Below are 56,485 nucleotides of genomic sequence, written 5' to 3'. Positions count from 1 at the left end.
CTGCGCGCGTGGCCGCTCGCGCTGCTGCTCGCGGGGCTCGTCGGTATCGCCTACTGGGAAGACATGCAGCGCACCGCCGAACTCGCCGACATCGACGCGGCGATGCTCAGCGACGACCTGCCGCTCAACGCGTATCTCGATCACGGGTTCAACGCGTATCTTTCGCACGCACGCTAACAGACAATAACGGGGATCGCACGGGTGAGTCAGAAACGCGGCCTGGCCGTATTTTTCGGATGCGTGATCGCGATCGCCGTTTCCTACGTCGCCACCTATTCCCGATTCAACCCGCCCCCCACGACGGTCTCCGCCGCGGCCAGCAGCGCGCCCGCGCCGACCTCGGCCGCCGCCGGGCTGACCACCGAACTCGCCCCGCTGCCCCTGCCGCTGCCGGCCGCCAACGGCCCGCTGTCTTGGGCGCGCCTGACGCCCGCGCAACGCGCGGCACTCGCGCCGTTTGCCGATCAGTGGGATGGCTTCAGCGACGCGCGCAAGCGCAAATGGCTGAAGATCGCGTCTCGTTTCGCGAAATTGACGCCTGATGAGCAGAAACACCTGCAAGACCGGATGTCCGAGTGGGCGCGGATGACGCCCGAGCAGCGCCGCGTCGCGCGCGAGAATTACCAGAGCGCGAAGGAACTGTCCGCGCAGGCGCGCGAGCGCGCGTGGAAGGCCTACCAGCAACTGCCCGAAGAGCAGAAGGAGCGCCTCGCCGCGACCGAGCGCCGTCGCCGGCCGAGCGTCGTCAGCGCGCCGCCGACCGTCGCCGACCGTGATGTACGCCGTCTCGTCAATTCGCACGAGCATCCGGCGAGCACCCCCGCGCCGGCAGCGGCACCTGCATCGGCCGGCACCGGCACGCTGCCCGTGGCGGCATCGTCCACGTCCGGCACTGCCCCACCCGCGCCTGCGACCGTCACGCCCGTGTCACCGGCCGACGCGCCGTCGATGTTCAAGGGTTCCTGACCCGCCGTGGCGAGCGCCCCCGCACCCGAGGCCCCGGCCGCCGTCGCCGCGCCGTCCGTGCGACGGCGCCTCGCCGCGATGTTGTACGAAGCCGTGCTGCTGTTCGGCGTCGTGTTCTTCGCGGGCCTCGCCTTCAGCCTCGCGACGCAGCAGCGCAACGGCTTCGTCCATCACAACCTCCTCGCCGCATGGATCGCGCTCGTCGTCGGCGCGTACTTCGTCTGGTTCTGGACCCACGGCGGCCAGACGCTGCCGATGAAGACCTGGCGGCTGCGGCTCGAATCGTCGAGCGGCCGGCCGCTGAACGCCGGCCATGCGCTCGTCCGCTACGCGCTCGGCTGGCTGTGGTTCCTGCCGCCGCTCGCGCTGCATCCGCTCCTCGGCCTGTCGGTGCCCGTCACGCTCGCGCTCACCGCCGCGTGGATCGTCGCATGGGCCGGCGCCGCTCGCCTGCACGCCGGTCGCCAGTTCCCGCACGACCGCATCGCCCGCACGCGCGTCGTCGCCATTCCGCGCTGACGCGCCGCGCGGTCCGCGCGACCACGGCCGGCTCCGCGCATCGGCACACCATCAGACGAAACCCCTCGAAAACGCTGGCACGACCGCCCCGCGCGGCTTGCCCGATAACCACAGACCCGTCGGTTCGGCAGGGTGCGCAACGCCACCGCATTCACTGCCAAACATGCCGCAACGACAGTAATAAGAACGTCGCGTGACTGTCACGGCATAGTCACGCCCGCATGGCGCAATGCCGGTAATGTCAACCGGCGCGAGTCATGCATGGGCCAGAAAACGTCCGCGACCTCCCTGTTCCGTCAACCGCTCGGCGCCCGCGCCGTCACCGCCTTCCTGTCCGGCTCGGCCGCAACCGATGCCCTTTCGCCGCACGAGCCGACGGCCACGCACGTCACGCAGCACGACGACCCCGAGCCGTCCACCCATCGCTACCGCACGATCTGGCTATCCGACATCCATCTCGGCTCGAGCGGCTGCCAGGCGCCGTACCTGCTCGACTTCCTGCGACACAACGATTCGGAATACCTGTACCTCGTCGGCGACATCATCGACGGCTGGCAGCTGAAGAAGGGCTGGTACTGGCCGCAGGCACACAACGACGTAGTGCAGAAGGTCCTGCGTAAGGCGCGCAAGGGCACACAGGTGGTCTACATCCCCGGCAACCACGACGAAGGCGCGCGGCAGTTCTGCGACCTCGCGTTCGGCGACATCCAGGTGCGCGGCGAGGCATTTCACACGACGCTCGCGGGCAAACGGATGTGGATCGTGCACGGCGACCTGTTCGACGGCGTGATCCAGCACGCGAAATGGCTCGCGTATCTCGGCGACACGCTCTACACGCTGATCCTCGTGCTGAACCGCTGGTTCAACCGGATCCGCAGCCGGCTGGGCTTCCAGTACTGGTCGTTGTCGCAGTACCTGAAACACCAGGTGAAGAACGCGGTGAACTTCATCTCGCAGTTCGAGACCGTCATGACCGACGAAGCGCGCCGCCGCGGCTGCGACGGCGTCGTGTGCGGACACATCCACAAGGCGGAGATCCGCGACATCGACGGTGTGTTGTACTGCAACGACGGCGACTGGGTCGAGAGCCTGTCCGCACTCGTCGAAACGATGGAAGGCGAGCTGAAGATCGTCTACTGGACGGCGATGCGCACCGCGCCGTCCGCAGCCCCGTCGCGCAAGGCCAAGGCCACCGCCTGACACAACTCTACTTACAGGACACATGCCGCGATGAAGATCATGATCGTCACCGACGCGTGGGAACCGCAGGTCAACGGCGTCGTGCGCACGCTGAAGAGCACCTCCCGCGAACTCACCGCGCTCGGTCACCGGGTCGAAATGCTGACGCCGCTGGAATTCCGCACGGTGCCCTGCCCGACCTACCCCGAGATCCGCCTGTCGATCCTGCCGTACCGCAAGCTGCGCGCCCGGATCGATGCGTTCGCACCCGACGCGCTGCACATCGCGACCGAAGGCCCGCTCGGCCTCGCCGCGCGACGCTATGCACGCGCGCGCAAGCTGCCGTACACGACCGCGTATCACACGCGCTTTCCGGAATACGTGCAGGCGCGCTTCGGCATTCCGCTGTCGGCGACCTACAAGTTCCTGCATTGGTTCCACGGGCCGTCGCTCGCGGTGATGGCACCGACTCCGGTCGTGAAGCAGGACCTCGAGAAGTTCGGCTTCACGAACGTCGTGCTGTGGACGCGCGGCGTCGACCTCGACATCTTCCGGCCGATGGAGTCGAAGGTGCTCAACACCGCGCGGCCGATCTTCCTGTACGTGGGCCGCGTCGCGATCGAGAAGAACGTCGAGGCGTTCCTGCGCCTCGACCTGCCCGGCTCGAAGTGGGTCGCGGGCGAAGGTCCGGCGCTCGCCGAGCTGAAATCGCGCTATCCGGAAGCGAACTATCTGGGCGTCCTGTCGCAAGCCGAGCTCGCCAAGGTGTATGCTGCGGCCGACGTGTTCGTGTTCCCGAGTCGCACCGACACGTTCGGCCTCGTGCTGCTGGAGGCGCTCGCGTGCGGCACGCCGGTCGCCGCGTACCCCGTCACGGGCCCGATCGACGTGCTCGGCGGGGGCGATGCCGGCGCGATGCACGAAGACCTGCAGGAAGCCTGCCTCGAGGCGCTCAAGATCGAACGCGAGACTGCCCGCGCGTGGGCCGAGCGCTTCTCGTGGCGCGCGGCGTCCGAGCAGTTCGCGTCGCATCTGAAGCCGCTGCCAAAGACTGCTTACTCGCCCGCCGAAGGTGCCGCCGTTTGAAACGAGACCTGAACGACAAGACCCCGCCCCCTGCCGCGACGGCGCAACCGCATCGTCCGTTCGACGAAGAAGAGATCCACGCCGACGCGGACGTGCACACGCACGAACCGCTCGGCCCCGACGATCGGCTGGCGCCGCTGCCGCCGAACCCGTACAAGCGCCACCGCGGCATCACGCGTGCGTGGTACGCGCTCAAGCATTCGCTGAACGGGTTTCGCGTCGCGATCCGCGAGGAGAGCGCGTTTCGCCAGGAACTCACGCTCGCCGCGCTGATGCTGCCGATCGGTGCGTTCTCACCGGTCCCCGCCGCATCGCGCGCGCTGCTGATCGCGTCGGTGCTGCTCGTGCTGATCGTCGAGCTGCTGAACTCGAGCGTCGAGGCCGCGATCGACCGCATCTCGCTCGAGCGCCACGAATTGTCGAAGCGCGCGAAGGATCTCGGCAGCGCGGCGGTCACGGTCGCGCTGTTCGCTTGCGTGACGACGTGGGGCTTCGTGCTCGGCCCGGTGATCGCACGCTGGCTCGGCTTCTAGCAGCCTTTGCGACATCGCCTGCGTGCGGCGGCGCACCATGCGCCGAACGCATCGCGATCACGAAATGCGCCCGTTGTAAGGAAACCGCGGTTTATAATCGTTCGCTAGACTTAGAACAGCAACCCGCGCCGGACGAATCTCGCAGCATCGATTGCAGCGCCCGCCAGTCCGGCACACACAGGGCCGGACGACATGGAAGCGAAACCTCCCCGCCGCACCCGCGAACGGATTCTCGAGTTGTCGTTGAAACTCTTCAACGAGATCGGCGAGCCGAACGTCACGACCACGACGATCGCCGAGGAAATGGAAATCAGTCCAGGCAACCTGTACTACCATTTCCGCAATAAGGACGACATCATCAACAGCATCTTCGCGCAGTTCGAGCAACAGATCGAACGGCGGCTGCGCTTCCCCGAAGATCACCGTCCGACGATCGACGAGACCTGGTCGTACCTGCAGTACATGGCCGACTTCATGTGGACCTACCGGTTCCTGTATCGCGACCTCAACGACCTGCTCGCGCGCAACCGCACGCTCGAGACACACTTCAAACAGATCATCAGCCACAAGGTGCGCTTCGCGCACGACATGTGCGAACTGCTCGTGTCCGACGCCGAAATGGTCGCGACGCCCGCCGAGATCGAAGTCATCGCCACCAACATGGCCGTGATCTCGACGTACTGGCTGTCGTATCAGTACGTGATGCACCCGCGCAAGTACAACGACCAGGACGCGATCCGCGAAGAGCTGCACCAGGTGAGCATGCACGTGATCTCAGTCATGGCCCCGTACCTGCGCGGCCGTTCGCGCCAGCTGTTCGACGATCTCGTCTCCGGCAAGCTGCCCAAGCGCCAGTTCACCGACTACCTGCCGCCGCGCGACGGTTCGCCGCGCCCCGCGGGCAGTCCGGTCGCCGCCAAGGCCGCCGCAAAGGATACGAAACAATGAAGGCAGTCTGCGTTTACTGCGGCTCGTCGTCCGGCGTGCGGCCCGTCTATGCGGACGCCGCGCGCGCGTTCGGCCGCGCACTCGTCGATGCGGATCTCACGCTCGTCTACGGCGGCGGCCGCGTCGGCCTGATGGGCGTGATCGCCGATGAAGTGATGGCGGCCGGCGGCCGTGCTGTCGGCGTGATCCCCGAGCTGCTCGTCGACAAGGAAGTCGGCCATACGGGGCTGTCCGAGCTGCACGTCGTGCCCGACATGCACCATCGCAAGAAGATGATGGCCGACCTCTCGGACGCGTTCGTCGCGATGCCCGGCGGCGCCGGCACGCTCGAGGAGCTGTTCGAGGTCTACACGTGGGCGCAGCTCGGCTATCACCGCAAGCCCGTCGCGCTGTACAACATCGATTCGTTCTACGATCCGCTGATCGCACTGCTGCGCCATACGGTCGACGAGGGCTTCATGCGCACGGCCTACTTCGACACGCTGTGCATCGACGCCGAACCGATCGCGCTGATCGAACAGCTGCGCCGCTACCAGCCGCCCGTCCGCGACAAGTGGGCGGCCGACGCGGCCAAGTAACGTTTATCGGGAACCGCACGCGATGCCCGCACCGTCCGAGCGCAAGGCCGTCCTCATCACCGGCGCGAGCCGCGGCATCGGCCGCGCGACCGCCGTGCTCGCGGCCGAGCGCGGCTGGGACGTCGGCATCAACTACGCGCGCGACGCGGCGGCAGCCGAACTGACCGCGCAGGCCGTTCGCGACGCCGGCGCACGCGCGTGCGTCGTCGCCGGCGACGTCGCGAACGAAGCGGACGTCATCGCGATGTTCGACGCCGTCACCACGGCGTTCGGCCGCCTCGACGCGCTCGTCAACAATGCGGGGATCGTCGCGCCGTCGATGCCGCTCGCCGACATGCCGGTCGACCGCCTGCGGCGGATGTTCGACACCAACGTGCTCGGCGCCTACCTGTGCGCGCGCGAAGCCGCGCGTCGGCTGTCCACCGATCGCGGCGGGCGCGGCGGCGCGATCGTCAACGTGTCGTCGATCGCATCCCGGCTCGGTTCGCCGAACGAATACGTCGACTACGCGGGCTCGAAAGGCGCGGTCGATTCGCTGACGATCGGCCTCGCGAAGGAACTCGGCCCGCACGGTGTACGCGTCAACGCGGTGCGCCCCGGCCTGATCGAGACGGAAATCCATGCGAGCGGCGGCCAGCCGGGCCGCGCGGCGCGCCTCGGCTCGCAGACACCGCTCGGCCGCGCCGGCGAAGCACAGGAGATCGCCGAAGCGATCGTCTGGCTGCTCGGCGACGCGGCGTCTTACACGACGGGTGCCCTGCTCGACGTCGGTGGCGGCCGGTAATCGCGCCCCAAAAAGCGGCAAAAACGAACCGACTGAAGCAGTTCGTGGTCACGGAACCACAAATCTCCACAATATCGTGACCGTTTCAGTAAACATCCGTAACAGTTCCGTGCTCTACTAGCGCCAAGCTAAAACAGCCTACCCGCCGGCTGTCATTTCGCTTTGATGCGACCCTTATTGGTCCCGGCCCATGTCGCCGGACCGGCTTGACCCGACCGAGATCTTTTCCATGCCAGGAACCGCAGCGCCCGGCCGGCGACGCACGTCCGTGCCCGCTTCGGCCATGCACGCCCGATCAGCCGCCGATCCCGACCTCAGCGCGACACTCAATGCCGCCGGCACGCCAGCCGTGTCCGGCGCCACCGCGACGAACGCCGCCCGCGATCGCGTCCTCCGGCTCGGCTGGCGGGTCTGGCTGCTGGTTGCCGCGCTGGTCTGCGCGTATACGCTGCCGGGCGTGCTCGGCCACGATCCGTGGAAGCAGGACGAAACCTATACGTTCGGCATCATCCAGCACATGCTCGAGACGGGCGACTTCGTCGTGCCGACCAATGCCGGCCTGCCGTTCATGGAAAAGCCGCCGCTCTACGCGTGGGTCGCGACGAGCCTCGCATGGCTGCTGCAGCGGGTGATGCCACTGCACGACGCGGCACGGCTCGCGAGTGCGCTGTTCGCGGCGCTCGCGTTCGGCTTCATCGCACGCGCGGCACGCAGTGCCAGCCGGGCCGACCGCTGGCTCGACCTGCGCGTGATCGGCCCCGTCGTGCTGAGCGCGGGCACGCTCGTCGTCATCAAGCACGTGCACGACATGATGACGGACGTCGCGCTGTTCGCCGGCACCGCGATGGCCTTCTGCGGCCTGCTCGAACTCGTGACGCAGCACGTCGCGCGCGCGCGGCCGATGCGGCACGGGCTGCCGGTGCGGCCGTCCGGCCCCTGGGCCGCGCCGATCTTCGGCGCGGGCGTCGGCATCGCGCTGATGGCGAAGGGGCTGTTCGTGCCGCTCGTGTTCGCGGCCACGCTCACGGGCGCGCTGGTGCTCTACCCCGCCTGCCGTACGCGCGCGTTCGCACGCTCGCTCGGCGTCTCCGCGCTGGTGTTCGCACCGTTCGCGCTCATCTGGCCGACCGCGCTGTTCCTGCGTTCGGAGACGCTGTTCATGACGTGGTTCTGGGACAACAACGTCGGCCGCTTCTTCGGTTTCTCGGTGCCGGAACTCGGCGCGGAAAACGACAAGCCGTTCTTCATCCTGCGTGCGTTCCTGCTGCTCGGCTTCCCGGTCGCACCGCTCGCGATCGTCGCGCTGGCGCGCGGCGCATGGCGCGACTGGCGCACGCCGCGCATCGCGCTGCCCGTGCTGTTCGCCGGGATCGGCCTGGCGGTGCTGCAAGTGTCCGCGACCTCGCGCCAGCTCTACATCCTGCCGTTTTTCGCGCCGCTCGCGCTGGTCGCCGCGCAGGCGATCGAGCGCCTGCCGCGCGGGCTGCATCTTGCATGGGATTACCTGAGCCGCCTGCTCTTCGGCACCGTCGTCGCGCTCGCGTGGGTGATCTGGGCGGTAATGGCCGACCCGGGCGCATCGCGTGCGAACCTCGCGCCGCTCGGCCGCTGGCTGCCGCTCGACTGGACCATGCCGATCGTGCCCGGGTTCGTGATCGGCGCGCTCGTGCTGACGGTTGGCTGGCTGTGGCTGCTGCCGAAGCTGCGCACGACCGGCTTGTGGCGCGGCGCGCTGTCGTGGGGCGCGGGCGCGCTGGCCGCGTGGGGTCTCGTGTATTCGCTGCTGCTGCCGTGGCTCGACGTCGCGAAGAGCTACCGGTCGGTGTTCGACGACCTGAACGCGCATCTTGCGCTCGAATGGAGCGATGGCGACTGCATGGCGAGCCTGCACGGACTCGGCGAATCGGAAGCGCCGATGCTGTACTACTTCTCCGGTATCCAGCACACGCCGATCGACGATGCGAAGACGACGCGCTGCACGTGGATGATCGTCCAAGGCGTGCGGGCCGTCGACCCGGCACCGGGCAGCGAATGGAAACTGTTCTGGACCGGCGCCCGGCCGGGCGACGACGAGGAACTGCTGCGCGTCTACGTGCGCACACCCGAGGAGCACGAAGCCCATTGATGCAAGGCGGCGCCGCGAGATGGCGCCGTCGTCATTTCCGGAAGGCCAGGCACGCGGCGCGCGAGCACGGCTTCACGCCCGCAGCCCCACCACCCCGCCCATCAAAACGACGAGCCGGGCTCGCGCAGGAATGCCGCCTCCTCGTCGGTCGACACACGGCCGAGAATCGCGTTCCGGTGCGGAAAACGGCCGAAGCGCTCGACCACGGCCGCATGACGCAACGCGAAATCGTGATAGCTCGCACACCCGGCCTCGCCGCGAATGCCAGCGCACAGCCGCACGGCCTCGCGCTGGCTCTCGTCCGACTCGTCATGTTCGAACGGCAGGTACGCGAACGCGCGGTGATGACCGCTCGGCAGTTGTGCGTCCCACCCTGCCGCGACGACGCGCCGTGCGAGCGCCAGCGCCTTCGGATCGGTGGCGAACGCGCGCGGCGTGCCGCGATGGATGTTGCGCGAGAACTGGTCGAGGACCACGATCAGCGCGAGCGCGCCGAGCGGCGTGCCGGCCCAGCGATCATGGGCGCCGTCGCACGCGGCGTCGAGCAATGCGCCGTAGCGCGTACGCAGCACGTCGTCGAACGCCGCGCCGCCGTTGAACCACACCTTGCGCGCGTGGCCGAACGCCGCCGAATCCGGCTCGCCGAACCAGAAATCGAGAATCTTGCGCGCTTGCGGATCGAGCGCCGCGGCGCTGTCCGTCAGGTTGTCGATCGTCATGCAAACTCCAGTACGAGGCGCCGTGTCCGCGCGCTCTTCTTTTCAAGTTTGGCGACCCGCAGGTCGCCGATTTCCGACGTATTGCGCACGTGCGTGCCGCCGCACGGCTGCAGATCGACGCCTTCGATGCGCAGCAGCCGCACGCGGCCCAGTCCCATCGGCGGCTTCACGCTCATCGTGCGCACGAGCTCGGGGCGCTCGGCCATCTCCGCGTCCGTAATCCATTCGGCCGTGACCGCATGCGCGCCGTGGACCAGGCCCGCGAGACGGTGCTCGACGTCGACGCGGTCGATCGCATCCGACGTCGCGAAATCGAGCCGCACGTAGTCGGCCGTCACGCTGCAGCCGTCGACCGGGTACGGCAGCACCGCGCACATCAGGTGCGCGGCCGTATGCAGCCGCATGTGCCGGTAGCGGCGCTGCCAGTCGATGTCCGCGACCACGCGCGCGCCGGGTGCGAGCGCCGCGACGCGCGCTTCCTGGCCCGCCGCGGGCACGTGCACGGCATCGTCGGGCGTTGCGCCGTCGAACTTCGCCTTGCGCGTGTCGGCGATCGCGATCGTGCTGCCGTCAGGCAGCGTCAGCATACCGCTGTCGCCGGCCTGCCCGCCGCCGAGCGGATAGAACACGGTGCGGTCGAGCCGGATGCCGTCATCGCCGACCGCCGCGACGACGGCCTCGCATTGCGTCAGATAGGCATCTTCGCGAAACAGTGCGTGGGTCGTCATCGGGCGGGCCTCGTATCGTTGAGAAAACGATCAGTGTCGCGCCGCGCCGGACAGGCGCCCAGACGCAGATCGTCCGGCGTCCGGACAGCGGTGTACCGGTCGATCAACCGGGCCGGTTGCGCATCCAGTCGGCCGTGTCGTAGAACGAATGCATGAGCCGCTCGCGCAGCGGCTCGGGCAACCCGATGTCCTCCATCGCCCACGCCATGCAGCGCAGCCACTGATCGCGCCCGACCGACGCGATCGGGAACGGCAGGTGCCGGGCGCGCAGCCGCGGATGGCCGAACCGGCTGATGTAGTGGTCGGGGCCGCCGAGCCAGCCGCACAAAAACCAGAACAGCTTGTCGCGCGAGCCGTCGAGCGACGCCGGATGCAGCGCGCGAATCTCCGCGAACTCGGGCTCGAGGTCCATCAGGTCGTAAAAGCGGTCCACCATTTCGCGCACGCGGGCTTCGCCGCCCACGAGCTCGAACGCCGTCGGCTGCGACGGCGCATCATCATCATTCACATCGGTCATACGGATAATCGGAAACGAGATAGTCGGGGCCGCCGGCGACGCTCAGGCGTCGCGCAGCGACTGCAGCGCCGGGCGCCGCAACACATTATGCAGGCTCAGCCAGCCGGCCGCACCGGCGCACGCGACGCCTGCCGCGATGCCGGCCGGCACGAGCCACGGATCGACGGCGAGCCGGAAGTCGAACACGCGCGACGCGAGCACCCAGCCGACCGCGATCGCACCCGCCGCTGCCAGTGCACCGGCCAGCGCGCCGACGACGATGAATTCCGCGCGCTGCACTGCGTTGACCTGCGCACGCGACGCGCCGAGTGCGCGCAGCAGCGCGGCCTCCCGCACACGCTCGTCGCGCGAGCCGGCGAGCGCCGTATACAGCACGAGCACGCCCGCCGCGAGCGTGAACGCAAACAGGAACTGCACCGCGCCGACCACCTGCAGCATCATCCGCTGCAGCTGCGCGAGGATCGGCGCGACGTCGATCGCGGTCAGGTTCGGGTAGCGCGCGATCAGCGGATCGAGCAGCGCGGCGTCCGATGCCGGCAAATGAAAGCTCGTCAGGTAGACGGCCGGGAAATCCTTCAGCACCGGCGGCGGCATCAGTACGAAGAAGTTGACGCGGAACGAGCCCCAGTCTAGCTTGCGCACGCTGGTGATCGGTGCGTCGACCGTCAGCCCGGTCACGTCGAAGCGCAGCATGTCGCCCTGCTTCACGTTCAGCGTCTTTGCGAGACCGGCCTCGATCGAGATCTGCGGCGTGGCCGCGGTGCCGAACCAGTCGCCTTCGACGATCCGGTTGTCGGATGGCAGCTCGGTCGTATACGACAGGTTGAACTCGCGGTCGACGAGCCGGCGCGCCTCGTCGGACGGATACGCGTCGGGGTTCACGGGCTTGCCGTTGATCGAGACGAGCCGGCCGCGCACCATCGGCGCGGGCACTGCGTCGCGCACGCCGTGTGCGGCCAGATAGGCCGCGACGTCGTCGCGCTGGTCGGGCTGGATGTCGATCAGGAACTGATTCGGTGCATCGGGCGGCGTCGACTGCCGCCAGCCGGCGACGAGATCGTTGCGCGTGATCGCGATCAGCAGCAGGCACATCAGGCCCAGCGCGAGCGCGGTGATCTGCAGCGTGCTGGCCGTGCCGCGCCGGTGCAGCGACGCGAGCGCATAGCGCCAGCCGATGCCCGCCGCCACGCGCGCATTGCGCACCGCGCGCGCGGCCGCGTACAGCACGAGCCGCGCGATCAGCGAGAAACCGACCAGGGCACCGGCGAACCCGCCCGCGACGATCAGCCCGAGCTTCAGGTTGCCCGCCGCGACGATCAGCAGCCCCGCGAACAGCACGACGCCGATCGCATACGCGGCCCACGCGATACGCGACGCGTCGCCCCAGTCGCGCCGCAGCACGCGTACCGGCGGCACGCGCGTGAGCGGCGCGAGCGGCGGCAGCGCGAAGCCGAGCAGCAGCACGAGCGCGGCGCCGATACCGACGAGCGCAGGCCAAGGCGTAGGCGGCGGCAGCACGACGTCGATCAGGCTGCCGAGCGCCGCCAGGAGCGCCCAGTGGCCGCCATAGCCGAGCACCGCGCCGGCGACGCCCGCGACGATGCCGATGCCGGCGAATTCCAGCGCGAACAGCGCGCCGAGCGTGCGGCGGCTCACGCCGAGGCAGCGCATCGTCGCGCAGCCGTCCAGATGGCGCCGCATGTAGCGCTGCGCGGCCATCGCGATCGCGACCGCCGCGAGCAGCGCGGTCAGGAGCGCGACGAGCGTCAGGAAATGGCGCGCGCGATCGAGCGTCTGACGCACCTGCGGCTGGCCTTCCTGCAGTGATTCGAGGCCGACGCCGCGCAGCTTGCCGCCGTCGACGCGCGCGTGTGCGTATGCCTCGAAGCGCCCGACGGCCGGCATATCGCCGGCCACGAGCAGCCGGTACGTGACGCGGCTACCGTAACCGGTGAGCCCCGTCGCGGCGAGTTCGTCCGCGCGCATCATGAGCCGCGGCGAAAAATTGACGAACGAGAAACCGCGATCGAGTTCGCGGGAGATCGACGCGGCGACCGTGAACGTGCGCAACCCGACGCGCACGGTGTCCCCCGCCTTCAGATGCAATGCATCGAGCAGCGCGGGATCGGCCCACACGGTGCCGGGCGCGGGAATCGCGGGCGCCTTGTGCGCGGCGGTCGCGCCGGCGGGCACGATCTCGACCGCGCCGCGCAGCGGATACCCGGGCGACACGGCCTTCACGGCCGCGAGACGCGCAGGCGCCGCGTCGCTCGCCTGCCCGCCGGCAGCCGACGCGATCATGCTCGGAAAGATCGCGGTCGTCGCGGTGCGCAGCCCGAGTGCGCGCGCCTCGCGATCGAACGCCGGATCGACGGGATGGTCGGCACGCACGACGAAATCGGCGCCGAGCATCTGGCGCGCGTCGCGCTCGAGCCCCTGGCGCAAACGGTCGGCGAGGAATCCGACACTCGTCAGCGCGGCGACCGCGAGCACCAGCGCCAGCACCAGCAGCGTCAGTTCGCCGGCACGCCAGTCGCGGGCGGTCATCCGCGCGGCCTGGCGGATCAGGTCGTGCCAGCCGAAGCGGCCGGCATGGCCGGGCCGCCCGGCCGGCGACGGGTCAGCGTGCTGCCGCTCGGCGGGTGACGGCGCTTTCAATCGCGCTTGCCCCCGATCGAGTTGAGCCGCGACACCATGTGGTTCGCCATCCCGCGAAAGCCGCCCGACACGCCGCGCCACAGACGCGGCAGCGCCCAGGCCGACGCCGCGATGAACGCCGCGAGCAGCACGAGGAACGCGAGCGGAACGAAGAACGCGAGTGCGAGGCCGCCGAACACGAGTCCGTCCTCGGTGGACGATGCGACCCAGTTCGAGATCGGTTCGGGAGACAGGTTGATCAGCGCGCGCGTACCGGCCTTCGCGACGTGCGCGGCACCGGCGAGCGAACCGCCGGCCAGCCCGGCGACCGCGAGCACGGTCGGGTCGGCATGGCCGAGCGCACCGGCGGCCAGCACGGCGCCGGCCGGAATGCGGATGAAGGTGTGCACGGCGTCCCACAGCGAATCGAACGCGGGAATCTTGTCGGCAAGGAATTCGGTGACGGCGAGCACCGCGGCGGCGCCGATGACCCACGGCGACGTCAGGACCGCCAGCGTGTCCGGCAGATGGAGCCAGCCGACACGCGCGAGCACGCCGGCGATCAGCACCGTCAGGTAAAGGCGCAGCCCGCTCGCCCACGCGAGCCCCGCGCCGAGCGAAATGGCTTCGATCATGGCCCTCTCCTTGCACTTTCCGTGCGCTTTGCCGATTGATCGGATCGAGTCGGTATGACCGGCCGCGCGGCGCGTGGCGACCGGTGCCGCCTGCGCGAGCGGCGCAGCGACATTCAGGCCCGAATGCGTTCCATTATAGACAGGCTGGCAGGAGGGCCGGCGCAATTCCGCAGTGCGTCACGGCCGGGGCGCGAACGCCGGCCGGCGCCCGCCGCGTCGGCGTCAGGCCGCCGACGACAGCTTCAGGCCGATCAGCCCAAGTACGATCAGCGACGCGCTCGCGACACGGGCGGCGGTGAGCGCCTCGCCCATCATCACGATCCCGAACACGAACGCGCCGACCGCGCCGATGCCCGTCCACACCGCATACGCGGTGCCGAGCGGCAACTGGCGCATCGCGACCGCAAGCAGCCCGAAGCTGGCGAGCGCCGCCACGATCGTCAACACCGACGGTCCGAGCTTCGTGAAACCCTCGGACGATTTCATGCCGGCCGCCCAGGCCACTTCCAGCAAACCGGCGATCAACAACCATACCCACGCCATCTCGACGTACTCCGTATCGGATGGGGCCGTCCCCGTTGAAGCGAATGACCCGGGGTCGTCCCCGGGCGGCGCCGAGTATAACAAGATGCTTACGGGCATGCCGGATGCACCGGGCCGAGGCAAACGGGGGATCGGGCCGACGCATGGCCGGCCGCGCCTGCCCGGCCGCGCGGTCTCAGTTCGACACGCGCTTGGCGCCGACGCCGCCGACGCAGCGGTCGTCGCGGTACAGCGCCCATTCTTCGCACACGCGGCCGTCCTTGAACACGCACATCCCGACCTGCCCGCTCGACAGGTTGCGGATCACATGGCGGCCGCCGAGCTTCTCGCAATTGACCGACGCGGGATTGGCGAGCGCCACTTGCGGCGCCGAAGGCTGCTGACCGGGTGGCAGCGGCTGAGCGAACGCGTCCGGCGCAGCAAGCGCCAGCGCACAGATGACGACCAGACGGACGGACATTGCACGCTCCTCGATTTCGTTCGCGGAACGGTCAGCATAGCGGGGAATCCGTGGCCGGTGTGCGCGGCCGGCGCATGCGGCAGCAATGTCGCGCCGATGCAACTTCACCGGCGTGCGTCCTTGCATTCCGGCCGCATCACGCGGCATGCCGCGGAGGTCACGCAGCGCCGACGAGCCGGTAGCCGACGCCCGTTTCGGTGACGATGTGCTCGGGCTGCGCGGGATCGCGCTCGAGCTTCTGGCGCAGATGCGCCATGTAGATGCGCAGATAGTGATGGCTCTCGACGTGCGACGGCCCCCACACGTCGCGCAGCAACTGACGGTGCGTGAGCACGCGCCCCGCGTGCCGCACGAGCGTCGCGAGCAGCCGGTATTCGAGCGGCGTCAGGTGCACGATCTCGCCGTCGCGCCACACCTGGCGCAGCGCGAGATCGACGGTCACGCTGCCGAAGCTCACCTTCGGCGACTCGTTCGCGCCGCCCTGGTTGCGCCGGCGCAGTTGCGCGCGGATCCGCGCGCGCAGCTCGGACACGCCGAACGGCTTGGTCAGGTAGTCGTCGGCACCGGCATCGAGCGCGGCGACCTTCTCCTCTTCCTGCGTGCGCGCCGACAGCACGATCATCGGCACCTCGGACCAGCCGCGCAGCTCGCGGATCACGTCGAGGCCGTCGGTATCGGGCAGGCCGAGATCGACGATCACGAGATCGGGCTTGCGGGTCGCCGCGTCGATCAGCCCCTGCTTGCCCGTCTCCGCCTCGAACACCGCGATGTCCTCCTCTTCGAGCGCGGCGCGCACGAAACGGCGGATCTGTTTTTCGTCCTCGATCAGGACGACGGTCAGGCTCGGTTCACTCATGGTCTGGCAATGGCTCGGAGGGGGACGATGCGCCGGGCACGTCGAGGTCGTCGTCGGGTACGGCAGGCACGGCCGGCGGCGTCTCGACCGGCAGCGTGAACCAGAAGCGCGCGCCCGTCACGCGGCCGTCGGGCCCGGTACGGTTGAGCGCGCCGATTCTACCGCCGTGCGCCTCGACGATCGCGCGGCAGATCGCGAGGCCGAGCCCGATGCCCGGCGTCGCCGATTCCTTCTCCCCGCGCGTGAACTTGTCGAAGATCCGCGTTTCCATCCCGGCCGGCAGGCCCGGGCCGTGATCGTCGACGTGCACGCGCACGAACGGGTGTCCGTCGTCGGTCACACGCTCCGCACCGATCTCGATCGACGTGTCGGCCGGCGTGTACTTCGCCGCGTTCTCGAACAGGTTGGTGAACAGCCGTTCCATCAGCACCGCGTCCATCTGCAGGAGCGGCAGGTCGGCCGGCAGCGACACGTGCGCGGGATGGCGCGCGAGCACGCGCTTGCATGCGGCGAGCGCGGCGCCGACGGTTTCCTCGAGCAGCGACCACTGGCGCTTGAGCTGCAGGCTGCCGGCCTGCAGCCGCGCCATGTCGAGCAGGTTAGTGACGATGCCCGTCATCCGCAGTGCCTCGTCGTGGATCGCGTCGACGAGTTCGCCTTCGCGCTGCGCGGACCGTTCGGCCACCGGCGTGTGCGGCTCGGCCGCGCGCGCGTTCGCGAGCATCGACGAAAAGCCGACGATCGTCGTGAGCGGCGTGCGCAGATCGTGCGAGATCGCCGACAGCAGCGAGTTGCGCAGCCGCTCGGACTCCATGCTGACGAGCGCGTCGCGCGCGATCTCGACGTAGTGCACGCGTTCGAGCGCGAGCGCGATCTGCGCGGCGAACGCATCGAGCATGCGCAGTTGCTCGGGCACTTCGAGCTCGCGCGGATCGCGCGACGCCACCGCGAGCACGCCGCGCGTGCGCATCGGCGCCTTCAGCGGCAGGTATAGCGCGGTGGTCGCGGGCAGCGTGTCGGTGCCGCGGCCGGCCGGCTTCTGCTGGTCGTACACCCACTGGCCAACGTCGCAGTCGAGATCCGCGCCCGTCAGCGTGACGACCGCGTCGGGTTCCTCGATCTTCTGCCGCACCTGGTCCGCGCTGTCGGGCAGCAGGAACGCGACGCGCGCGCGGAACACCTCGCCCACGTGACGGCTGCCGATCTCGACGATCTGCTCGGTCGTCAGCGCCGCGCCGAGCTCGCGTGCCATCGCGTAGATCGCGCCGGTGCGGCGCTCGCGGCGCTGCGCGATGCTCGCCTGGCGCGTCAGCGTCGACGTCAGGTGGCTGATCACGAGCGACGTCAGCAGCATCCCGAAGAAGGTCAGCAGGTACTGCGTGTCGCTGACCGAGAACGACATGCGCGGCGGCACGAAGAAGTAATCGAACGCGGCGACCGACAGGAACGACTGCAGCACGCCCGGGCCGCGCCCGAGCCGCACGGCCGAGAACACGACGCCGAGCAGGTACAGCATCACGAGGTTCGTGAGGTCGAGCCGCTCGGACACGATGCTCGCGACACCGGTGATCGCCGCGCAGATCGCGGCCGCGTACAGGTAGTGACGCGGCGGCGAACGTCGCAGGCCGAATTGCGCGAACGCGTCGCGCCAGTCGCGTGCGCGCGCGTCGAGCGGCGCCGCGCGCACTTCGTCGCTCGCCGACGCGCGGATCAGCATCAGGTCGACGTCGCCCGCGCGTTCGGCGAGCTTTTCGCCGAACGGCCGCACGAAGCGGCGCGCGAGCCCGACCTTCAGCGAGCCGCCCGCGACGATCTTCGACACGTTTCGCACCTTCGCATAGCCGATCAGCGCGGCGACCGCCTCGTCGCCGGCGAGGGTGGCCGTCTCCGCGCCGAGCTCGGCCGCGAGCTTCAGCGCATCGAGCGTGCGCTGCCGCCGCGCGTCGGGCAGCCGCTGCAGCCGCGGCGTCTCGACGTACACGGCGATCCAGTCGGCCTTCAGGCTCGCGGCGAGCCGCGCGGCCGCGCGCACGAGCGTCGGCGCCTCGGGGCCCGGCCCGACGCACACGAGCAGGCGTTCACGCGCCTGCCAGATACGCTGGATCGAACGGTCGGCCCGGTACTCGCGCATCTGCGCGTCGACGCGGTCGGCCGTGCGGCGCAGCGCCAGCTCGCGCAGCGCGATCAAGTTGCCCTTGCGGAAAAAGTTGCGCACCGCGCGCTCGGCCTGCTGCGCGAGATAGACCTTGCCGTCGCGCATCCGCTCGAGCAGTTCCTCGGCGGGCAGGTCGACCAGCGTGACCTCGTCGGCCGCGTCGAACACGCGGTCGGGCACGGTCTCCCACACGCGGATGCCGGTGATCGCGCCGACCACGTCGTTCAGGCTTTCGAGGTGCTGGACGTTGACGGTGGTGTACACGTCGATGCCCGCGTCGAGCAGTTCGTAGACGTCCTGCCAGCGCTTCAGGTGGCGCGCGCCCTGCACGTTCGAATGCGCGAGTTCGTCAACGAGGATCAATTGCGGCGCGCGCGCGAGCGCGCCGTCGAGATCGAATTCGGCGAGCGTGCGACCGCGATACTCGATGCGCGCGAGCGGCAGCACGTCGAGGCCGTCGAGCAGCGCGGCGGTTTCGCCGCGGCCGTGGGTCTCGACGATGCCGACGACGACGTCGACGCCGTCCTGCCGACGCTGGCGCGCGGCCTGCAGCATCGCGTAGGTCTTGCCGACGCCGGCGGACGCGCCGAAGAAGATCTTCAGCTGGCCGCGCCGCTGCTTTTCTTCGTCTCGCTGCAGCTTGTCGAGGAGTTGGTCGGGATCGGGACGGTTCATGCGTCAGGAAGGCGAAGCGCGGGATTGCGAACGAGTACTGTCATTGTTGTTCCAAATCGCCGCAAAAGGCAAAGACGGCGCATGCGCCGTCGAAAAAGCGCGGCCGGCGCGGATCGGGCCGCGCCGGACGCCGGTTGCCGCGCGCTCAGTGCGCGGCCTGCGCCGCGTCGAGCGCGAGGTTCAGCTTCAGCACGTTCACGCGCGGCTCGCCGAGCACGCCGAACTGGCGGCCCGTCGTGTTCGCGGCGACGAGCTGCGCGACCGCGTCGGCCGTCAGGTTGCGCGCCTTCGCGACGCGCTCGACCTGGTACGCGGCGGCGGCCGGCGTGATCTCCGGATCGAGACCGCTCGCCGAGGCCGTCACGAGGTCGACCGGCACGGGCTTCGACATGTCGGTGCCCGCGTCGCGCAGCGCGGCGATGCGCGCCTTCACCTGGTCGGCGAGCGACGGGTTCAGCGGACCGAGGTTCGAGCCGCCGGAGCCGGTCGCGTTGTACGGCATCGGCGACGTGGCCGACAGGCGGCCCCAGAAATACTTCGGCGCATCGAACGACTGGCCGATCAGCGCGGAGCCGACCGCACGGCCGTCCTTCTCGATCAGGCTGCCGTTCGCCTGCGACGGGAACACGGCCTGGCCGAACACGGTCATCACGGCCGGGTATGCGAGCCCCGTCACGACGGTCAGGACGACAAAGATCACGACGAGCGGGCGAATCAACGTTTTCATGAGGGTTCCTTCAAATGCGGCGCATCAGGCCCAGCCCAGCGCGGCGAGCGTCATGTCGATCAGCTTGATGAACGGGAACGGCAGCAGCACGCCGCCGAGGCCGTACACCAGCAGGTTGCGGCGCAGCAGCGACGCGGCGCCGAGCGGCCGGTAGGTGACGCCCTTCAGCGCGAGCGGGATCAGCGCGACGATGATCAGCGCGTTGAAGATCACCGCCGACAGGATCGCGGATGCCGGCGACGTCAGGTGCATGATGTCGAGCACGCGCAACTGCGGATACGTCGTCACGAACGCGGCCGGGATGATCGCGAAGTACTTCGCGATGTCGTTCGCGATCGAGAACGTCGTCAGCGAGCCGCGCGTCATCAGCATCTGCTTGCCGATCTCGACAATCTCGATCAGCTTGGTCGGGTTCGAGTCGAGGTCGACCATGTTGCCGGCTTCCTTCGCCGCCTGCGTGCCGGTGTTCATCGCCACCGCCACGTCGGCCTGCGCGAGTGCCGGTGCGTCGTTGGTGCCGTCGCCCGTCATCGCGACGAGCCGGCCGGCCGCCTGGTGCTCGCGGATCGTCGCGAGCTTCGTTTCCGGCGTCGCTTCCGCGAGGAAGTCGTCGACGCCCGCTTCCGCCGCGATCGCCGCGGCCGTCAGCCGGTTGTCGCCCGTCACCATCACGGTCTTGATGCCCATCTTGCGCAGTTCCGCGAAGCGCTCCTTGATGCCGCCCTTCACGATGTCCTTCAGCTCGATCACGCCGAGCACGCGCGCCACCCCGTCGTGCAGGTCGGCCACGACGAGCGGCGTGCTGCCGCGGCGCGCGACGTCGTCGACCGCGCGGCGCACCTCTTCCGGGAAGCGGCTGCCGTGCGTCTCGACATAGCGGCGGATCGCATCGGCCGCGCCCTTGCGGATCTCGCGGCCGGGCGCCCCGGAGGTCGTCCCCTCGGGGAACAGGTCGACGCCGCTCATCCGCGTCTGCGCGGAGAAGCCGAGGAACGTCGCATGCAGTTGCGCCATGTCGCGCTGGCGGATGTTGAAGCGTTCCTTCGCGAGCACGACGATGCTGCGGCCTTCCGGCGTCTCGTCGGCGAGCGACGACAGCTGCGCGGCGTCGGCCAGCGCTTCCTCGGTCACGCCCGGCGCGGGCACGAACATCGACGCCTGACGGTTGCCGAGCGTGATCGTGCCGGTCTTGTCGAGCAGCAGCACGTCCACGTCGCCGGCTGCTTCCACCGCGCGGCCCGACGTCGCGATCACGTTCGCCTGCATCATCCGGCTCATCCCGGCCACGCCGATCGCGGACAGCAGACCGCCGATCGTCGTCGGGATCAGGCACACCAGCAGCGCGACGAGCACGGTGATCGTCACCACGTGGCCGGCCTTCATCGCCTCGACCGAGAACATCGAGAACGGCAGCAGCGTCGCGGTCGCGAGCAGCATCACGATCGTCAGCGCGACGAGCAGGATCGTCAGCGCGACCTCGTTCGGCGTCTTCTTGCGCTTCGCGCCTTCGACCATCGCGATCATCCGGTCGAGAAACGCCTCGCCGGGGTTCGCGGTGACCTTCACGACGATCCAGTCGGACAGCACGCGCGTGCCGCCCGTCACCGACGAGAAGTCGCCGCCCGATTCGCGGATCACCGGTGCGGATTCGCCGGTGATCGCCGATTCGTCGACCGATGCGACGCCGTCGACGACTTCGCCGTCGGCCGGGATCACGTCGCCGGCCTCGACCAGCACGACGTCGCCTTTACGCAGGTCGGACGCGGTCGTGATGCGGATCGGCGACTTCGGATGCGGCTCGTTGAGCTTCTTCGCCATCACGTCCTTCTTCGCGCTGCGCAGCGACGCGGCCTGCGCCTTCGAACGCCCTTCGGCGAGCGCTTCGGCGAAGTTCGCGAACAGCACGGTGAACCACAGCCACAACGCGATCGCGAGGATGAAGCCCGCCGGCGCCTCGGCCTGGCCGGCGAGCGCCGCGATCCACAGGATCGTGGTCAGGATGCTGCCGACGTACACGCAGAACATCACCGGGTTGCGGAACTGCGTGCGCGGCGTGAGTTTCTTGAACGAATCCACGATCGCCGGACGCAGCAGCGCCGGATCGAACATGGACCGTGTTGCGGAATGTTGAGTCATTGCGATCTCTTCAATCTCTTCAGTCTTTGCAAGGTGTCGCCATGCGGGCGCGCATTACGCGCCCAGCCACATCATCAGATGCTCGACGCCCGGGCCGAGCGCGAGCGCCGGCACGTAGGTCAGCGCGCCCACCAGCAGCACGGTGCCGAGCAGCAGCACGACGAACAGCGGACCGTGCGTCGGCAGCGTGCCGCTCGTCACCGCGATGCGCTTCTTCGCGGCGAGCGAGCCGGCGATCGCCAGCACCGGCACGATCGTGCCGAAGCGGCCGAACCACATCGCGATCGCGGTCATCCAGTTGTAGAACGGCGTGCCGACCGTCAGGCCCGCGAACGCGCTGCCGTTGTTGTTCGCGGCCGAGCTGAACGCGTACAGGATTTCCGAGAAACCGTGCGGGCCAGGGTTCGCGATACCGGCCTTGCCCGCGTCCGCCAGCACCGCGATCGACGTGCCGACCAGCACGAGCAGCGGCGTGAGCAGCACGACGATCGACACCATCTTCATCTCGTACGACTCGATCTTCTTGCCGACGTATTCCGGCGTGCGGCCGATCATCAGGCCGGCGACGAACACCGCGAGCAGCGCGAACACGAGCATCCCGTAGAGACCGGAACCGACACCGCCGTAGATCACCTCGCCCAGCTGCATCAGCAGCATCGGCACGAGGCCGCCGAGCGGCGTCAGCGAATCGTGCATCGTGTCGACCGCGCCGCACGACGCGGCCGTCGTCGCGACCGTGAAGATGCCGGTCTGCGCGATCCCGAAGCGCGTTTCCTTGCCTTCCATGTTGCCGCCCGGCTGCAGCGCGCTCGTCGACTGGTCGACGTGCAGCGCCGCGAGCGTCGGGTTGCCGGCCTGCTCGGCGCTCACCTCGACGCTGATCGCGATCGCGAACGCGACCGTCATCGCCGCGAGCACCGCGATGCCCTGCCGGCGGTCGCCGATCATGCGGCCGAACACGAGAGCCAGCGCGGCCGGGATGATCAGGATCGAGAAGATCTGCAGGAAGTTCGCGAACGGCGTCGGGTTCTCGTACGGGTGCGCGGAGTTCGCGTTGAAGAAGCCGCCGCCGTTGGTGCCGAGCATCTTGATCGCTTCCTGCGATGCGACCGGGCCCATCGCGAGCGTCTGCTTCACGAGCGGCGTGGGCACCGTCACCGGGTTGCCCTTGTCGTCCTTCACGGGGTTGCCCTGCGCGTCGAGCTTCGGTGCCGCGTAGGTGCTCGCCTGCAGCACGGGCACGTCCTGGTACGCCTTCATGTTCTGGATCACGCCCTGGCTCATCAGCAGCGCGGCGAGGATCACCGACATCGGCACGAGCACGTACATCGTCACGCGCGTGAGGTCGACCCAGAAGTTGCCGATCGTCTGCGCTGTGTGACGCGCGAAGCCGCGGATCAGCGCGATCACGACGACGATGCCGGTCGCCGCCGACAGGAAGTTCTGCACGGTCAGGCCGAGCATCTGCGTCAGGTAGCTGACGGTCTGCTCGGGTGTGTAGTCCTGCCAGTTGGTGTTGGTGACGAAGCTGACGGCCGTGTTGAATGCGCCGTCGGCCGTCATCGCGCCGAATTGCTGCGGGTTGCCGGGCAGGAAGCCCTGCAGGCGCAACAGGCCGTAAAGGAACAGCGCGCCGAGCGCGTTGAACGCGATCGTGGCGATCGCATACTGCTTCCAGTTCATTTCGGTGCCGGCGTCGACGCCGGCCATGCGGTACAGCGCGCGCTCGAGCGGCCCGAACACGCGCACGACGCGCGAGCTGCCGTCCATCACGCCGGTCAGGTAGCGCGCGACCGGCACGGCCGCCGCGAGCAGCACGACGATGAACAGCAGCGTCTGAAACAGGTTGTTCGCGTTCATTCGATGTCCTCCGCGCGCAGCAGCGCAAAGACGAGATACGCGAACAGCAGGGCCGTCGAGGCCCCCGCCAGCCAAAGCATCCAGGTCATGCGCGCCCCCCGCGGCCGTATTGCACGAGCTTCTCGCAACCGGCAAGCAAACCGAGGATCAGCGCGGTGAACAGCACCAGTGCGCCGATGAAAACCCCATCCATTTTTGTGTTCTCCGTCGTCGAAATCGGACGACTAGAACCTTATGGGAACGCGCGTAAAGGACGGGTCAAAGGTAATCGGGCCGGTATAAAAAGCGCGTAAACGCGCGCGGCGGGGAACGGCGGACGGGACGTCGGAAGGGACGGGAGACAGGACGGGCGGCGACCCGTGCCGCCCGCCAGGGTGCGTGCCGGCGTGGTGCCGGCACGATGGGATGCGTCAGGGAACGAGGATCGTCGAGCCGGTCGTCTTGCGCGACTCGAGGTCGGCGTGTGCGCGGCCGACTTCCGCGAGCGGATAGCGCTGGTTGATGCTCGTCTTCACCTTGCCCGACTGGATGACGTCGAACAGCTCCGCGGCCGCGGCTTCGAGATCCGCACGCTTCGCGATGTACGAGAACAGCGTCGGGCGCGTGAAGAACAGCGAGCCGCGCGACGAGAACTCCTTCGAGTCGATCGCCGGCAGCGGGCCCGATGCATTACCGAAGCTGACGAAGTAGCCGAGCGGCGCGAGGCAGTCGAGCGAACCGATGTAGGTGTCCTTGCCGATCGAATCGTAGACGACCGGCACGCCCGCGCCGTTCGTGATCTCCTTCACGCGCTGCGTGAAGTTCTCGCGCGTGTAGACGATCGGATGATCGCAGCCATGCGCCTTCGCGAGCGCGGCCTTCTCGTCGGAGCCGACCGTCCCGATCACGGTCGCGCCGAGCGCCTTCGCCCACTGGCACACGAGCAGGCCGACACCGCCGGCCGCCGCGTGGATCAGGATCGTGTCGCCGGCCTTCACCGGATACGTGCGGCGCAGCAGGTAGTGCGCGGTCAGCCCCTGCAGCATCACCGATGCCGCGTCGTCGTAGCTGATCCCATCCGGCAGCTTCACGAGCCGCTCGGCCGGCATCACGCGCTCCTGCGCATACGCGCCCGGCGGCTGCCCGACGTAGGCGACGCGGTCGCCGACCTTCAGCGCGGTCACGCCGTCGCCGACGGCCGTCACCTCGCCCGCCGCCTCCATCCCGAGGCCGCCGGGCAGCGGCTGCGGATAGAGGCCCGTGCGGAAATACACGTCGATGTAGTTGAGCCCGACCGCATGCTGCCGGATGCGGACTTCGCCCGCCTTCGGCTCGCCGACCTCGACATCGACCCACTTCATCACCTCCGGGCCGCCGGGCTGGTCGTATCGGATTGCTTTCGGCATCGTTTCGCTCCTCGTTGGTCTGGAAATCGTGTTCGGCGAATACGTCGACATCGCCCCTGCGGCGATGCGTGCGAACACCGGTCGCAAAATGCGATTCTCGCGCGTCCTGTGCGGTCACGCACTGCGCCATCGCAATCCCTTCACATCTTTAGGGTTTTCGCGGGAAACGAATTGCAAGGGCCATGCACGCCGGGGACAAGGCTAATCGCGCAGCAGGCTACGCCTAGCAAACGTCATGCATGTTCCGCGCCAGATCGTCGAGCAGCATCCGCGCGGTCGCCACGTTGGTCGCGACCGGCACGTCGTGCACGTCGCACGCGCGCACCAGCGCGGTGATGTCCGGATCGTGCGGCTGCGCGGTCATCGGGTCGCGCAGGAACACGACGACGTCGACGCGGCCCTCGGCCAGTTCAGCACCGATCTGCAGGTCGCCGCCGAGCGGCCCCGACAGCTTGCGCTCGACCTCGAGCCCGTGCGCGGCGGCGATGCGGCCGCCGGTCGTGCCCGTCGCGACCAGCCGGCATTGCGCGAGCGTCTCGCGGTACTGGCCCGCGAGCGCGACGATCTCGTCCTTCTTCGCGTCGTGCGCAATTAATGCGATGCGGGGTTTGCTCATCTCCGGTTCCTTCGTGGTTCGATTGTTGTCGTGTTCGTGAATGGCGGTGGGCGCGTCAGAACGTGCCCGGATACGCGCCGCCGTCGAGCAGCCAGTTCTGCCCGGTGATATAGCCGGCATGCACGCTGCAGAGGAACGCGCACGCCGCGCCGAATTCGGCGCGCGTGCCGAGGCGCCCGGCCGGGATTTCCTTCGTGCGCCGCGCGCGCATCTCGTCGACCGTCACGCCCTGCGCCTTCGCCGACGCGGCGAGCGTCGTCGCGATCCGGTCGGTGTCGAACAGCCCGGGCAGCAGGTTGTTGATCGTCACGCCCTGCCCCGCGACCTTGCGCGACAGCCCCGCGACGAAGCCGGTCAGCCCCGAGCGCGCGCCGTTCGACAGCGCGAGCACGTCGATCGGTGCCTTCACGGCCGAACTCGTGATGTTGACGATCCGGCCAAAGCCGCGCCCGATCATCCCGTCGACGGTCGCGCGGATCAGCTCGATCGGCGTCAGCATGTTCGACTCGAGCGCGCGGATCCAGTCGTCGTGCGAGAAATCGCGGAAGTCGCCGGGCGGCGGCCCGCCGGCATTCGTCACGAGAATGTCCGGCTGCGGGCAGGCGGCGAGCGCGGCCGCACGGCCGTCGGGCGTCGTGATGTCGCACGCGACGGCGGTGATCGACACGTTCGACTCGGCGCGGATCTCCTCCGCGGTTTCCTCCAGCGTGTCGCGCGTACGCGCGACGATCACGAGATTCACGCCCTCGGCGGCCAGCGCTTCCGCGCAGCCGCGCCCGAGCCCCTTGCTGGCCGCGCACACGAGCGCGGTCTTTCCTGCGATGCCGAGATCCATCGTCGATTCCCTTATGGCGACGCGCGCCGGCGCGGCCCGGCCGCGTCGCCGGACGGGCGAGCGGGCGCGAACGGGCGAACACGGCGCGCGGATTGTCGTGAGACGTCGATAATATCCGGATCACGTGGCGCGCCTTGGTAAAATTGCGGCCATAAGCGGCGGCCGGCTTGGCGCCATCGCCGCCCCCGATCCCCTTTTGCCGCCAAGGCGCCCCGTCATGAAACAGGACAGCCGTTTCCCGAACCTCTTCATCACCGATCACCCGCTGATCCAGCACAAGCTCACGCACATGCGCGACAAGGACACGTCGACGCGCACGTTCCGCGAACTGCTGCGCGAGATCACGCTGCTGATGGGCTACGAGATCACCCGCAACCTGCCGATCACGACCAAGCGGGTCGAAACCCCGCTGGTGGCGGTCGACGCGCCGGTGATCGCCGGCAAGAAGCTCGCGATCGTGCCCGTGCTGCGCGCCGGCATCGGGATGTCGGACGGCCTGCTCGACCTGGTGCCGTCCGCCCGCGTCGGCCACATCGGCGTGTACCGCGCGGAAGATCACCGCCCGGTCGAATACCTGGTGCGCCTGCCCGATCTCGAGGATCGCATCTTCATCCTGTGCGACCCGATGGTCGCGACCGGCTACTCGGCCGTGCACGCTGTCGACGTGCTCAAGCGCCGCAACGTGCCGGCCGAGAACATCACGTTCGTCGCGCTGGTCGCCGCGCCCGAGGGCGTGCAGGTGTTCCAGGACGCGCACCCGGACGTGAAGCTGTTCGTCGCGTCGCTCGACTCGCACCTGAACGAGCACGCGTACATCGTGCCGGGCCTCGGCGACGCGGGCGACCGCCTGTTCGGCACCAAGAACTGACGCGCCGGCACCGCCGGGCCCGCGCGGCCGGGCGCGCCGCGACGGCCCTCCCGGCCGTTCGGCCATGCGCGGCGGCCCCGAAACGACGGTCGCCGCGTGATAAAATCACGTTCCACTCGACACGCGCGGCCCCGCGGCATCACGCCCGCCAAGACGGCCGCCGATTCAACGACACATTGGCACAATCGCCCGCGCAGCGCGCCCGGGCACGGAGAAAGGTATGGCTGGTCATTCGAAATGGGCCAACATCAAGCATAAGAAGGCAGCGGCCGACGCGAAGCGCGGCAAGATTTGGACCCGCCTGATCAAGGAAATCCAGGTCGCGGCCCGCCTCGGCGGCGGCGACGCGAGCTCGAACCCGCGTCTGCGTCTCGCGGTCGACAAGGCGGCCGACGCGAACATGCCGAAGGACAACGTCAAGCGCGCGATCGACCGCGGCGTCGGCGGCGCGGACGGCGCGAACTACGAAGAAATCCGTTACGAAGGCTACGGCATCAGCGGCGCGGCGATCATCGTCGACACGCTGACCGACAACCGCACCCGCACGGTCGCGGAAGTCCGTCACGCATTCTCGAAGTTCGGCGGCAACATGGGCACCGACGGTTCGGTCGCGTTCATGTTCGATCACGTCGGCCAGTTCCTGTTCGCGCCCGGTACGTCGGAAGACGCGCTGATGGAAGCGGCGCTCGAAGCCGGCGCGGACGACGTCAGCACGAACGACGACGGCTCGATCGAGGTGCTGTGCGACTGGCAGGCGTTCTCGGCGGTGAAGGACGCGCTCGAAGCCGCGGGCTTCAAGGCCGAACTCGCCGAAGTGACGATGAAGCCGCAAAACGAAGTCGAATTCACCGGCGACGATGCGGCGAAGATGCAGAAGCTCCTGGACGCGCTCGAGAACCTCGACGACGTGCAGGAGGTGTATACGAACGCCGTCATCGTCGAGGAATGAGATGCCGGCCGCCGTGCGCATCGTTGCGGCGGCGGCCCGACCGATTTCGCGGCCGGCGCGCCTGAGCGTGCCGGCCGCCCTGTTTTCTAGTCTGCGGGGAATCCCATGAAACTACTCGTCGTCGGTTCCGGCGGCCGCGAACATGCGCTGGCGTGGAAGCTCGCGCAGTCGCCGCGCGTCCAGATGGTCTACGTCGCGCCCGGCAATGGCGGCACGGCACAGGACGAGCGTCTGAAGAACGTCGACATCACGTCGCTCGACGCACTGGCCGACTTCGCGGAAAGCGAAGGCGTCGCGTTCACGCTCGTCGGTCCGGAAGCACCGCTCGCGGCCGGTATCGTCAACCTGTTCCGCGCACGCGGCCTGAAGGTGTTCGGCCCGACCCGCGAAGCCGCGCAGCTCGAAAGCTCGAAGGATTTCGCGAAGGCGTTCATGAAGCGCCACGGCATTCCGACCGCCGACTACGAAACCTTCTCCGACGCCGCGGCCGCGCACGCGTATATCGACGCGAAGGGTGCGCCGATCGTCGTGAAGGCCGACGGCCTCGCGGCCGGCAAGGGCGTCGTCGTCGCGATGACGCTGGATGAAGCGCACGCCGCGGTCGACATGATGCTGTCGGGCAACAAGCTGGGCGACGCCGGCGCGCGCGTCGTGATCGAGGAATTCCTCGACGGCGAGGAAGCGAGCTTCATTGTGATGGTCGACGGCAAGCACGCGCTGGCGCTGGCGTCGAGCCAGGACCACAAGCGCCTGCTCGACGAGGACCGCGGCCCGAACACGGGCGGCATGGGCGCCTATTCGCCCGCGCCGATCGTCACGCCGCAGATGCACGCACGCGTGATGCGCGAAATCATCATGCCGACGGTGCGCGGGATGGAGAAGGACGGCATCCGCTTCACGGGCTTCCTGTATGCGGGCCTGATGATCGACAAGGAAGGTAATCCGCGCACGCTCGAGTTCAACTGCCGGATGGGCGACCCCGAGACGCAGCCGATCATGGCGCGCCTGAAGAGCGATTTCTCGAAGGTCGTCGAACAGGCGATCGCGGGCACGCTCGACACGGTCGAGCTCGACTGGGACCGCCGCACCGCGCTCGGCGTCGTGCTGGCCGCGCGCGGCTATCCGGACGCGCCGCGCAAGGGCGACCGCATCAACGGGATCCCGGCCGAGACCGAACAGGCCGTGACGTTCCACGCGGGCACGACGCTCGCCGAAGGCGACAAGCTCGTCACGTCGGGCGGCCGCGTGCTGTGCGTGGTCGGCCTCGCCGATTCGGTGCGCGAAGCGCAGCAGCATGCGTACGACACGATCAACCAGATCAATTTCGAAGGCATGCAGTACCGCCGCGACATCGGCTTCCGCGCGCTGAACCGCAAGAGCGTGTGACGCCCTGACCGCCGCCCTGCCAGCACGGGCGGCGGCCTCCTCTGCCGGGGTTCGATAGAATGCCCGGCAGATGCCTTTTTTACGGCCCGCGCTTCGTGCGGGGGCACCAGTCCAGACATGACCGATTCGACCTACGACGTGGCGCGCGTGCGCACGTACCTCCAGGGCCTGCAGACACGCATCGCCGACGCGCTCGGCGTGCTCGACGGCACGCCGCTCGCGACCGACGCGTGGCAGCGCGGGCCCGAGGAGCGCCTGCGCGGCGGCGGCTGCACGCGGATTCTCGAAGGCGGCCGCGTGTTCGAGCGCGCGGGGATCGGTTTTTCCGACGTCGCGGGCGACGCGCTGCCGCCGTCGGCGAGCGCCGCGCGCCCGCAACTGGCCGGCCGCGGCTTCGAGGCGCTCGGCGTGTCGCTCGTGCTGCATCCGCGCAACCCGTACTGCCCGACCGTGCACATGAACGTGCGGATGCTGATCGCGACGAAGCCCGGCGAGGCGCCGATCTTCTGGTTCGGCGGCGGGATGGATCTGACACCGTTTTATCCGTTCGAGGACGACGCGCGGCATTTCCACCAGACCTGCAAGGACGCGCTCGAGCCGTTCGGCGCCGAGCTCTATCCGCGTTTCAAGACGTGGTGCGACGAGTATTTCTTCCTGAAGCACCGCAACGAGACGCGCGGCGTCGGCGGGATCTTCTTCGACGATTTCTCCGAGCCCGGATTCGAACGCTCGTTCGAGATGATGCAGAGCGTCGGCGACGCGTTCCTGAACGCGTACCTGCCGATCGTCGAACGCCGTGTCGCGCTGCCGTACGGCGAGCGCGAACGCGACTTCCAGGCTTACCGGCGCGGCCGCTACGTCGAATTCAACCTCGTGTTCGACCGCGGCACGCTGTTCGGCCTGCAAAGCGGCGGCCGGACCGAGTCGATCCTGATGTCGATGCCGCCGGTCGCGAACTGGCGCTACAACTGGCAGCCCGAGCCCGGCTCGCCGGAAGCGCGCCTGAGCGAGTTTCTCGTGCCGCGCGACTGGGTCTGAACCCGCCGCGCCCCGCCGCCTCAAGAACAGGACACGTTTTTCTGGACACCACCGCCCGCCCCGCCCCGCAGCCGCTGTCACGTCGTATCGGCTTGCTGGGCGGCACGTTCGACCCGATCCACGACGGCCACCTCGCGCTCGCGCGGCGGTTCGCCGACGTGCTCGGCCTGACCGAGCTCGCGCTGCTGCCCGCCGGGCAGCCGTACCAGAAGCGCGACGTGTCGGCCGCCAAGCATCGGCTCGCGATGACGCGCGCCGCTGCCGGCTCGCTGTCCCTGCCGGGCGTGACGGTCACCGTCGCGACCGACGAGATCGAGCACGCGGGACCGACCTATACGGTCGAGACGCTCGCGCGCTGGCGCGAGCGGATCGGCCCCGATGCGTCGCTGTCGCTGCTGATCGGCGCCGACCAGCTGGTGCGGCTCGACACCTGGCGCGACTGGCGCAAGCTGTTCGACTACGCGCACGTCTGCGCATCGACGCGCCCGGGCTTCGACCTCGGCGCGGCGCCGCCGGACGTCGCGCGGGAAATCGCGCGGCGGCAGGCCGGCGCCGACGTGCTGAAAGCGACGCCAGCCGGTCACCTGCTGATCGACACGACGCTGGCGTTCGATATCGCCGCAACCGACATCCGTGCACACCTGCGCGAATGCATCGCGCGTCACGCGCAAATGCCCGACGCGTCGGCCGAGCATGTGCCGGCCGCCGTCTGGGCCTATATTCTTCAACATCGTCTCTACCATTCCTGATTCCATGGATATCCGCAAACTGCAGCGCGTGATCGTCGACGCTCTCGAAGACATCAAGGCGCAAGACATCAAGGTGTTCAACACCAGCCACCTGACCGAACTGTTCGACCGCGTGATCGTCGCGTCGGGCACGTCGAACCGCCAGACCAAGGCGCTCGCGTCGAGCGTGCGCGACAAGGTCAAGGAAGCCGGCGGCGACATCGTCAGCTCCGAGGGCGAAGACACGGGCGAATGGGTGCTGGTCGACTGCGGCGACGCGGTCGTGCACATCCTGCAACCGGCGCTGCGCCAGTACTACAACCTCGAGGAAATCTGGGGCGACAAGCCCGTGCGGATGAAGCTCGGCGGCGGCAAGGGCCCGAACGGTTTCGCGACGGCCAGCGAAGACGAGGACGACGAGGAAGAAGCGCCCGCACGCCCGGCGCGCAAGACGGCGGCCCGTCGCCGCTGAGTCACAGCGAGTCGTCCCGATGAAGCTTTTCATCCTCGCGGTCGGCCACAAGATGCCCGGCTGGATCGCGTCCGGCTTCGACGAGTACACGAAGCGGATGCCGCCCGAGCTGCGCATCGAGCTGCGCGAGATCAAGCCCGAACTGCGTTCGGGCGGCCGCAGCGCGGAAAGCGTGATGGCGGCCGAGCGGCAGAAGATCGAGGCCGCGTTGCCGAAGAGCGCGCGCATCGTCGCGCTCGACGAGCGCGGCCGCGACTGGACCACCATGCAGCTCGCGCAAGCGCTGCCCGGCTGGCAGCAGGACGGCCGTGACGTCGCGTTCGTGATCGGCGGCGCCGACGGGCTCGATCCGGAACTCAAAGCGCGCGCCGACGTGCTGCTGCGCATCTCGAGCATGACGCTGCCGCACGGGATGGTGCGCGTGCTGCTTGCCGAACAGCTTTACCGGGCGTGGAGCATCACGCAGAATCACCCCTATCACCGCGCATGACGTGTCGTCCTCGGACGCGCGTCGCGCGCGCTCAACGAGATAACGACACCATGCCGTCCAGCACGCCCCCTGCCCTTTTCCCGACCCTTTATCTCGCTTCGCAAAGCCCGCGCCGCCAGGAGCTGCTGCAGCAGATCGGCGTGCGCTTCGAATTGCTGCTGCCGCGCCCCGACGAGGACGCCGAGGCGCTCGAAGCCGAACGGCCTGGCGAAGCCGCCGATGCCTATGTGCAGCGCGTGACCGTCGCGAAGGCCGAGGCCGCGCGCTCGCGCCTCGTCGCGAGCGGCAAGCCGGCCGCGCCGGTGCTGGTTGCGGACACCACCGTGACGATCGACGGTGCGATCCTCGGCAAGCCGGCCGATGCCGACGACGCGCTCGCGATGCTGACCCGCCTCGCGGGCCGCGAGCACGAGGTACTGACCGCCGTCGCGGTGATCGGCGCCGACGGTGAGCTGCTCCCGCCCGCGCTGTCGCGCTCGTCGGTGCGCTTTTCGGCCGCGCCGCGCGACGCGTTCGAACGCTACGTCGACACCCGCGAGCCGTTCGGCAAGGCCGGCGCCTACGCGATCCAGGGACGCGCGGCAGAATTCATCGAGCGAATCGACGGCTCCCATTCGGGTATCATGGGTCTGCCCCTTTTTGAGACTGCCGCGCTGCTGCGCATCGCGCGCGTCGCCTTCTGAATCGCACCATGAACGAAGAAATCCTGATCAACCTCACGCCGCAGGAAACGCGGGTCGCACTCGTCCAGCAAGGCGCGGTGCAGGAGCTTCACGTCGAGCGCACGCTGTCGCGCGGGCGCGTCGGCAACATCTACCTCGGCAAGGTCGTGCGCGTGCTGCCCGGCATGCAGTCGGCGTTCATCGACATCGGCCTCGAACGCGCGGCATTCCTGCACGTCGCGGACATCTGGCATCCGCGCCTCGCCGGCGAACCGCAGTCGGGCGCGCCGCATCAACCGATCGAGAAGACCGTGTTCGAAGGCCAGACGCTGATGGTCCAGGTGATCAAGGATCCGATCGGCACGAAGGGTGCGCGACTGTCGACGCAAGTCAGCATCGCGGGCCGCACGCTCGTCTACCTGCCGCAGGAGCCGCACATCGGCATCTCGCAGAAGATCGAGAGCGAGGCCGAGCGCGAGGCCGTGCGTGCGCGGCTGACCGCCGTGATCCCGCCGGACGAGAAAGGCGGCTACATCGTGCGCACGATCGCCGAGGACGCGACCTCCGACGAACTGGCCGGCGACGTCGCCTACCTGCGCAAGACCTGGGCGACCATCGTGGCCCAGGCGCAGCGGCTGCCGGCGACGAGCCTGCTGTACCAGGATCTCGATCTCGCGCAGCGCGTGCTGCGCGATTTCGCGAACGACGACACGACGCGCATCCAGGTCGATTCGCGCGAGACGTACCAGCGCCTCGCGGAATTCGCGGGCGAGTTCACGCCGGCGGTGAGCCCGAAGCTGCATCATTACACCGGCGAGCGGCCGCTGTTCGACCTGTACAACATCGAGACGGAGATCCAGCGCGCGCTGTCGCGCCGCGTCGACCTGAAGTCGGGCGGCTACCTGATGATCGACCAGACCGAGGCGATGACGACGATCGACGTGAACACCGGCGGCTACGTCGGTGCGCGCAATTTCGACGACACGATCTTCAAGACCAACCTCGAGGCCGCGCATACGATCGCGCGGCAGCTGCGGCTGCGCAACCTCGGCGGGATCATCATCATCGACTTCATCGACATGGAGAACGCCGAACATCGCGACGCGGTGCTGTCGGAGCTGAAGAAGGCGCTGTCGCGCGACCGCACGCGCGTGACGGTCAACAGCTTCTCGCAGCTCGGGCTCGTCGAGATGACGCGCAAGCGCACGCGCGAATCGCTCGCGCACGTGCTGTGCGAGCCGTGCCCGACCTGCCAGGGCAAGGGCCAGGTGAAGACGTCGCGCACCGTGTGCTACGACATCCTGCGCGAGATCCTGCGCGAGTCGCGCCAGTTCAACCCGCGCGAATTCCGCGTGATCGCCGCGCAGCAGGTGATCGACCTGTTCCTCGACGAGGAATCGCAGCATCTCGCGATGCTGATCGACTTCATCGGCAAGCCGGTGTCGCTGCAGGTCGAGTCGAACCTGAGCCAGGAGCAGTACGATATCGTGTTGATGTAGGGTGATCCGCGGCGATCTCCGAACAGGGAGATCGCCGCCAACCCTTGCTGCGGGCGTCGAGCAAAAATATCGGTTATCTCGCCGATCTTCGAGGGCTCAGGCAACGTAAGCGAACACCCCCTGGCGGGCGAAGCACGGTCGCTCGAGTCCAATGTGGTTCACAGACCGTTTGACGCACCGCAGCAGTGCCACTATAATTCGCGCCGCGGGGTGGAGCAGTCTGGCAGCTCGTCGGGCTCATAACCCGAAGGTCATAGGTTCAAATCCTATCCCCGCAACCAACATCGAAGCCCGCTTTGCGACAGCAAGCGGGCTTTTTGCATTTCGCCGATTCGATTGTTCATTTCCCGCGGGCGACGTGGTCTCGTGCAGCGCGCTCGATCGCGTCCGTATCCCATCGGCCGATGCGCATCGCTTCTTCCAGCATGCCGAGTGTAAGGGCCACACGCGGCGGCTTGCGGTAACGCTCGGAAAACAACCCGAGAAACGTCGCCACCATCTCCTGCCCCTCAGGGCCGAAGTAGCGGTCGTAAGGAAAGTCGGCCGCATGCACACCGAACGTTTCCGCCCATTTGTCGATGAATTCGATTGCGTCGATTCCCGTCACGCGCAGATCCTCTTCGAGACGTGACGACGGTTCGATCCGCAACTTGCCGCCGAACAACGGACGGCCAAGCTCTTCGCGCGTGAAGGCAGCCAGCTTTTCCCACATATCGGTAGGCACGATCAGAACACCCTGTTTTCTGGTTTGACGATGCCGTTATACCGACGCACCGTGTTGAACATGATTGCGACCGCGTCGGCGGCCAGGAAAACTTCCCCGACCACGGGAATGGATCGGCCAACCCATGCGCCGAGATTCTTCGTGGACGCGATACGTACGCCGTGAGCGCCCACCGACATGATCATTGGCAATCGCATTCTCATCCGAATCGGCAACAGCTTGCGCGCAGTGATTGACGCGACCGATGTGCCCTTGGTGGCCGAAGCGAATTTTCCGGGGGCCGGTACATCGGCTTGACCTTGCAAGATGGCCGCAGCAGCTGCCAGGTCATCAAACCCGACGCGTATCTGGATCTCATCGACCGCGATCCAGAAAAACAGATCTCCCGGCGTAAGATCGACGCGACCATTGTACGAATAGCGATTGTCCGACATGCGGCCCTCGTTGTTGTTCGAATAGCCGCTGACCTTAGCAAAGCCGAAGAGGCTCGCCATCCCTGTATCATTCGAGTCATACGTACAGTGCGCCACCGGGCCAGGCCACACCGTGAAAACCACATCGAGCAATTGTTTAACAATGGTTTCCTGAAGCAATCGCGCGACAACACCATATCGCGACGGCGCAACGCTCGCCCCTTTCGCTGCGGGCGCGGGCTGCGCGGCACGTCGATATGGCGCACGCACCCGCCGCCGCGCTATCCTTTCCCACCTTTCATTCACACGTCACACCATGAGCCAACGCCACAACCGCCGCCAGCGCAAGAAACTCCACATCGCCGAGTTCCAGGAACTCGCGTTCAACGCGACCGCGCAATATCGCAACGAACTGACCGACCTCGAGCGCGGCCAACTGATCGATTCGTTCATCGATTACGTCGAAGCGAACGGGCTGCTGACCGTCGCATCCGCTGACGAAGGGATCGGCGCCTATGTGATCTCCGGCGCGCCGCGCGGCACGACGACCGATGCCGACCGCGAGAACGTGCGCGCCTGGCTGGCCGCACGTCCGGAACTGACCGACGTCCGGGTCAGCGAATTCACCGACGCGTGGTATCCGGACGCCTGACGTTCCAGCTCCGCTCCTCGGGCAGCGCCCGCGCCTGCCCGCCACGATGGCGGGCCAGGCAGGCGCCCCCTCCCCCTCCCTCCCCCTCATCACACGACTCGCCTCGCGTCGACCGTGATTACCCCGATTCCGGCAGTGAATCGGACGCCTACTTCAATTTAACGATCATTAAAAGACGACTCGCGCCGACCGCCCTACTCTGATCACACGAATCCGGTGATTTCCGGCACGATCGGCAAGCAAGACGAAAGAATGCAAACGGTTCGTCCTGCAAGCGCTCCGGGTTCCGGTTCAGGCGAATATGCGACGCGGCGACAGGTCAATCAGGGAGACAACAACCATGCGCGCGCCGCTTCACTTCCGCAGCGACGACACATCGGTGCACACGAAAGCCGCCTGATCCATTTCCATAATCGAGACGAGGACGACATGAATACGCGCACCACCCATCAAGCAGGACTCCGAATGATCATGATCGCGGCCGGCGCCGCGGCGCTGATGTCGCTGTCCGCGTGCGGCGGCTCCGGCTCGCTGAGCCAAGGCACCGGCGGCTCCGGATCGGGGTCCGGCGACACGACGGCGTCGACCGGCGGCGCGGGCAACAGCGCGAGCGGCACGTCGGCCAATGGGGTCGGCCAGACGACCGCGGCGTCGAGCAACATCGTGACGGCCGGCGGCGGCGCCATATCGGGCGTCGGCACGGCGATCGCGGCGCAGTCGCTGCCCGGCACGAATCCCGCCACGACGCAGGGGCTCGGCACGGTCGTGCAGGATGTCGGCGCGGCCGTCACGACGCTCGGCACCGGCCTCGGCTCGGGCCTCGGCCAGCTCGGCGCGTCGCCGAATCCGGTCGGCACGACGGTCGCGAGCACGGGGGGCGTGGTCACGAACCTCGGCCAGGCCGTCGCCGCGACGGGCGGCGTCGTGTCCAGCCTCGGCGCCAGCGGTTCGGCCCTGGCGCCGCTCGCGCCGGTCACGTCGCCCGTCGGCGGTGCCGTGACGACGCTCGGCAACACGATCGCGGGCGGCGGCGCGACGCTCGGCACGCAACTGTCGACCGGCCCGGTCGCGCAAGTGACGGGCGCGGCCAGCTCGGCGATCACGCCGATCACGACGACGGTCGGCTCGGTCACGCAGACGGTCGCGGCAAGCACGCCGCTCGGCGCGCCGTTGACGAACCTCGTGACGACCGTCGGCAACGGCGTCGCGAACGCCGGCACGACACTCGCGAATACCGGCAACAATCCGGTCACGACCGGCGTCGGCAACGTCGTGACCGCGACCGGCAACACGGTCGCGACCGCCGGCACCGCCCTGCAAGGCGGCGGCGCCGCCGCGACGAATCCGCTCGCCCCGGTGACGGGGCTCCTGTCGACGGGCGCGCTCGCCGGCACGACGGGTGGCAGCAACCCGGCAGGCGCGCTCGCGTCGGCGGTCGGCACCGTGACGGCAGCGGCCGGCAGCTCGCCGGTCGGCGGCCTGACGGGCGGCAGCGGTACCGGCGCGCTGTCGAGGACCGGCGGCGGCCTGCTCGCCCCCGTGACGACGACGCTCGGCGCGCTGGTCAAGTAACGCCACACCGGCAGCCCGTGCGGCGCCCGTCCCGTCGTCGACGGCCGGGCGCCGTGCTCGTTGCGGCACCCGACGCCGCCCGCCTTGCGATCGATCCTCGATCTTTCCCCGTCGTCCCGCGCCCGGTCTTCCGCATAAATCGGTCCTGAAAGGAAGACACGTTAAACTCTCACCTCGCGTGGTGCGCCGCCCGCACCCGCCATCCATCGCCAGCCGCGAGCCTCCGGGCCCGCCCCCGACCCATGGAGTGAGTGTCAATGAGCGGCGGACTTCCGTTTCCCGCATCCCGCATGTCGTTCCCGTCCTCGACGGTCTTCCTCGTTCTCGCAGCCGCCGCGCTGCTGTCCGGCTGCGGGCTGCTGCCGACGCAGAATCCGCCCGCGCCGATCAGCGAGGCGCTCGTCGAACCCATCGAGGAAGCCGCCGGCGAACCGCTGACGATGCCGCCCGTGCCCGCGCCGACGCAGCCTGAGGAACCGGAAGCGCCGAAGAAGCCGCACCGCGAGGTGGTCCGGCCGAAGCCCGTGCAGCGCCCCGAAACGCCGACTCCGCCGCCTCCGCCGCCGGCCCCGCTCGTCGCGACGCGCACGCTCGAGCGCACCCAGATCCATGCGCTGCTCGACAGCGAAGTCGCGCGCCGCAACGGCAAGGTGATCGGCCGCGCGGTCGACATGGTGGCCGACGCGAGCGGCAAGCCGCGCGAGATGATCGTCAACCTGCAGGGCTTCATGGGCATCGGCGACCGCAAGGTCATCTTCCCGTGGAACGTGTTCCGCTTCACGCCGGGCGGCAAACAGGAGCCGATCGTGCTCGACGTTCCGTCGGGAGACCTGCCCCCGGCCGCGCGGCCCAAGGCCGTGCCGTTGTCGGGTTCGGCCGCTGCATCGCCCGCGACGCGACTGCCGATGCTCGACAGCGAGGTCGAGCGCCCGAACGGCACGAAGATCGGCCGCGTCGTCGACGTGCTGATCGACCGCGCCGCGCAGCCGCAGGCTGTCGTGCTCGACCTGGGCGGACTCGTCAATACCGACCGCCGTTCGATCGCCGCGAGCTGGGGCGCGCTGCGCTTCGTCACGCGCGACAAGGCGCTGCATCCGCAGCTCGACCTGAACGATGCGCAGATCAAGGCGTCGCCGCCCTACGCGGCCGACAGGCCGATCGTCGCGGTCTACCCGCCCGTTGCCCCGGCACCGGCTTCGTCTGCGAGTGCGACCCGATGACGATCAAGCATTCCGTCAGCGTTCGCAGTCTTCGAGCCCTCGACTGGCTCAACTTTTTCGTTGCAAACGTTCAAACCGGGTTCGGTCCGTTCATCGCGTCCTACCTCGCGTCGCACAAGTGGACGCAGGGCGAGATCGGCATGGTGCTGTCGATCGGCACAATCAGCGCGATGGTCAGCCAGGTGCCGGGCGGCGCCGCCGTCGACGCGCTGAAGAACAAGAAAGGCGCGGCCGCGTGGGCGATCGCGGCCATCATCCTGTCCGCGGTGCTGCTCGCGTCGAGCCCGACGATCGTGCCGGTGATCGCGGCCGAAGTATTCCACGGCTTCGCGAGTTGCATGCTCGTGCCGGCGATGGCCGCGATCTCGTTCTCGCTGGTCGGCCGCGCCGACCTCGGCGACCGGCTCGGCCGCAACGCACGCTGGGCGTCGATCGGCAGCGCGGTCGCGGCAGGGCTGATGGGGCTCACCGGCGAGTATTTCTCCGCGCGCGCGGTGTTCTGGCTGACCGCGGTGCTGGCGTTGCCCGCACTGTTCGCGCTCGCGATGATCCAGCCGACGCACGAGGTGATCCCGCATTCGTCGAAGCCCGACGATCACGACGAAGGCGAGGAACGCGAAACGCTGCTCGAACTGCTGCGCGATCGCAGGATGCTGATCTTCGCGGCATGCGTGGTGTTGTTCCACCTGTCGAACGCGGCGATGCTCAACCTCGCGGCCGGCGAAGTGACGGCCGGGATGGGCGAAAACGTGCAGCTCGTGATCGCCGCGTGCATCATCGTGCCGCAGGCGATCGTCGCGATGCTGTCGCCGTGGGTCGGCCGCTCCGCGCAACGCTGGGGACGCCGGCCGATCCTGCTGCTCGGCTTCTCGGCGCTGCCGGTGCGCGCGCTGCTGTTCGCCGGCGTGAGCAGCCCGTACCTGCTCGTGCCGGTGCAGATGCTCGACGGCATCAGCGCGGCCGTGTTCGGCGTGATGCTGCCGCTGATCGCGGCCGACGTCGCGGGCGGCAAGGGCCGCTACAACCTGTGCATCGGGCTGTTCGGGCTCGCGGCCGGGATCGGCGCGACGCTCAGCACGGCCGTGGCCGGCTATATCGCCGATCACTTCGGCAACGCGGTCAGCTTCTTCGGGCTCGCCGCCGCCGGCACGCTCGCGGTGCTGCTCGTCTGGCTCGCGATGCCCGAAACGCGCGTCGACAACGGCGACGCGACCGCCGACGAACCGGCCGCCGCGTCTTCCGAACAGGCGCCCTGACGCACGCGCACCGCACCCGCTTCCTGGCCCGACACGATGGATACCATCAGGACACTCAACGAAGCCCGCCAGCAGATCCAGCAGTCGATCTTCGATCTGTTCAAGGGGCTGACCTTCGGCGAACGGCTCACGCAAGGCGCGCTGATGGCGCTGCAGGCCGTCTGCGGCGCGTGCCTCGCGTATGCGATCGGCCGCGCGCTGCACACCGAGCAGGCCGTGTGGGCGGCGATCACCGCGATCGCCGTCACGCAGCACAACTATTCGGACACGATGTCGCTGTCGCGCGACCAGTTCATCGGCGCGATGATCGGTGGCCTGGTCGGCTTCGCGGGTGCCGCGCTCGGCGGCGACCGCCTCGTCGCCTATGCGCTTGCGGTCGCGATCACGATCGTCAGCTGCTGGTGCCTGAACGTCGGCAGCGCGGCGCGGCTCGGCGGCGTCACCGCGACGATCGTGCTGCTGTTTCCGGGCAACGGCCCGTTATGGGACATTCCGCTGATGCGGCTCGGGGAAGTCGCGCTCGGCACCGTCTGCGCGCTGACGGTGTGCTGGGCGATGTCGCGGATCGAGCGACGCTGGTTCCGCCGGACGGCGGACAAGGACAAGTGACGCGGTTGCCGGGTCGCACGCCCCGGCAACCGGACGAATCGATGATCGGCAGGAAGCGTTACGGGCCGACCCGCAGCACGATGCCCGAGCCGATCTGCACGAGCAGGTAGTCGCCGCCGACCCCAACCCATTGATAACCGCGCGGCGGCGCGCTCAGGTGGTAGCCGCGCCAGTCCTCGACCACGTACTGGCGATCGCGGAATTCGCCGGGCAGCCGGTCGCCCTTGTGCCATTCGCGACGCGGCTGGTCGGCCCAGCGCGGCGGCACGTCGTCTTCGTGGCGCATCTGGCCGGGCGGCATGTGCTTCGGGCCGTGGCCGCGCTGCATGCCGTGATTACCGTGGTCCCCGTGGTTGTCGTAGTTGCCGTGATCCTGAGCCATCGCGACCGGCGCTGCGAAACCCGCCGCGACCAGCGCGGCCAGCATCATCCCGTGCATCTTCCTCATTGTCCTTCCCTCCGTGTTGTCACGTCGAACCGGAAACAACTGGAACAACCGCACCTGCCCGATCAAGACTAGCACACCGGCGTGACCCGACGTCACGCCGCCTGCTGCTGGTACTGGATCCGGTGCAGGTGCGCGTACAGCCCGCCGTGGCGCAGCAGTGCGTCGTGGCTGCCCTCTTCGACGATCTTGCCGGCTTCGAGCACGAGGATCCGGTCCGCGCGCTCGATCGTCGACAGCCGGTGCGCGATCACGAGCGTCGTGCGCCCTTCCATCAGCCGCTCGAGCGCGGCCTGCACGTGACGCTCGGATTCCGAGTCGAGCGCGGAGGTCGCCTCGTCGAGGATCAGGATCGGCGCGTCCTTGTAGATCGCGCGCGCGATCGCGAGCCGCTGCCGCTGGCCACCCGATAGACGCATCCCGTTGCCGCCGACCAGCGTGTCGAGCCCGTCGGGCATCGCGGCGACCGCGTCGGCAAGGTTCGCGGCCTCGAGCGCCGCCTGCACGCGTGCGCGGTCGGGCGTCTGCCCGTACGCGACGTTCGCGGCGATCGTGTCGTTGAACAGCACGACGTCCTGGCTGACCATCGCCATCTGGCCGCGCAGCGCGTGGATGTCGTAGTCGGCCACCGGCACGCCGTCGACCAGGATCGCGCCGCCCGTCGGATCGAAGAAGCGCGGCAGCAGGTTCACGAGGGTCGTCTTGCCGCTGCCCGACGGCCCCGCGAGCGCGATCATCTCGCCCGGCGCGACCTTGAACGAGACGCGGTCGAGCGTCGGCCGCTCGGAGGCGCCGTAGTCGAACGACACGTCGCGGAATTCGATCTCGCCGCGCGCGTGCGGCAGCGCGCGGCCGCCGCCCTGCGGCTCGGCCGGCTCGTCGATCAGCCCGAAGATCAGCTCGGCGGCCGTCATCCCGCGCTGCAGCGGCTGGTTGACGTCGATCAGGTGCTTGAGCGGCGAAATCACCAGCAGCATCGACGTGACGAACGCGACGAAGCCGCCGACCGTCGTCTGGTCGTTGGTCGACTGCACGACCGCGATCGTGATCACGACCGCGAGCGCGATCGACGCGAGGAACTGCGTCAGCGGCTGCGCGAGGCCGCCCGAGATCGTCATGCGCATCGCATAGCCGCGCAGGCGCTTGCTCATCGTCGTGAAGCGGTCCATCTCGTATGCTTCGCCGTTGTGCACCTTGACGACCTTGTAGCCGCCGACCGTCTCCTCGACGATGTACGACAGCTCGTTGGTCAGCGTCTGGTGCTCGCGGTTCAGGCGGCGCAGGCGGCGGTTGATCTTGCTGACGAGCCAGCCGATGCCCGGCAGGATCACCGCGACGATCAGCGTGAGCCGCCAGTTCAGGTAGAACAGGTAGCCGAGCAGGAACACCACGGTCAGCGAGTCGCGCACGAGCGTGACCATCACGCCGGTCAACACCGACAGGATCTGGTTGACCTCGAACACGATCGCGTTGATCACGGTGCTCGCGGTCTCGCGCTGGAAGAACGACGCGCCCGTGTGGATCATCCGCCGGAACATCTCGAGCCGCAGCTGCAGCAGGATGCGGTTCGACACGTAGTTGAGCAGGTAGTTGGACGTGTACTGCGACACGCCGCGCACGAGCGCGAGGCCGATCACCGCGATCGGCACGTACCATTTCGCGCGGTCGCTGCCGTGCGAGCCGAAGCCGTGGTCGAGCAGCGGCTTGAGCAGTGCCGGGATCCCGGCTTCCGTGGCCGCGACGACGCCCATCGTCATCACGGCGAGCAGCACGATGCCGATGAGCGGCCGGATGTACGGCCACAGGCGCTTGAGGACCGTGGCCGGCGACGTACCGGTGCCGTCCATCGGTTTGCGAAGAGTGTTCTGGGTTTCCAAGGCAATCCTTCTTGAGCCGCGACGCGGCGCCCGGGGCGTGGCTGCCCGGGATTCGCCCCGTCCGGCGGGTGCCGAAAAAGGCCCAACATTATAGCTGTACCGCCTCCGCCGGCATCGCCGTCGCCGAAGCGGCCACCGGCTGGCGCGCGGGTATACTGCCGCTCACCGTTTTCTCCGCCTTTTCGACGATTTCATGGCAGAACCCACCCTCGGCGTCGCCCTCATCGCCCTCAACGCGGCCGCGCGGCTCGCGCAGTGCCTCGACGCGCTGACCTTCGCCGACGACGTCGTCGTGATCGACGGCGGCAGCACCGACGATACCGTCGCGATCGCCCGCGCGCACGGCGCCCGCGTGATCGTCGAGCGCGACTGGCCCGGTTTCGGCCCGCAGAAGAACCGCGCGCTCGACGCGCTCGACACCGACTGGATCCTGTCGCTCGACACCGACGAGGTGGTCAGCCCGGAACTCGCGCAGTCGATCCGCGCGGCCATCCGCGCGCCGGCCGCGCAGGTCTATGCGCTCGACCGGCTGTCGAGCTTCTGCGGCCAGTGGATCCGCCATAGCGGCTGGTATCCGGACTGGGTGCCGCGCCTGTTCCGGCGCGGCACCGCCCGCTTCTCCGACGATCTGGTGCACGAACGGCTCGTGTTCGACACGCCCGCGCAGCGGCTGCCGGGCAAGCTCATGCACTATTCGTACGATGATTTCGAAACCGTCGTGCGCAAGCTCGATGCGTATTCGACGGCCGGCGCGCGCCAGCGCCGCGCGGCCGGCCAGCGCGGCGGCTTCGGCAAGGCGCTCGCGCGCGGCGCGTGGGCGTTCGTGCGGACCTACCTGCTGCGGCGCGGGTTTCTCGACGGCCGCGCGGGCTTCATGATCGCCGTGTTCAACGCGGAAACCGTCTACTACCGGTTCCTGAAGCTCGGCCACGAACCGGCCCGCTGAGCGCGCCCCCGCCCTGCCCCCACCCCGACGCCGCCGGCAGGCGCCGGCCCGGCGTTACAATGCCGGGCTGCCCGCACGCCATGCGCACCCAAGCGCGGCGCCGCGCCACGCGCCGCCGACACGACGACCACCGAATCCGACCGCCATGTTCTCCATCATCATCCCGACCTGGAACAACCTGCCGTACCTCAAGCTCGTCGTCGACAGCCTGCGCCGTCATTCCGCATACGACCACCAGATTATCGTGCACGTCAACGACGGCTCGGACGGCACGCTCGACTGGGTGCGCAGCGAAGGCATCGAGCACACCGCGTCGCCGGCCAACATCGGCATCTGCCACGCGGTGAACCTGGCCGCCGCGCGCGCATCGCGCGACTACGTCGTCTACATGAACGACGACATGTACTGCTGCCCGGGGTGGGACACGGCGCTCGTGCGGCGCATCGAACAGATGCCGACCGACCTGTTCATGCTGTCCGGCACGATGGTCGAGCCTGTCGACACCCGCAACCCGTGCGTCGTCGTCAGCAATTTCGGCCGCGACGCCGACCAGTTCGACGCGGCCGGCCTCGTCGCGGCCACGCCGCGGCTCGCGCGCGCGGACTGGCTCGGCTCGACCTGGCCGCCGACGCTCGTGCACCGCGACTGGTGGAACCGCATCGGCGGCTACAGCAGCGAACTGTCGCCGGGGATGAGCAGCGACAACGACTTCTCGATGAAATTCTGGGACGCCGGCTGCCGGATCTTCCTCGGCGTCGGCGACAGCCTCGTCTATCACTTCCAGCAGAAGAGCACCGGCAAGATCGTCAAGAACGACGGCCGCCGCCAGTTCCTCAACAAATGGGGCATGACGCAGGCCACGTTCGACCGCTATTACCTGCATCGCGGCGAGCCGGCCGGCGGACGCCTCGCGCTCGACACGCCGGCCGTCGAAGGGCGCCTCAAGCGCGCCCTGCTGCGCTCGCGGATCAAGCGCGCATTCAGCTGATCGGACCCCGGAAACGGCACGGAAACGCCCGCGGCTTCGCGTATACTGCGCGCTTCGTCCCGCGCGGTGCCGCCGGGACGCGCGGCGCGCAGCACGGTGCCCGCATGCCGCAATCGTCCATTCGACAGGTTCCGATGCTTTCGTTTTCCGCTCCCGCCACGCGGCGCCTGACCGCCGCCCGCGCCTTCGCCGTCATCGCGCTCTGCATGGTGCCCGTCTCGACCGCGCTGACCAATGTGTTCTGCGGGCTGTTCGCGGCCGCACTCGTCATCTCCCCCGAATTCTGGCGCGACCTGCGCACGTTCGTCACCGAACCCGCGTCGCTCGCGGCGCTCCTGATCCTCGCGGCGCTGACCGCGAGCGTCACCTATACGGTCGCGCCGCACCCGAAGGCGTGGAACTGGGTCGCCAAGTACGACAAGCTGCTGCTGCTGCCGTTTGCCGTACTCGCCTTCCGCCATTCGAACTGGGCGCCGATCGTGCGGCGCGCGTGGTTCGGCACGCTGTGCGTGATCCTGCTGCTGTCGACCACCAACTATCTCGGGCTGACCGCGATCGGGCCCGCGCATGGGACCGAACTGCCGCTGTCGCGCGCCTGGGTGTTCAAGAACCACATCGCGGCCGGCATGTTCGGCGCGCTGCTGTTCTACCAGGCGGCCGACCTCGCGCTGTCGGCCCGCACCGCGCTGTCGCGTGCCGCGTATGCCGGCGTCGCCGCGTGGTCGCTGATCAACGTGTTCGTGATGCTGCAGGGACGCACCGGGCAGGTCATCGCGTTGCTGCTGATCCTCGTCGTGGCGGTGCGTTTCGTGCTGCTGCTGCGCCGCCAGTCGGCGCTGCTCGCGGGGCTCGCCGCCGGTGCGCTGGTCCTGGCGGGCGCCGCGCTCGTCGCCGCCGCATGCACGGTGAACAACGGACGGCTCGTGAAGGTCGTGTCGGAAGTGCAGCAGTATCGGCAGAGCGATGCGATCACGTCGACCGGACTGCGTCTCGAGTGGTACAAGAAGGGGCTCGAGCTGTATCGCCAGCACCCCGTGATCGGCTACGGCGCGGGCGGCCTCGAGTTCGAATTCCAGAAGCTCACGGCGGGCAAGACGGCGGCCGAAGGCCAGCTCACGTCGAATCCGCATAACGAATACCTGTTGATGGCCGTGCAGCTCGGCACGCTCGGCGTATTGCTGTTCCTGAACCTGATCGTGCAGATCGCGCGCGGCAGCCGCGCGCTCGATCCGCGTTCGCGGCACTTGCTGTTCGCGTGGCTCGCGATCTTCACGATCGGCAGTCTCGCGAATTCGCTGCTGCTCGATTTCGCCGAAGGTCACCTGCTGGTGCTGCTCGCCGGCATCCTGCTCGGCTGCGGCGCGCGCGGCGAAGCGCTGCCGCGCGAAACGTCGGCGATCCGGCGCAGCGCGTAACGCATCAGGCGGCGGGCAGTACGCGGCCGCCTGGCGCCGGTTCGGCCCAACGGCGGCGCACGCGCGCCGTCGACGCGTCGTGCCGCCACTCCCCGCTTTCAAATCAGGAAGCGTCCGGCTTTCGTGCGTCAGTCCGAGCGCGTGCGATGCAGTCGCGACGTATCGATGACCGCGTCGGCGGCGCCCGGCGGATTCAGCCCGAGCATCTCGGCCGCCGCCGCCTTCACACGCTGCGTGCCGAGATTGACGAGACAGTCGCTATGGCTGTCGACATGGCGCTCGCAGCCTTCGTGCCGGCACGGCACGCAATCGCCTTCGCCCTGCAGCAGCCACACGTTGCCGTGCCGCGCAGAACCGCGCAGCGCCCACGGGTTCTCGGTGGCCGGCCAGTGCTGCGGCCACGGCCCCCAGCGCACCGGATCGGACGGACCGAACAGCGCGATCGTGTCGGTGCCCGTCGCGGCCGCAACGTGCGTCGCGCCCGTATCGGGCCCGATGAACAGCCGCGCACGCCGCACCAGCTCCGCGCTTTCGCCGAACGTGAGACGGCCGACCAGGTTCAGCACGTCGCCGCCCGCCTCGGCCGCGACCTGCTCCGCGTACTCGCGCTCGCGATCGGCCGGGCCGCCCGACAGCGCGATCGCAAACCCCTGCGCGCGCAGCCATTCGATCATCTCGACCCACCCGTCGAGCCGCCATTGCTTGTAGCGGAACATCGGATACGGATGCAGCACGACGAGCGGCTTGCCGCCGCGGATCGCCGGCGATTCGGCGAGCCACGCGTCGAAACGCGCGCGTCGCGCGGGATCGTCGCCGATGCCCGGCGCGACGACCTCGGATACCGGCTCGATGCCGATCACCGGTGCGAGCGCGAGCGTGCTGACGACCGTATGCGCGGACTCGTGATGATTGATCGCGATGCCGTTCAGCATCATTCGAGTCAGCCACGTGACGCGGTTCGAATCAACGAGGCCGACGCGCTTGCGGCCGGCGAACCAGCTATAGAAGCGCGGCCGGTCGGAGCTGAGCGCCGCGCACGCGAGATCGTAGCGGCGCCACATCGACAGCGCGTCGCGCAGCCGCTCGCGAAACCCCGCGCGCTGCGCGACGACGATCACGTGCCGCACGTCCGGGTTGTGCTCCAGCACGCCCTCGGTGCCGCGAAACACCAGCATGTCGATCTGCGCATCGGGCCAGCGCGCCTTCAGCGAACGCACGAGCGGCGTCGTCAGCAGCACATCGCCGATACGACGCGGTGCTGCGACGAGGATGGTTCTGGGTGGGCGGGCGGAAGAAAACAGGGCCACGGCGATCGTTCCGTCTAGCTGGCAGGACAAGGCTCGCAATGTACAGGATTTTGCAGCCGGTGGCGTGGCGCCGGGCAGCGGGCGTCGGCGACACGCCGCGGCCGGCGGCCAGCGCCGCCTGGCCGGCAGCGCGGCAGGCAACAACGCACCGGGCGCGGCGGGGCCTGCGGCCACCGCGCGTCCTTGCGCCCGCTTGCCCGTCCAGCAGCGGTACCGGCAGTGCCGGCGCCACCTGCCTTCCGGGGGCTACGAAACGATCGCGCCGGCCCCGGGTGCCGCAAGCGTGGCGGCCGGGAGCGGCAGTGCGCCGCCGATCGCGTCGTCGGGCTGTCCGGCCGGCGTCAACAGATGAAGCACCGCACGCTCGAGCGCGTCGACGCCGATCGCGTCAACCGTCGCGCCGGCCCGCACGATCATGTGCGGCACGCCGAGCGGATGCCAGCGCCGGTATTTCTCGGGACGGTCCTCGAACAGCGCGGCGACCGGCACGCCGAGCGCCGACGCGAGATGCACGGGGGCGCTGTCGGCCGACACGATCGCGTCGAGGAGGCTCGCGGCGGCCACCAGTTCGGCGACCGATGACGGCACGACATGCCGGGCATTCACGTCCCGCCACGCGTCGCGATCGGCGTCGGTCTCGGCCGACACGGCGGGATCGCGGAACACGATCACGTCGGCGAACGGTGCAAGCCGCCGGCCGAGGTCGCGCCATCGATCGGCCGGCCAGCGCCGCTCGGCCGCCTTGTTCGACACGAACAGCCCGACGCGCGGTTTCGTGTGCGGCCCGAGCAGCCGATACCACGTGTCCTGCAGCGCGCGGTCCGGGTGCACGGACAGCGCGAGACCGTCGAGATCGGTGCGGCCGAGTTCGGGCACGAGCCGGAATCCCGACAACGCTTCATGGCACATCGGCCGCGACGCGACGTGTTCGGGCTTGCGATCGTCGAATTCGGAATCGGCATCGTGCCAGCGGCAATCCGTCACACCGAGCTGCCGCGCGAACTGGATGCTGCTGCGATGCATGCCGCCGTTCGGCACGACCACGAGGTCGAACCGCAGGCGGCGCAGCCGGCGCACGAGCCGCAGCCGGTCGAAGAACGCGCGCATCCGTCCGGGGCGGTCGTTGCGCTCGCACTGACGGCTGTACACGTACGTATGGACCGTGTGCACGTCCGGGTTGCCGGCCAGCGCGGCCGCGTTGTAACGGTTCGCGACCACGTGCAGGTCCGCCCCGGGCCAGCGCTGTTTCAGCGCGCCGAGAAAAGCGGTCGTGCACAGCATGTCGCCCAGAAAATCAATCCGGATCACGAGGATCCGCCCCGTCGGTTTCCCGTTATCCATTGTTGTGGTGGTGCTGTCGGTATTTTTGTCGTCGCGTACCGACCGGCATCCGGGCTTGCGTCTCCGTGCCGGCCTCGTCGCGTGGTCGCCCGCGGCACCGCGCTGCATCGCGTGCCGCGCGGACCCGTCCCCGTTTTCACGCCCGCGATGTCGCCGCCGGCCGGCGGACGGACTGCGGCCGGGGGGTACATCTGCATCGCGCGCGACGGATTGTATAGCGTCCGGATGACAGCCCCAAGCACCCGCCAGAATGAAAACGGCCCGCCGCACCGCACGATGGCGACGCGACGGGCCGCACAGGCGACGACCGTCCGGCGGGGACGCGGTCAGTACGTAATTTCGACGATGCTGCCGTCGAACGTCGCGCGCAGCTCCGCGAGCAGCGTGTCGCTCGGCTTCACGCGCCACGCGTCGCCCAGACGCATTTCGCCCTGCGCGCGCGCGTTGCTGTAGTGGACCTGGACCGCAAGCCCGTTCGGCAGCGGTGCCTGCGGGCGACGGCCGCCGTCGCGTCCGCCGCCGCGCGGCGCGGGCGCCTCGACCGCGGGCGCGGCCGCCGGATCGTCCTTCGACACGTGCGGCTCGAGCACGCGGCGCAGCGCCGCCGCATCCGCGTTGCCGTTCATCGTGAGCCGCACCGCCTGCGCATAGCGGCTGCGCGCGCGTTCGAGATCCATCACCGTGTCGGCCGTGAAGCGGATGCCGCCGGTGAACGCATCGTTGCGCGCCTGCCCCTGCACGATCAGCAGTTCGTCTTCCTTGAACAGCGCCTTGTTCGCCTCGAACTGCTCGTTGAAGATCGTGATCTCGCACTGGCCCGAACCGTCGTCGAGCAACGCGATCAGCATCTTGCCGCGCTGGGTCATCTGCGTGCGCAACGACGCGATGATGCCCGCGACGAGCTTGTCGCGCCCTTCCTTCAGGTCGCCGACCTTCTGCCGCACGAACCGGCGCACTTCGTCGCGATACGCATCGAACAGGTGGCCGGACAGGTAGAAGCCGAGCGCGCCCTTCTCTTCCTGCAGGCGGCGCTTGTCGTCCCACGCGGGTTCGTCGACGAGCGCATGCGCGTGCGGCGACTCGGCCCCCATGTCGAACAGGCCGGCCTGCATCGCATTCGCCGCGGCCTGGTCGGCCGCTTCCATCGCGAGCGGCACCGACGCGAGCATCTGCGCGCGGTTCGCGTTCAGCGAATCGAACGCGCCGGCGCGGATCAGCGCCTCGACCGTGCGGCGGTTGACGACGCGCCGGTCGATCCGCTCGCAGAAGTCGAACAGGTCGGTGAACGGCTTTTCCTCGCGCGCGCGCAGGATTTCCTCGATCGCGTTCTGGCCGCTGCCCTTCACCGCGCCGAGGCCGTAGCGGATCGTGCGCGAGCGCCGGCCGTCGGCTTCGGCGACCGGCTCGAACCGGTAATGCGAAGCGTTGATGTCCGGCGGCAGCACGGCGAGGTTGTTCACGACGCAGTCGTCGAACAGGATCTTCACCTTGTCGGTGTCGTCCATCGCGAGCGTCATGTTGGCCGCCATGAATTCGGCCGGATGGTGCGCCTTCAGCCACGCGGTGTAATACGCGAGCAGCGCGTAGGCCGCCGCGTGCGACTTGTTGAAGCCGTAGCCCGCGAACTTCTCCATCAAGTCGAAGATCTCGTCGGACTTCTCGCGCGTGAGGCCGTTCGTCGCCGCACCCTCGGCGAAGATTTCGCGGTGCTTGGCCATCTCCTCGGGCTTCTTCTTGCCCATCGCGCGACGCAGCAAGTCGGCGCCGCCGAGCGAGTAGCCGCCGATGATCTGCGCCATCTGCATCACCTGCTCCTGATAGACCATGATGCCGTAGGTCTCTTTCAGGACGGGTTCGACGCGCGGATCCGGATAGTCGACCTTCTCGCGGCCGTGCTTCCGTGCGCAGAAGCTCGGGATCAGATCCATCGGACCCGGACGGTACAACGACACGAGCGCGATGATGTCCTCGAAGCGGTCGGGCTGCGCGTCCTTCAGCATGCCCTGCATCCCGCGGCTTTCCAGCTGGAACACGGCGACCGTGTTGGCCTTCTTCAGGATCTGGAACGACGCCGGATCGTCGAGCGGCACCTGCGCGAGCGACCAGTCGGCCTTCGACGCATCGAGGCGGCGAATGTAGCGCTCGGCCCAGTCGAGGATCGTCAGCGTCGTGAGACCCAGAAAGTCGAACTTCACGAGGCCGACGGCTTCGACGTCGTCCTTGTCGTACTGGCTGACGACACCGCCGTCGTCGCCCTGCGTGTACAGCGGGCAGAAATCGGTCAGCTTGCCGGGCGCGATCAGCACGCCGCCCGCGTGCATCCCGACGTTACGCGTGAGGCCCTCGACGCGCTGCGCGAGGTCGAGCAGCTGGTGCACTTCGTCCTCGTGGTCGTAGCGCTCCTGCAGCTGCGGCTCTTCCTTCATCGCGTCGGCGATCGTCACGTGCTTGCCCGGCTTGAACGGGATCAGCTTCGCGACGCCGTCGGTGAACATGTAGCCGAGATCGAGCACGCGGCCGATGTCGCGCACGGCCGCCTTCGCGGCCATCGTGCCGAAGGTGGCGATCTGCGACACGGCGTCCGCGCCGTATTTTTCCTTCACGTACTGGATCACGCGATCGCGGCCGTGCTGGCAGAAGTCGATGTCGAAGTCGGGCATCGACACGCGTTCCGGATTCAGGAATCGCTCGAACAGCAGGTTGTAGCGCAGCGGGTCCAGATCGGTAATGCCGAGCGCGTACGCGACCAGCGAACCGGCACCCGAACCGCGGCCCGGGCCGACCGGCACGCCGTTGTTCTTCGCCCAGTTGATGAAGTCGGCAACGATCAGGAAGTAGCCGGGGAAGCCCATCTTCGTGATGGTCCCGCACTCGAATTCGAGCCGCTTGTAGTACGTGTCGCGCTGCGCGTCGCGCTCCGCGGCATCCGGATACAGCTGTTCGAGGCGCTTCTCGAGCCCCTCCTTCGACAGCTGGACCAGGTAGTCGTCGAGCGACATGCCGTCCGGCGTCGGGAACAGCGGCAGCTTCGGCTTGCCGAGCTCGAGCTTCAGGTTGCAGCGCTTCGCGATCTCGACCGTGTTCGCGACCGCCGACGGCAGGTCGGCGAACAGCGCGGCCATGTCGTCCTGCGTGCGGAAGTACTGATCGGTCGTGAAGCGCTTCTGGCGCCGCGGATTCGCGAGCATGTCGCCTTCCGAGATGCACACGCGCGCTTCGTGCGCGGTGAAATCGTCGTCGGTCATGAACTGCGTCGGATGCGTCGCGACGACCGGCAGCTTCAGCGACGCGGCGAGCGTCGCGGCCTGCTGGATGTACGCCTCGGCGCCCGGCTGGCCAAAACGCTGCAGCTCGATGTAGAAACCGCCCGGGAACACCTTCGCCCAGCGCTCGGCATGACGGCGCGCGGCTTCCTCGTTACCGGCCGCGAATGCGAGCCCGATATCGCCCTGCTGCGCGCCCGACAGCGCGAGCAGCCCGTGCGAGAGTTCGCCGTCGAGCCAGCTCGCGTCGAGCTCCGCGCGGCCGCGGTACTGGTTCGTGAGCCACGCCTTCGACAACAGCTCGCACAGGTTCAGGTAGCCGGTCTTGTCCTTCACCAGCAGCAGCAGGCGCGACGGTTTGTCGCGATCGTCCGGATTGGTGATCCAGACGTCACAGCCGGCGATCGGCTTGATGCCCTTGCCGCGGGCTTCCTGGTAGAAACGGACGAGGCCGAATGCGTTGCCGAGATCGGTGAGGGCGAGCGCGCCCTGGCCGTCTGCGGCGGCCGCCTTGACGATGTCGTCGAGGCGCACGATGCCGTCGGCAATCGAGAATTCGGAGTGAACGCGAAGATGGACGAAGCGGGGATCTGACATGGGCGACATTGTAGCCGCGTCGTCGCGCGGGCTGCCCAAAAAATCCCCGCGCCCGGCCGTTCGGCCGATGCGTGCGACGCCGGCCGAACGGCCAGGTGCCGGCGCCTGCGCAGTTTGCGGGATAATACGGGTTTTCGAATCATCGTCCCGGCTTCGCACCCTTTTTTGCGGGGCCGCCGTGCGCCCGCCGCACGGCCGCGGCCGTTTCCCGTCGGACCATCATGACCATCGTCAACCTCGCCGCCTACCACTTCGTGTCGCTCGACGCGACCGAGCAATGGCGCCCGCTCGTCACCGCCCGCTGCAACGAACTCGGCCTGCGCGGCACGATCCTGCTCGCGCCGGAAGGCATCAACCTGTTCATCGCCGGCCCGCGCGACGCGACCGACGCGTTCGTCGACTACCTCCGTCACGATCCGCTGTTCGAGGGCAAGTTCGCGACGCTGCAGTTCAAGGAGAGTCTGTCCGACTCGCAGCCGTTCCGCCGGATGCTCGTGCGCCTGAAGCGCGAGATCATCACGATGAAGAAGCCGGCGATCAAGCCGGAACTCGGCCGCGCGCCGTTCGTCGACGCCCGCACGCTGAAGGCGTGGCTCGACCGCGGCCACGACGACACGGGCCGCCCGGTCGTGATGCTCGACACGCGCAATGCATTCGAAGTGGACGTCGGCACGTTCGACGACGCGCTCGACTACCGGATCGACAAGTTCAGCGAGTTCCCGGAAGTGATCGACGCGAACCGCGCCGATCTCGAAGGCAAGACGGTCGTGTCGTTCTGCACCGGCGGTATCCGTTGCGAGAAGGCGGCGATCCACATGAAGGAAATCGGCATCGAGAACGTGTACCAGCTCGAGGGCGGGATCCTGAAGTATTTCGAGGAAGTCGGCGGTGCGCACTATCACGGCGACTGCTTCGTGTTCGACTACCGCACCGCGCTGAATCCGCAACTGCAGCCGACCGAGAACGTCACGTGCTTCGCGTGCCGCGCGGTCGTCACGCCGGAAGCCCAGCAATCGCCGAGCTACGTGCCCGGCAAGTCGTGCCCGGCCTGCGCGCAGGCAGCCAGCGCCGCCGCGTAAGCGCGCGTCGCTCCGCGTCCCGATGAACGGCTACCGCGGCCGCTTCGCGCCGTCGCCCACCGGCCCGCTGCATTTCGGCTCGCTGGTCGGGGCGCTCGCGAGCTGGCTCGACGCGCGCGCGCACGGCGGCGCGTGGCTCGTGCGCATCGAGGACATCGACGGCCCGCGAACGGTGCCCGGCGCCGCCGACGACATCCTCGCGACGCTCGCGCATTTCGGCATGACGCCCGACGAGCCGCCCGTGTGGCAAAGCACGCGCGAGGCCGCCTATGCGGCCGCGCTTGAACGGCTCGTCGCCGCGGGGCGCGTGTATCCGTGCGGCTGCACGCGCAAGGAAATCGCCGACTCGCTGCGTGCCGCGCACGAGCGCCACACGACACTCGCGTACCCGGGCACCTGCCGCACCGGCCTGCACGGCAAGCCCGCGCGTGCGTGGCGGCTGCGCGTGCCGGACGGCGACGCCGCGATCGTCACGTTCGACGACCGCTGGCAGCACATGCAAGCGCAGAACCTCGCGACCGAGGTCGGCGATTTCGTGCTGAAGCGCGGGGACGGCCAGTGGGCGTATCAGCTCGCGGTCGTGGTCGACGATGCCGACGCGGGCATCACGCAAGTCGTGCGCGGCGCCGACCTGCTCGATTCGACCGCGCGCCAGATCTACCTGCAGCGCTGTCTCGGCGTGCCGACGCCCGGCTACCTGCACGTGCCGGTCGTCGTCGATGCGAACGGCGAAAAGCTCAGCAAGCAGACGGGCGCGATCGCGCTCGAACGCGACGATCCGCTGCCGGCGCTGCGGGCCGCCGCGGCGCATCTCGGCCTTTTGGCCGATGGCGACCCATCGGGCGATACGATGGATGCGTTCTACGCGGCCGCGACCGATGCGTGGGCGCGTCGCTTCGGGCCACGCGCCGGTTGAGTCGATCGCAGGACAGCGGTTCGTATCGACCGCGTTCCTGCACCCGTCAGCCCGAGTTGACCGGAACTGCACGCCCGCTGACGACACAGCACCGAAGCGCCCCCCCGGACCGCCCCTGCTCCGCGCGGCAAGCCATCACCCCTCGCGCGCGCCTTCGCAAATTCTCGCGCCCAACAAAAAACGGGCACATGCCCATCGCATGCACCCGTTTCCGCGGCAGCGCTCGCGCGCCGCACCGACCGCCTGAACCGCCCGCTTATGCCGACGGCTTGCGCGGCATCCCGAAGCCGCCGAGCAGCGCGGCGACCTGACGCTTCGGCCCCTTCTTCTCGGGCTGCTGCGCGGCCTTCGTCTCTTCCGGCTGTTTCGCCGGCGCCGACGGTACGTACGGCTTCAGGAAGAAATCGTCGACCGGCGCCTCGTGACGACGGTGATGGCCGCCACGCTCGGAACCGCCCGAACGACGCCCCGACGCACCGCGATGCTCGTCGCGCTCGCGACGGCCGCCGCGTTCGCCGCCGCGCTCCCCCCCGCGATCGCTGCCACGCTCGTCGTGACGATGGCGCGCCGGCTTGTCGAGCGCGAGCGTCTGCACGTCGAGCGGACGCTTGATCAGCTTTTCGATATCGGCGAGTTGCTTGCGCTCGTTCGGGCTGCACAGCGACAGCGCATCTCCCGTCGCGCCCGCGCGGCCCGTACGGCCGATCCGGTGCACGTAGTCTTCCGCGTTGAACGGCAGGTCGAAGTTGATCACGGCCGGCAGTTCGGCGATGTCGAGACCGCGCGCGGCCACGTCGGTCGCGACCAGCGCCTCGATCTCGCCGCGCTTGAACGCGTCGAGGGCCTGCATCCGCTCGATCTGCGTCTTGTCGCCGTGGATCGCCGATGCGACGACGCCGTCGCGCTCGAGGTTGCGCGCGAGCCGGCTCGCGCCGATCTTGCTGTTGCAGAACACGATCACTTGCTTGAGCCCGCGATCGCGCAGCAACTGCACGACGGCCGCCTGCTTGTCGCCTTCGGCGACGTCGTAGACGATTTGCGTAACGTTCGCGTTGGTCGAGTTGCTGCGTGCGACCTCGATCGTCTGCGGGCTGCGCAGGTAGGTCGACGCGAGCTTCTTGATTTCGCCGGAGAACGTCGCCGAGAACAGCAGCGTCTGGCGGTCCTTCGGCAGCAGGTTCAGGATGCGCTGCAGGTCGGGCAGGAAGCCCATGTCGAGCATCCGGTCGGCTTCGTCGAGCACGAGGATCTGGACCTGGCCGAGGTTCGCCGTCTTCTGCTGCACGTGGTCGAGCAGGCGGCCCGGCGTCGCGATCAGGATCTCGACGCCGCGGCGCAACTCGGCCATCTGCGGATTCATGTCGACGCCGCCGAACACGACCGCGCTGCGCAGCGGCGTGTGCTTCGCGTACGCATGCACGTTCGCGGCGACCTGGTCGGCAAGTTCGCGGGTTGGCGTGAGGATCAGCGCGCGCACCGGGTGGCGCGCCGGGGACGCGCTCGTGTTGGCCTGCGGCAGCAGCCGCTGGATGATCGGCAGCGAGAAGCTCGCGGTCTTGCCGGTGCCCGTT

The 56,485-nt window shown here is 68.6% G+C and carries 53 protein-coding genes and 1 tRNA gene (2 of these 54 cut by a window edge); 30 read left to right on the top strand and 24 right to left on the bottom strand.

Annotation, left to right across the window (positions count from 1 at the left end):
- The 10 genes from DIE23_RS13200 to DIE23_RS13155 form a co-directional block, all read left to right on the top strand.
- Positions 1-177 carry the 3' end of a DUF3619 family protein gene (locus tag DIE23_RS13200; RefSeq protein ID WP_124612526.1) on the top strand. 249 nt of this gene lie to the left of the window's left edge, so the window shows 177 of its 426 coding nt (coding positions 250-426); the start codon falls outside the window, past its left edge; it ends in the stop codon at positions 175-177.
- 24 nt (positions 178-201) lie between these two features.
- On the top strand, positions 202-966 hold the full coding sequence (locus DIE23_RS13195; RefSeq protein ID WP_124612525.1) for a DUF3106 domain-containing protein: 765 nt from the start codon (positions 202-204) through the stop codon (positions 964-966).
- Between the two features lie 6 nt (positions 967-972).
- Positions 973-1,485, top strand: a complete 513-nt coding sequence (locus DIE23_RS13190) for an RDD family protein (RefSeq protein ID WP_124612524.1) — start codon at positions 973-975, stop codon at positions 1,483-1,485.
- 261 nt (positions 1,486-1,746) lie between these two features.
- On the top strand, positions 1,747-2,685 hold the full coding sequence (locus DIE23_RS13185) for a UDP-2,3-diacylglucosamine diphosphatase (protein WP_124612523.1): 939 nt from the start codon (positions 1,747-1,749) through the stop codon (positions 2,683-2,685).
- Between the two features lie 30 nt (positions 2,686-2,715).
- Entirely contained in the window at positions 2,716-3,750 is a 1,035-nt protein-coding gene (locus tag DIE23_RS13180) for a glycosyltransferase family 1 protein (protein ID WP_059533238.1), read from the top strand.
- Entirely contained in the window at positions 3,747-4,283 is a 537-nt protein-coding gene (locus DIE23_RS13175; protein ID WP_124612522.1) for a diacylglycerol kinase, read from the top strand. Before DIE23_RS13180 ends, DIE23_RS13175 begins: the two co-directional genes overlap by 4 nt.
- Before the next feature lie 192 nt (positions 4,284-4,475).
- A complete protein-coding gene (locus tag DIE23_RS13170) occupies positions 4,476-5,231 on the top strand; it encodes a TetR/AcrR family transcriptional regulator (protein ID WP_124612521.1) in 756 nt (251 codons plus the stop codon).
- The gene (locus tag DIE23_RS13165; RefSeq protein ID WP_124612520.1) at positions 5,228-5,809 is read left to right on the top strand and encodes a TIGR00730 family Rossman fold protein; all 582 of its coding nucleotides are present in this window, start codon (positions 5,228-5,230) and stop codon (positions 5,807-5,809) included. Before DIE23_RS13170 ends, DIE23_RS13165 begins: the two co-directional genes overlap by 4 nt.
- Before the next feature lie 22 nt (positions 5,810-5,831).
- Positions 5,832-6,593 (top strand): SDR family oxidoreductase, encoded by a 762-nt coding sequence (locus DIE23_RS13160; protein ID WP_124612519.1) that lies wholly within the window; start codon positions 5,832-5,834, stop codon positions 6,591-6,593.
- Between the two features lie 229 nt (positions 6,594-6,822).
- Complete coding sequence (locus tag DIE23_RS13155) at positions 6,823-8,718, top strand: glycosyltransferase family 39 protein (protein ID WP_124612518.1); 1,896 nt, start codon at positions 6,823-6,825, stop codon at positions 8,716-8,718.
- Between the two features lie 101 nt (positions 8,719-8,819).
- Here DIE23_RS13155 and DIE23_RS13150 read toward each other — a convergent pair whose 3' ends face one another.
- The 16 genes from DIE23_RS13150 to DIE23_RS13075 form a co-directional block, all read right to left on the bottom strand.
- On the bottom strand, positions 8,820-9,437 hold the full coding sequence (locus DIE23_RS13150) for a DUF924 family protein (RefSeq protein WP_124612517.1): 618 nt from the start codon (positions 9,435-9,437) through the stop codon (positions 8,820-8,822).
- Positions 9,434-10,165, bottom strand: coding sequence for an alanyl-tRNA editing protein (locus tag DIE23_RS13145; protein ID WP_124612516.1), 732 nt, complete (start codon positions 10,163-10,165; stop codon positions 9,434-9,436). Before DIE23_RS13145 ends, DIE23_RS13150 begins: the two co-directional genes overlap by 4 nt.
- 103 nt (positions 10,166-10,268) lie before the next feature.
- Positions 10,269-10,682, bottom strand: a complete 414-nt coding sequence (locus DIE23_RS13140; RefSeq protein WP_124612515.1) for a group II truncated hemoglobin — start codon at positions 10,680-10,682, stop codon at positions 10,269-10,271.
- A 42-nt stretch (positions 10,683-10,724) separates the two neighbouring features.
- Positions 10,725-13,229 carry an ABC transporter permease gene (locus DIE23_RS13135; RefSeq protein WP_124612564.1) on the bottom strand — a complete coding sequence of 835 codons (2,505 nt, stop codon included), beginning with the start codon at positions 13,227-13,229 and terminating at the stop codon, positions 10,725-10,727.
- Positions 13,230-13,336: 107 nt separating this feature from the next.
- Entirely contained in the window at positions 13,337-13,954 is a 618-nt protein-coding gene (locus tag DIE23_RS13130; protein WP_040144699.1) for a DUF4126 domain-containing protein, read from the bottom strand.
- A 222-nt stretch (positions 13,955-14,176) separates the two neighbouring features.
- Positions 14,177-14,497: a quaternary ammonium compound efflux SMR transporter SugE gene (gene sugE / locus DIE23_RS13125; protein ID WP_124612514.1), complete on the bottom strand. Its 321-nt coding sequence runs from the start codon at positions 14,495-14,497 to the stop codon at positions 14,177-14,179.
- A 175-nt stretch (positions 14,498-14,672) separates the two neighbouring features.
- Positions 14,673-14,957 (bottom strand): DUF333 domain-containing protein, encoded by a 285-nt coding sequence (locus DIE23_RS13120; RefSeq protein WP_124612513.1) that lies wholly within the window; start codon positions 14,955-14,957, stop codon positions 14,673-14,675.
- Positions 14,958-15,114: 157 nt separating this feature from the next.
- Entirely contained in the window at positions 15,115-15,813 is a 699-nt protein-coding gene (gene kdpE, locus DIE23_RS13115; protein WP_124612512.1) for a two-component system response regulator KdpE, read from the bottom strand.
- On the bottom strand, positions 15,806-18,643 hold the full coding sequence (locus tag DIE23_RS13110) for a sensor histidine kinase KdpD (protein ID WP_124612511.1): 2,838 nt from the start codon (positions 18,641-18,643) through the stop codon (positions 15,806-15,808). The genes kdpE and DIE23_RS13110 overlap by 8 nt, the downstream gene beginning before the upstream one ends.
- A gap of 145 nt (positions 18,644-18,788) precedes the next feature.
- The gene (kdpC, locus tag DIE23_RS13105; protein WP_124612510.1) at positions 18,789-19,370 is read right to left on the bottom strand and encodes a potassium-transporting ATPase subunit KdpC; all 582 of its coding nucleotides are present in this window, start codon (positions 19,368-19,370) and stop codon (positions 18,789-18,791) included.
- A gap of 24 nt (positions 19,371-19,394) precedes the next feature.
- Positions 19,395-21,506, bottom strand: a complete 2,112-nt coding sequence (gene kdpB, locus DIE23_RS13100; RefSeq protein ID WP_124612509.1) for a potassium-transporting ATPase subunit KdpB — start codon at positions 21,504-21,506, stop codon at positions 19,395-19,397.
- Positions 21,507-21,560: 54 nt separating this feature from the next.
- Positions 21,561-23,366 (bottom strand): potassium-transporting ATPase subunit KdpA, encoded by a 1,806-nt coding sequence (gene kdpA, locus DIE23_RS13095; RefSeq protein WP_124612508.1) that lies wholly within the window; start codon positions 23,364-23,366, stop codon positions 21,561-21,563.
- Entirely contained in the window at positions 23,363-23,455 is a 93-nt protein-coding gene (gene kdpF, locus DIE23_RS13090; protein WP_006752209.1) for a K(+)-transporting ATPase subunit F, read from the bottom strand. The genes kdpA and kdpF overlap by 4 nt, the downstream gene beginning before the upstream one ends.
- Positions 23,456-23,776: 321 nt before the next feature.
- A complete protein-coding gene (locus DIE23_RS13085) occupies positions 23,777-24,751 on the bottom strand; it encodes a quinone oxidoreductase (RefSeq protein WP_124612507.1) in 975 nt (324 codons plus the stop codon).
- Positions 24,752-24,974: 223 nt separating this feature from the next.
- Entirely contained in the window at positions 24,975-25,367 is a 393-nt protein-coding gene (locus DIE23_RS13080; RefSeq protein ID WP_124612506.1) for a methylglyoxal synthase, read from the bottom strand.
- Between the two features lie 55 nt (positions 25,368-25,422).
- Complete coding sequence (locus tag DIE23_RS13075; RefSeq protein ID WP_124612505.1) at positions 25,423-26,202, bottom strand: SDR family oxidoreductase; 780 nt, start codon at positions 26,200-26,202, stop codon at positions 25,423-25,425.
- Positions 26,203-26,419: 217 nt separating this feature from the next.
- Here DIE23_RS13075 and upp point away from each other — a divergent pair, with 217 nt between their 5' ends.
- From upp to DIE23_RS13025, 10 genes are all read left to right on the top strand, one after another.
- The gene (upp, locus tag DIE23_RS13070; RefSeq protein ID WP_124612504.1) at positions 26,420-27,070 is read left to right on the top strand and encodes a uracil phosphoribosyltransferase; all 651 of its coding nucleotides are present in this window, start codon (positions 26,420-26,422) and stop codon (positions 27,068-27,070) included.
- 220 nt (positions 27,071-27,290) lie between these two features.
- Positions 27,291-28,019, top strand: a complete 729-nt coding sequence (locus DIE23_RS13065; RefSeq protein ID WP_044844700.1) for a YebC/PmpR family DNA-binding transcriptional regulator — start codon at positions 27,291-27,293, stop codon at positions 28,017-28,019.
- Between the two features lie 105 nt (positions 28,020-28,124).
- A complete protein-coding gene (gene purD / locus DIE23_RS13060) occupies positions 28,125-29,405 on the top strand; it encodes a phosphoribosylamine--glycine ligase (RefSeq protein ID WP_124612503.1) in 1,281 nt (426 codons plus the stop codon).
- A gap of 117 nt (positions 29,406-29,522) precedes the next feature.
- Complete coding sequence (hemF, locus tag DIE23_RS13055; RefSeq protein ID WP_124612502.1) at positions 29,523-30,443, top strand: oxygen-dependent coproporphyrinogen oxidase; 921 nt, start codon at positions 29,523-29,525, stop codon at positions 30,441-30,443.
- Positions 30,444-30,484: 41 nt separating this feature from the next.
- The gene (locus DIE23_RS13050; protein ID WP_124612563.1) at positions 30,485-31,192 is read left to right on the top strand and encodes a nicotinate-nucleotide adenylyltransferase; all 708 of its coding nucleotides are present in this window, start codon (positions 30,485-30,487) and stop codon (positions 31,190-31,192) included.
- Positions 31,193-31,196: 4 nt separating this feature from the next.
- Positions 31,197-31,643, top strand: coding sequence for a ribosome silencing factor (gene rsfS, locus DIE23_RS13045; protein WP_124612501.1), 447 nt, complete (start codon positions 31,197-31,199; stop codon positions 31,641-31,643).
- Positions 31,644-31,662: 19 nt separating this feature from the next.
- Positions 31,663-32,133 carry a 23S rRNA (pseudouridine(1915)-N(3))-methyltransferase RlmH gene (gene rlmH / locus DIE23_RS13040; protein WP_124612500.1) on the top strand — a complete coding sequence of 157 codons (471 nt, stop codon included), beginning with the start codon at positions 31,663-31,665 and terminating at the stop codon, positions 32,131-32,133.
- Between the two features lie 50 nt (positions 32,134-32,183).
- Positions 32,184-32,816, top strand: a complete 633-nt coding sequence (locus DIE23_RS13035) for a nucleoside triphosphate pyrophosphatase (protein WP_124612499.1) — start codon at positions 32,184-32,186, stop codon at positions 32,814-32,816.
- A gap of 8 nt (positions 32,817-32,824) precedes the next feature.
- The gene (gene rng / locus DIE23_RS13030; protein ID WP_124612498.1) at positions 32,825-34,294 is read left to right on the top strand and encodes a ribonuclease G; all 1,470 of its coding nucleotides are present in this window, start codon (positions 32,825-32,827) and stop codon (positions 34,292-34,294) included.
- A 204-nt stretch (positions 34,295-34,498) separates the two neighbouring features.
- Positions 34,499-34,575: transfer RNA gene (locus tag DIE23_RS13025), tRNA-Met, on the top strand.
- 59 nt (positions 34,576-34,634) lie between these two features.
- Here the strand turns inward: DIE23_RS13025 and DIE23_RS13020 are convergent.
- Both DIE23_RS13020 and DIE23_RS13015 read right to left on the bottom strand, forming a co-directional pair.
- Positions 34,635-35,018, bottom strand: coding sequence for a DUF1493 family protein (locus DIE23_RS13020; RefSeq protein WP_124612497.1), 384 nt, complete (start codon positions 35,016-35,018; stop codon positions 34,635-34,637).
- Positions 35,019-35,020: 2 nt separating this feature from the next.
- On the bottom strand, positions 35,021-35,452 hold the full coding sequence (locus tag DIE23_RS13015; RefSeq protein ID WP_124612562.1) for an STM2901 family protein: 432 nt from the start codon (positions 35,450-35,452) through the stop codon (positions 35,021-35,023).
- Between the two features lie 295 nt (positions 35,453-35,747).
- Here DIE23_RS13015 and DIE23_RS13010 point away from each other — a divergent pair, with 295 nt between their 5' ends.
- The 5 genes from DIE23_RS13010 (at position 35,748) to DIE23_RS12990 (ending at position 40,740) form a co-directional block, all read left to right on the top strand.
- Positions 35,748-36,083 carry a YggL family protein gene (locus DIE23_RS13010; RefSeq protein ID WP_124612496.1) on the top strand — a complete coding sequence of 112 codons (336 nt, stop codon included), beginning with the start codon at positions 35,748-35,750 and terminating at the stop codon, positions 36,081-36,083.
- A 429-nt stretch (positions 36,084-36,512) separates the two neighbouring features.
- Positions 36,513-37,655, top strand: coding sequence for a collagen-like triple helix repeat-containing protein (locus DIE23_RS13005; protein WP_124612495.1), 1,143 nt, complete (start codon positions 36,513-36,515; stop codon positions 37,653-37,655).
- Positions 37,656-37,912: 257 nt separating this feature from the next.
- Positions 37,913-38,875, top strand: coding sequence for a PRC-barrel domain-containing protein (locus DIE23_RS13000; RefSeq protein WP_124612494.1), 963 nt, complete (start codon positions 37,913-37,915; stop codon positions 38,873-38,875).
- Positions 38,872-40,131: an MFS transporter gene (locus DIE23_RS12995; RefSeq protein ID WP_124612493.1), complete on the top strand. Its 1,260-nt coding sequence runs from the start codon at positions 38,872-38,874 to the stop codon at positions 40,129-40,131. The genes DIE23_RS13000 and DIE23_RS12995 overlap by 4 nt, the downstream gene beginning before the upstream one ends.
- Before the next feature lie 36 nt (positions 40,132-40,167).
- On the top strand, positions 40,168-40,740 hold the full coding sequence (locus DIE23_RS12990) for an aromatic acid exporter family protein (RefSeq protein WP_124612492.1): 573 nt from the start codon (positions 40,168-40,170) through the stop codon (positions 40,738-40,740).
- Positions 40,741-40,798: 58 nt separating this feature from the next.
- Here the strand turns inward: DIE23_RS12990 and DIE23_RS12985 are convergent, their stop codons facing one another.
- On the bottom strand, positions 40,799-41,188 hold the full coding sequence (locus DIE23_RS12985) for an RcnB family protein (protein ID WP_124612491.1): 390 nt from the start codon (positions 41,186-41,188) through the stop codon (positions 40,799-40,801).
- Positions 41,189-41,280: 92 nt separating this feature from the next.
- Positions 41,281-43,032, bottom strand: a complete 1,752-nt coding sequence (msbA, locus tag DIE23_RS12980) for a lipid A export permease/ATP-binding protein MsbA (RefSeq protein WP_260436052.1) — start codon at positions 43,030-43,032, stop codon at positions 41,281-41,283.
- A gap of 223 nt (positions 43,033-43,255) precedes the next feature.
- Between msbA and DIE23_RS12975 the strand changes: the two genes are divergently transcribed.
- From DIE23_RS12975 to DIE23_RS12965, 3 genes are all read left to right on the top strand, one after another.
- Positions 43,256-44,008 carry a glycosyltransferase family 2 protein gene (locus tag DIE23_RS12975; protein WP_124612489.1) on the top strand — a complete coding sequence of 251 codons (753 nt, stop codon included), beginning with the start codon at positions 43,256-43,258 and terminating at the stop codon, positions 44,006-44,008.
- 145 nt (positions 44,009-44,153) lie between these two features.
- Positions 44,154-44,996 (top strand): glycosyltransferase family 2 protein, encoded by an 843-nt coding sequence (locus DIE23_RS12970; protein ID WP_124612488.1) that lies wholly within the window; start codon positions 44,154-44,156, stop codon positions 44,994-44,996.
- A gap of 134 nt (positions 44,997-45,130) precedes the next feature.
- The gene (locus tag DIE23_RS12965) at positions 45,131-46,411 is read left to right on the top strand and encodes an O-antigen ligase (protein WP_124612487.1); all 1,281 of its coding nucleotides are present in this window, start codon (positions 45,131-45,133) and stop codon (positions 46,409-46,411) included.
- Positions 46,412-46,539: 128 nt separating this feature from the next.
- Here DIE23_RS12965 and DIE23_RS12960 read toward each other — a convergent pair whose 3' ends face one another.
- The 3 genes from DIE23_RS12960 to dnaE form a co-directional block, all read right to left on the bottom strand.
- Positions 46,540-47,718, bottom strand: a complete 1,179-nt coding sequence (locus tag DIE23_RS12960; RefSeq protein WP_124612486.1) for a glycosyltransferase family 9 protein — start codon at positions 47,716-47,718, stop codon at positions 46,540-46,542.
- Between the two features lie 246 nt (positions 47,719-47,964).
- Positions 47,965-49,059 carry a glycosyltransferase family 9 protein gene (locus DIE23_RS12955; protein ID WP_124612485.1) on the bottom strand — a complete coding sequence of 365 codons (1,095 nt, stop codon included), beginning with the start codon at positions 49,057-49,059 and terminating at the stop codon, positions 47,965-47,967.
- 326 nt (positions 49,060-49,385) lie between these two features.
- Entirely contained in the window at positions 49,386-52,919 is a 3,534-nt protein-coding gene (gene dnaE / locus DIE23_RS12950) for a DNA polymerase III subunit alpha (protein WP_124612484.1), read from the bottom strand.
- Between the two features lie 221 nt (positions 52,920-53,140).
- On the opposite strand from dnaE, the gene DIE23_RS12945 reads away from it, so the two are divergent.
- Entirely contained in the window at positions 53,141-53,998 is an 858-nt protein-coding gene (locus DIE23_RS12945) for a sulfurtransferase (RefSeq protein ID WP_124612483.1), read from the top strand.
- A gap of 22 nt (positions 53,999-54,020) precedes the next feature.
- Complete coding sequence (gene gluQRS / locus DIE23_RS12940; protein WP_124612482.1) at positions 54,021-54,914, top strand: tRNA glutamyl-Q(34) synthetase GluQRS; 894 nt, start codon at positions 54,021-54,023, stop codon at positions 54,912-54,914.
- Positions 54,915-55,170: 256 nt separating this feature from the next.
- Here gluQRS and DIE23_RS12935 read toward each other — a convergent pair whose 3' ends face one another.
- On the bottom strand, positions 55,171-56,485 hold the 3' portion of the coding sequence (locus tag DIE23_RS12935) for a DEAD/DEAH box helicase (RefSeq protein ID WP_124612481.1). Its footprint extends 233 nt past the window's final position; the window shows 1,315 of its 1,548 coding nt (coding positions 234-1,548); its start codon lies beyond the right edge, outside the window — the gene reads right to left on this strand; it ends in the stop codon at positions 55,171-55,173.

This window comes from Burkholderia sp. Bp9143 (genome assembly GCF_003853645.1).
Lineage (GTDB): Bacteria > Pseudomonadota > Gammaproteobacteria > Burkholderiales > Burkholderiaceae > Burkholderia.
Note: the sequence above shows the minus strand (reverse complement) of the source record. Positions and strands in the feature narration are given on the sequence as shown.

Bases quoted from the DNA above. Each gene is read 5' to 3' on its own strand.
- DIE23_RS13080 (WP_124612506.1), bottom strand. From the start codon at position 25,367: ATGAGCAAACCCCGCATCGCATTAATTGCGCACGACGCGAAGAAGGAC.
- rsfS (WP_124612501.1), top strand. From the start codon at position 31,197: ATGGATATCCGCAAACTGCAGCGCGTGATCGTCGACGCTCTCGAAGAC.
- DIE23_RS13155 (WP_124612518.1), top strand. From the start codon at position 6,823: ATGCCAGGAACCGCAGCGCCCGGCCGGCGACGCACGTCCGTGCCCGCT.
- DIE23_RS12995 (WP_124612493.1), top strand. From the start codon at position 38,872: ATGACGATCAAGCATTCCGTCAGCGTTCGCAGTCTTCGAGCCCTCGAC.
- DIE23_RS12965 (WP_124612487.1), top strand. From the start codon at position 45,131: ATGCTTTCGTTTTCCGCTCCCGCCACGCGGCGCCTGACCGCCGCCCGC.
- hemF (WP_124612502.1), top strand. From the start codon at position 29,523: ATGACCGATTCGACCTACGACGTGGCGCGCGTGCGCACGTACCTCCAG.
- DIE23_RS12985 (WP_124612491.1), bottom strand. From the start codon at position 41,188: ATGAGGAAGATGCACGGGATGATGCTGGCCGCGCTGGTCGCGGCGGGT.
- kdpA (WP_124612508.1), bottom strand. From the start codon at position 23,366: ATGAACGCGAACAACCTGTTTCAGACGCTGCTGTTCATCGTCGTGCTG.
- kdpE (WP_124612512.1), bottom strand. From the start codon at position 15,813: ATGAGTGAACCGAGCCTGACCGTCGTCCTGATCGAGGACGAAAAACAG.
- DIE23_RS13065 (WP_044844700.1), top strand. From the start codon at position 27,291: ATGGCTGGTCATTCGAAATGGGCCAACATCAAGCATAAGAAGGCAGCG.
- DIE23_RS13010 (WP_124612496.1), top strand. From the start codon at position 35,748: ATGAGCCAACGCCACAACCGCCGCCAGCGCAAGAAACTCCACATCGCC.
- DIE23_RS13150 (WP_124612517.1), bottom strand. From the start codon at position 9,437: ATGACGATCGACAACCTGACGGACAGCGCCGCGGCGCTCGATCCGCAA.
- msbA (WP_260436052.1), bottom strand. From the start codon at position 43,032: ATGGACGGCACCGGTACGTCGCCGGCCACGGTCCTCAAGCGCCTGTGG.
- rlmH (WP_124612500.1), top strand. From the start codon at position 31,663: ATGAAGCTTTTCATCCTCGCGGTCGGCCACAAGATGCCCGGCTGGATC.
- DIE23_RS13005 (WP_124612495.1), top strand. From the start codon at position 36,513: ATGAATACGCGCACCACCCATCAAGCAGGACTCCGAATGATCATGATC.
- DIE23_RS13015 (WP_124612562.1), bottom strand. From the start codon at position 35,452: ATGTCGGACAATCGCTATTCGTACAATGGTCGCGTCGATCTTACGCCG.
- DIE23_RS13145 (WP_124612516.1), bottom strand. From the start codon at position 10,165: ATGACGACCCACGCACTGTTTCGCGAAGATGCCTATCTGACGCAATGC.
- DIE23_RS13110 (WP_124612511.1), bottom strand. From the start codon at position 18,643: ATGAACCGTCCCGATCCCGACCAACTCCTCGACAAGCTGCAGCGAGAC.
- upp (WP_124612504.1), top strand. From the start codon at position 26,420: ATGAAACAGGACAGCCGTTTCCCGAACCTCTTCATCACCGATCACCCG.
- DIE23_RS13140 (WP_124612515.1), bottom strand. From the start codon at position 10,682: ATGACCGATGTGAATGATGATGATGCGCCGTCGCAGCCGACGGCGTTC.
- dnaE (WP_124612484.1), bottom strand. From the start codon at position 52,919: ATGTCAGATCCCCGCTTCGTCCATCTTCGCGTTCACTCCGAATTCTCG.
- DIE23_RS13130 (WP_040144699.1), bottom strand. From the start codon at position 13,954: ATGATCGAAGCCATTTCGCTCGGCGCGGGGCTCGCGTGGGCGAGCGGG.
- DIE23_RS12990 (WP_124612492.1), top strand. From the start codon at position 40,168: ATGGATACCATCAGGACACTCAACGAAGCCCGCCAGCAGATCCAGCAG.
- DIE23_RS13180 (WP_059533238.1), top strand. From the start codon at position 2,716: ATGAAGATCATGATCGTCACCGACGCGTGGGAACCGCAGGTCAACGGC.
- DIE23_RS13185 (WP_124612523.1), top strand. From the start codon at position 1,747: ATGGGCCAGAAAACGTCCGCGACCTCCCTGTTCCGTCAACCGCTCGGC.
- DIE23_RS12970 (WP_124612488.1), top strand. From the start codon at position 44,154: ATGTTCTCCATCATCATCCCGACCTGGAACAACCTGCCGTACCTCAAG.
- sugE (WP_124612514.1), bottom strand. From the start codon at position 14,497: ATGGCGTGGGTATGGTTGTTGATCGCCGGTTTGCTGGAAGTGGCCTGG.
- purD (WP_124612503.1), top strand. From the start codon at position 28,125: ATGAAACTACTCGTCGTCGGTTCCGGCGGCCGCGAACATGCGCTGGCG.
- kdpB (WP_124612509.1), bottom strand. From the start codon at position 21,506: ATGACTCAACATTCCGCAACACGGTCCATGTTCGATCCGGCGCTGCTG.
- DIE23_RS12955 (WP_124612485.1), bottom strand. From the start codon at position 49,059: ATGGATAACGGGAAACCGACGGGGCGGATCCTCGTGATCCGGATTGAT.
- DIE23_RS12945 (WP_124612483.1), top strand. From the start codon at position 53,141: ATGACCATCGTCAACCTCGCCGCCTACCACTTCGTGTCGCTCGACGCG.
- DIE23_RS13075 (WP_124612505.1), bottom strand. From the start codon at position 26,202: ATGGATCTCGGCATCGCAGGAAAGACCGCGCTCGTGTGCGCGGCCAGC.
- gluQRS (WP_124612482.1), top strand. From the start codon at position 54,021: ATGAACGGCTACCGCGGCCGCTTCGCGCCGTCGCCCACCGGCCCGCTG.
- DIE23_RS13000 (WP_124612494.1), top strand. From the start codon at position 37,913: ATGAGCGGCGGACTTCCGTTTCCCGCATCCCGCATGTCGTTCCCGTCC.
- DIE23_RS13165 (WP_124612520.1), top strand. From the start codon at position 5,228: ATGAAGGCAGTCTGCGTTTACTGCGGCTCGTCGTCCGGCGTGCGGCCC.
- DIE23_RS13035 (WP_124612499.1), top strand. From the start codon at position 32,184: ATGCCGTCCAGCACGCCCCCTGCCCTTTTCCCGACCCTTTATCTCGCT.
- DIE23_RS13085 (WP_124612507.1), bottom strand. From the start codon at position 24,751: ATGCCGAAAGCAATCCGATACGACCAGCCCGGCGGCCCGGAGGTGATG.
- DIE23_RS13120 (WP_124612513.1), bottom strand. From the start codon at position 14,957: ATGTCCGTCCGTCTGGTCGTCATCTGTGCGCTGGCGCTTGCTGCGCCG.
- DIE23_RS13135 (WP_124612564.1), bottom strand. From the start codon at position 13,229: ATGACCGCCCGCGACTGGCGTGCCGGCGAACTGACGCTGCTGGTGCTG.
- kdpF (WP_006752209.1), bottom strand. From the start codon at position 23,455: ATGACCTGGATGCTTTGGCTGGCGGGGGCCTCGACGGCCCTGCTGTTC.
- kdpC (WP_124612510.1), bottom strand. From the start codon at position 19,370: ATGAAAACGTTGATTCGCCCGCTCGTCGTGATCTTTGTCGTCCTGACC.
- DIE23_RS13160 (WP_124612519.1), top strand. From the start codon at position 5,832: ATGCCCGCACCGTCCGAGCGCAAGGCCGTCCTCATCACCGGCGCGAGC.
- rng (WP_124612498.1), top strand. From the start codon at position 32,825: ATGAACGAAGAAATCCTGATCAACCTCACGCCGCAGGAAACGCGGGTC.
- DIE23_RS13170 (WP_124612521.1), top strand. From the start codon at position 4,476: ATGGAAGCGAAACCTCCCCGCCGCACCCGCGAACGGATTCTCGAGTTG.
- DIE23_RS12975 (WP_124612489.1), top strand. From the start codon at position 43,256: ATGGCAGAACCCACCCTCGGCGTCGCCCTCATCGCCCTCAACGCGGCC.